Source organism: Martinezella calliandrae, assembly GCF_030272695.1.
Lineage (GTDB): Bacteria > Pseudomonadota > Alphaproteobacteria > Rhizobiales > Rhizobiaceae > Rhizobium > Rhizobium calliandrae.
Genome location: NZ_JARFYN010000028.1, coordinates 1 through 57,671, shown reverse-complemented (window position 1 = coordinate 57,671; position 57,671 = coordinate 1). Strand labels below are relative to the sequence as shown.

The 57,671-nt window shown below is 59.8% G+C and carries 51 protein-coding genes, 1 tRNA gene and 2 pseudogenes (1 of these 54 running past the window's edge); 36 read left to right on the top strand and 18 right to left on the bottom strand.

Annotation, left to right across the window (positions count from 1 at the left end; all coding sequences use genetic code 11):
- The 3 genes from PY650_RS20675 to PY650_RS20665 form a co-directional block, all read left to right on the top strand.
- On the top strand, positions 1-91 hold the 3' portion of the coding sequence (locus tag PY650_RS20675; RefSeq protein ID WP_285881419.1) for a sugar ABC transporter permease. Its footprint begins 1,238 nt before the window's first position; the window shows 91 of its 1,329 coding nt (coding positions 1,239-1,329); its start codon lies off the left edge, out of view; its stop codon occupies positions 89-91.
- A 15-nt stretch (positions 92-106) separates the two neighbouring features.
- Positions 107-889, top strand: coding sequence for an ATP-binding cassette domain-containing protein (locus PY650_RS20670; protein WP_120704920.1), 783 nt, complete (start codon positions 107-109; stop codon positions 887-889).
- 171 nt (positions 890-1,060) lie between these two features.
- A tRNA-Arg gene (locus tag PY650_RS20665) sits at positions 1,061-1,137 on the top strand.
- A gap of 569 nt (positions 1,138-1,706) precedes the next feature.
- Here the strand turns inward: PY650_RS20665 and PY650_RS20660 are convergent.
- Positions 1,707-2,153 carry a hypothetical protein gene (locus tag PY650_RS20660; protein WP_285881418.1) on the bottom strand — a complete coding sequence of 149 codons (447 nt, stop codon included), beginning with the start codon at positions 2,151-2,153 and terminating at the stop codon, positions 1,707-1,709.
- A gap of 75 nt (positions 2,154-2,228) precedes the next feature.
- On the opposite strand from PY650_RS20660, the gene PY650_RS20655 reads away from it, so the two are divergent.
- Positions 2,229-2,480: a DUF982 domain-containing protein gene (locus tag PY650_RS20655; RefSeq protein WP_285881417.1), complete on the top strand. Its 252-nt coding sequence runs from the start codon at positions 2,229-2,231 to the stop codon at positions 2,478-2,480.
- A gap of 787 nt (positions 2,481-3,267) precedes the next feature.
- On the opposite strand, the gene PY650_RS20650 is transcribed toward PY650_RS20655, so the two are convergent.
- Positions 3,268-4,086, bottom strand: a complete 819-nt coding sequence (locus PY650_RS20650; protein WP_285881416.1) for an alpha/beta fold hydrolase — start codon at positions 4,084-4,086, stop codon at positions 3,268-3,270.
- A gap of 172 nt (positions 4,087-4,258) precedes the next feature.
- Between PY650_RS20650 and PY650_RS20645 the strand changes: the two genes are divergently transcribed.
- Positions 4,259-5,182: a LysR family transcriptional regulator gene (locus tag PY650_RS20645; RefSeq protein WP_285881415.1), complete on the top strand. Its 924-nt coding sequence runs from the start codon at positions 4,259-4,261 to the stop codon at positions 5,180-5,182.
- 562 nt (positions 5,183-5,744) lie between these two features.
- Here the strand turns inward: PY650_RS20645 and PY650_RS20640 are convergent.
- Complete coding sequence (locus tag PY650_RS20640) at positions 5,745-6,722, bottom strand: GlxA family transcriptional regulator (RefSeq protein ID WP_285881414.1); 978 nt, start codon at positions 6,720-6,722, stop codon at positions 5,745-5,747.
- 35 nt (positions 6,723-6,757) lie between these two features.
- Between PY650_RS20640 and PY650_RS20635 the strand changes: the two genes are divergently transcribed.
- The 16 genes and pseudogenes from PY650_RS20635 (at position 6,758) to PY650_RS20555 (ending at position 27,721) form a co-directional block, all read left to right on the top strand.
- Positions 6,758-9,238 carry a CoA transferase gene (locus PY650_RS20635; protein ID WP_285881413.1) on the top strand — a complete coding sequence of 827 codons (2,481 nt, stop codon included), beginning with the start codon at positions 6,758-6,760 and terminating at the stop codon, positions 9,236-9,238.
- Positions 9,239-9,242: 4 nt separating this feature from the next.
- The gene (locus tag PY650_RS20630) at positions 9,243-10,892 is read left to right on the top strand and encodes a N,N-dimethylformamidase beta subunit family domain-containing protein (RefSeq protein ID WP_285881412.1); all 1,650 of its coding nucleotides are present in this window, start codon (positions 9,243-9,245) and stop codon (positions 10,890-10,892) included.
- A 658-nt stretch (positions 10,893-11,550) separates the two neighbouring features.
- Positions 11,551-12,009 carry a mobile mystery protein A gene (locus tag PY650_RS20625; protein ID WP_285881411.1) on the top strand — a complete coding sequence of 153 codons (459 nt, stop codon included), beginning with the start codon at positions 11,551-11,553 and terminating at the stop codon, positions 12,007-12,009.
- 820 nt (positions 12,010-12,829) lie between these two features.
- The gene (locus PY650_RS20620) at positions 12,830-12,991 is read left to right on the top strand and encodes a hypothetical protein (protein WP_285881410.1); all 162 of its coding nucleotides are present in this window, start codon (positions 12,830-12,832) and stop codon (positions 12,989-12,991) included.
- Positions 12,992-13,451: 460 nt separating this feature from the next.
- On the top strand, positions 13,452-13,865 hold the full coding sequence (locus PY650_RS20615; protein WP_285881409.1) for a DoxX family protein: 414 nt from the start codon (positions 13,452-13,454) through the stop codon (positions 13,863-13,865).
- Positions 13,866-14,043: 178 nt separating this feature from the next.
- Entirely contained in the window at positions 14,044-14,571 is a 528-nt protein-coding gene (locus PY650_RS20610) for an arsenate reductase ArsC (protein WP_285881408.1), read from the top strand.
- A 265-nt stretch (positions 14,572-14,836) separates the two neighbouring features.
- Positions 14,837-15,247 (top strand): universal stress protein, encoded by a 411-nt coding sequence (locus tag PY650_RS20605; protein ID WP_285881407.1) that lies wholly within the window; start codon positions 14,837-14,839, stop codon positions 15,245-15,247.
- 120 nt (positions 15,248-15,367) lie between these two features.
- Positions 15,368-15,943 carry a GbsR/MarR family transcriptional regulator gene (locus PY650_RS20600; RefSeq protein ID WP_285881406.1) on the top strand — a complete coding sequence of 192 codons (576 nt, stop codon included), beginning with the start codon at positions 15,368-15,370 and terminating at the stop codon, positions 15,941-15,943.
- Between the two features lie 3 nt (positions 15,944-15,946).
- Entirely contained in the window at positions 15,947-17,695 is a 1,749-nt protein-coding gene (cydD, locus tag PY650_RS20595; RefSeq protein WP_285881404.1) for a thiol reductant ABC exporter subunit CydD, read from the top strand.
- Positions 17,692-19,383, top strand: coding sequence for a thiol reductant ABC exporter subunit CydC (gene cydC / locus PY650_RS20590; protein ID WP_285881402.1), 1,692 nt, complete (start codon positions 17,692-17,694; stop codon positions 19,381-19,383). The genes cydD and cydC overlap by 4 nt, the downstream gene beginning before the upstream one ends.
- Positions 19,384-19,464: 81 nt before the next feature.
- Positions 19,465-21,066, top strand: coding sequence for a cytochrome ubiquinol oxidase subunit I (locus PY650_RS20585; protein ID WP_285881401.1), 1,602 nt, complete (start codon positions 19,465-19,467; stop codon positions 21,064-21,066).
- Between the two features lie 5 nt (positions 21,067-21,071).
- Complete coding sequence (cydB, locus tag PY650_RS20580; RefSeq protein WP_285881400.1) at positions 21,072-22,226, top strand: cytochrome d ubiquinol oxidase subunit II; 1,155 nt, start codon at positions 21,072-21,074, stop codon at positions 22,224-22,226.
- 21 nt (positions 22,227-22,247) lie between these two features.
- Positions 22,248-22,373, top strand: a complete 126-nt coding sequence (gene cydX / locus PY650_RS20575; RefSeq protein WP_285881399.1) for a cytochrome bd-I oxidase subunit CydX — start codon at positions 22,248-22,250, stop codon at positions 22,371-22,373.
- 195 nt (positions 22,374-22,568) lie between these two features.
- On the top strand, positions 22,569-23,753 hold the full coding sequence (locus PY650_RS20570) for an acetate/propionate family kinase (RefSeq protein WP_285881398.1): 1,185 nt from the start codon (positions 22,569-22,571) through the stop codon (positions 23,751-23,753).
- A 70-nt stretch (positions 23,754-23,823) separates the two neighbouring features.
- Positions 23,824-26,239: pseudogene (locus PY650_RS20565) on the top strand (phosphoketolase family protein).
- Positions 26,240-26,980: 741 nt separating this feature from the next.
- On the top strand, positions 26,981-27,721 hold the full coding sequence (locus PY650_RS20555) for a LuxR C-terminal-related transcriptional regulator (protein WP_285881397.1): 741 nt from the start codon (positions 26,981-26,983) through the stop codon (positions 27,719-27,721).
- Position 27,722: 1 nt separating this feature from the next.
- Here PY650_RS20555 and PY650_RS20550 read toward each other — a convergent pair whose 3' ends face one another.
- The 6 genes from PY650_RS20550 to PY650_RS20525 form a co-directional block, all read right to left on the bottom strand.
- Positions 27,723-28,001, bottom strand: a complete 279-nt coding sequence (locus PY650_RS20550) for a transposase (RefSeq protein ID WP_285881396.1) — start codon at positions 27,999-28,001, stop codon at positions 27,723-27,725.
- A gap of 112 nt (positions 28,002-28,113) precedes the next feature.
- Complete coding sequence (locus tag PY650_RS20545; protein WP_285881395.1) at positions 28,114-29,553, bottom strand: HlyD family type I secretion periplasmic adaptor subunit; 1,440 nt, start codon at positions 29,551-29,553, stop codon at positions 28,114-28,116.
- Positions 29,550-31,286 carry a type I secretion system permease/ATPase gene (locus tag PY650_RS20540; RefSeq protein ID WP_285881439.1) on the bottom strand — a complete coding sequence of 579 codons (1,737 nt, stop codon included), beginning with the start codon at positions 31,284-31,286 and terminating at the stop codon, positions 29,550-29,552. Before PY650_RS20540 ends, PY650_RS20545 begins: the two co-directional genes overlap by 4 nt.
- A gap of 129 nt (positions 31,287-31,415) precedes the next feature.
- Positions 31,416-31,985, bottom strand: coding sequence for a PE-PGRS family protein (locus tag PY650_RS20535; protein ID WP_285881394.1), 570 nt, complete (start codon positions 31,983-31,985; stop codon positions 31,416-31,418).
- A gap of 391 nt (positions 31,986-32,376) precedes the next feature.
- Positions 32,377-33,486 carry a hypothetical protein gene (locus PY650_RS20530; RefSeq protein ID WP_285881393.1) on the bottom strand — a complete coding sequence of 370 codons (1,110 nt, stop codon included), beginning with the start codon at positions 33,484-33,486 and terminating at the stop codon, positions 32,377-32,379.
- A 436-nt stretch (positions 33,487-33,922) separates the two neighbouring features.
- Complete coding sequence (locus PY650_RS20525) at positions 33,923-34,918, bottom strand: LysR family transcriptional regulator (RefSeq protein ID WP_285881392.1); 996 nt, start codon at positions 34,916-34,918, stop codon at positions 33,923-33,925.
- Positions 34,919-35,039: 121 nt separating this feature from the next.
- Between PY650_RS20525 and PY650_RS20520 the strand changes: the two genes are divergently transcribed.
- Positions 35,040-36,440: an MFS transporter gene (locus PY650_RS20520; protein WP_285881391.1), complete on the top strand. Its 1,401-nt coding sequence runs from the start codon at positions 35,040-35,042 to the stop codon at positions 36,438-36,440.
- 107 nt (positions 36,441-36,547) lie between these two features.
- Here the strand turns inward: PY650_RS20520 and PY650_RS20515 are convergent, their stop codons facing one another.
- Positions 36,548-37,816 carry an RNA polymerase sigma factor gene (locus PY650_RS20515; protein WP_285881390.1) on the bottom strand — a complete coding sequence of 423 codons (1,269 nt, stop codon included), beginning with the start codon at positions 37,814-37,816 and terminating at the stop codon, positions 36,548-36,550.
- 34 nt (positions 37,817-37,850) lie between these two features.
- A complete protein-coding gene (locus tag PY650_RS20510) occupies positions 37,851-38,246 on the bottom strand; it encodes a YciI family protein (RefSeq protein WP_285881389.1) in 396 nt (131 codons plus the stop codon).
- A 386-nt stretch (positions 38,247-38,632) separates the two neighbouring features.
- On the opposite strand from PY650_RS20510, the gene PY650_RS20505 reads away from it, so the two are divergent.
- Positions 38,633-39,010, top strand: coding sequence for a VOC family protein (locus PY650_RS20505; protein ID WP_285881388.1), 378 nt, complete (start codon positions 38,633-38,635; stop codon positions 39,008-39,010).
- 340 nt (positions 39,011-39,350) lie between these two features.
- Complete coding sequence (locus PY650_RS20495) at positions 39,351-40,121, top strand: phosphatase PAP2 family protein (RefSeq protein WP_285881386.1); 771 nt, start codon at positions 39,351-39,353, stop codon at positions 40,119-40,121.
- A gap of 23 nt (positions 40,122-40,144) precedes the next feature.
- On the opposite strand, the gene PY650_RS20490 is transcribed toward PY650_RS20495, so the two are convergent.
- A complete protein-coding gene (locus PY650_RS20490) occupies positions 40,145-40,675 on the bottom strand; it encodes a response regulator (RefSeq protein WP_285881385.1) in 531 nt (176 codons plus the stop codon).
- Positions 40,676-40,822: 147 nt separating this feature from the next.
- Here PY650_RS20490 and PY650_RS20485 point away from each other — a divergent pair, with 147 nt between their 5' ends.
- Positions 40,823-42,484, top strand: coding sequence for a phosphoethanolamine transferase (locus PY650_RS20485; RefSeq protein WP_285881384.1), 1,662 nt, complete (start codon positions 40,823-40,825; stop codon positions 42,482-42,484).
- A gap of 119 nt (positions 42,485-42,603) precedes the next feature.
- Here the strand turns inward: PY650_RS20485 and PY650_RS20480 are convergent, their stop codons facing one another.
- A complete protein-coding gene (locus tag PY650_RS20480) occupies positions 42,604-42,981 on the bottom strand; it encodes a cupin domain-containing protein (RefSeq protein ID WP_285881383.1) in 378 nt (125 codons plus the stop codon).
- A gap of 232 nt (positions 42,982-43,213) precedes the next feature.
- Here PY650_RS20480 and PY650_RS20475 point away from each other — a divergent pair, with 232 nt between their 5' ends.
- Positions 43,214-44,257 carry an LLM class flavin-dependent oxidoreductase gene (locus PY650_RS20475; protein WP_285881382.1) on the top strand — a complete coding sequence of 348 codons (1,044 nt, stop codon included), beginning with the start codon at positions 43,214-43,216 and terminating at the stop codon, positions 44,255-44,257.
- Between the two features lie 38 nt (positions 44,258-44,295).
- Here the strand turns inward: PY650_RS20475 and msrB are convergent, their stop codons facing one another.
- A complete protein-coding gene (gene msrB, locus PY650_RS20470) occupies positions 44,296-44,784 on the bottom strand; it encodes a peptide-methionine (R)-S-oxide reductase MsrB (protein ID WP_285881381.1) in 489 nt (162 codons plus the stop codon).
- Positions 44,785-45,265: 481 nt separating this feature from the next.
- Between msrB and PY650_RS20465 the strand changes: the two genes are divergently transcribed.
- The 7 genes from PY650_RS20465 to PY650_RS20435 all read left to right on the top strand — a co-directional run bounded on the left by PY650_RS20465 (position 45,266) and on the right by PY650_RS20435 (position 51,961).
- On the top strand, positions 45,266-46,165 hold the full coding sequence (locus PY650_RS20465; protein ID WP_285881380.1) for a MurR/RpiR family transcriptional regulator: 900 nt from the start codon (positions 45,266-45,268) through the stop codon (positions 46,163-46,165).
- Positions 46,166-46,258: 93 nt separating this feature from the next.
- On the top strand, positions 46,259-47,263 hold the full coding sequence (locus PY650_RS20460; protein ID WP_285881379.1) for an ABC transporter substrate-binding protein: 1,005 nt from the start codon (positions 46,259-46,261) through the stop codon (positions 47,261-47,263).
- A 16-nt stretch (positions 47,264-47,279) separates the two neighbouring features.
- On the top strand, positions 47,280-49,082 hold the full coding sequence (locus PY650_RS20455) for an ABC transporter permease (protein ID WP_285881378.1): 1,803 nt from the start codon (positions 47,280-47,282) through the stop codon (positions 49,080-49,082).
- Positions 49,079-50,122 (top strand): ABC transporter ATP-binding protein, encoded by a 1,044-nt coding sequence (locus tag PY650_RS20450; RefSeq protein WP_285881377.1) that lies wholly within the window; start codon positions 49,079-49,081, stop codon positions 50,120-50,122. Before PY650_RS20455 ends, PY650_RS20450 begins: the two co-directional genes overlap by 4 nt.
- 140 nt (positions 50,123-50,262) lie before the next feature.
- Positions 50,263-51,018, top strand: coding sequence for a COG4280 domain-containing protein (locus tag PY650_RS20445; RefSeq protein WP_285881376.1), 756 nt, complete (start codon positions 50,263-50,265; stop codon positions 51,016-51,018).
- A complete protein-coding gene (locus tag PY650_RS20440) occupies positions 51,015-51,221 on the top strand; it encodes a hypothetical protein (RefSeq protein ID WP_285881375.1) in 207 nt (68 codons plus the stop codon). Before PY650_RS20445 ends, PY650_RS20440 begins: the two co-directional genes overlap by 4 nt.
- A 158-nt stretch (positions 51,222-51,379) precedes the next feature.
- A complete protein-coding gene (locus tag PY650_RS20435; protein ID WP_285881374.1) occupies positions 51,380-51,961 on the top strand; it encodes a histidine phosphatase family protein in 582 nt (193 codons plus the stop codon).
- An 80-nt stretch (positions 51,962-52,041) separates the two neighbouring features.
- Here the strand turns inward: PY650_RS20435 and PY650_RS20430 are convergent, their stop codons facing one another.
- A complete protein-coding gene (locus PY650_RS20430; protein WP_285881373.1) occupies positions 52,042-52,977 on the bottom strand; it encodes a phytanoyl-CoA dioxygenase family protein in 936 nt (311 codons plus the stop codon).
- A gap of 130 nt (positions 52,978-53,107) precedes the next feature.
- Between PY650_RS20430 and PY650_RS20425 the strand changes: the two genes are divergently transcribed.
- On the top strand, positions 53,108-53,971 hold the full coding sequence (locus PY650_RS20425; RefSeq protein ID WP_285881372.1) for an AraC family transcriptional regulator: 864 nt from the start codon (positions 53,108-53,110) through the stop codon (positions 53,969-53,971).
- On the opposite strand, the gene pdxR is transcribed toward PY650_RS20425, so the two are convergent.
- Positions 53,961-55,388, bottom strand: a complete 1,428-nt coding sequence (gene pdxR / locus PY650_RS20420) for a MocR-like pyridoxine biosynthesis transcription factor PdxR (protein WP_285881371.1) — start codon at positions 55,386-55,388, stop codon at positions 53,961-53,963. The genes PY650_RS20425 and pdxR overlap by 11 nt on opposite strands.
- A gap of 97 nt (positions 55,389-55,485) precedes the next feature.
- On the opposite strand from pdxR, the gene PY650_RS20415 reads away from it, so the two are divergent.
- On the top strand, positions 55,486-56,169 hold the full coding sequence (locus PY650_RS20415; protein WP_285881370.1) for a pyridoxamine 5'-phosphate oxidase family protein: 684 nt from the start codon (positions 55,486-55,488) through the stop codon (positions 56,167-56,169).
- A gap of 34 nt (positions 56,170-56,203) precedes the next feature.
- Positions 56,204-56,866, top strand: coding sequence for a GNAT family N-acetyltransferase (locus PY650_RS20410; protein ID WP_285881369.1), 663 nt, complete (start codon positions 56,204-56,206; stop codon positions 56,864-56,866).
- A gap of 30 nt (positions 56,867-56,896) precedes the next feature.
- Here the strand turns inward: PY650_RS20410 and aac(6') are convergent, their stop codons facing one another.
- Positions 56,897-57,334: an aminoglycoside 6'-N-acetyltransferase gene (aac(6'), locus tag PY650_RS20405; protein ID WP_285881368.1), complete on the bottom strand. Its 438-nt coding sequence runs from the start codon at positions 57,332-57,334 to the stop codon at positions 56,897-56,899.
- 41 nt (positions 57,335-57,375) lie between these two features.
- Positions 57,376-57,671, bottom strand: a pseudogene (locus PY650_RS20400) (hypothetical protein); the annotation flags it as partial.

The following is a 57,671-nucleotide window of genomic DNA, read 5'->3' as shown; positions in this document are numbered from 1 at the left end:
TGTCGATACGCCAATTCAGAACGTCGTCGTCGGTGTTGTCCTGGTGGTCGCCGTTTGGCTCGACATCGTCTACCGCTCGCGCGCCAAGTAAAAGGAATTCTGAACCATGACGGATCAAACCACTCCGCTTGTGGAAATGAAGAACATTTCCATCTCCTTCGGCGGCATCCACGCCGTCGACAACGCCTCGGTCGACCTCTTCCCCGGCGAAGTCGTGGCGCTGCTCGGCCATAATGGTGCCGGCAAGTCGACGCTAATCAAGATCCTCTCCGGCGCCTACAAGCGCGACAGCGGGGAAATCCTGATCAATGGCGAGCCGGCCGATATCCGCACGCCGCGCGACGCCAAGAAATACGGTATCGAGACGATCTACCAGACGCTTGCCGTCGCCGACAATGTCGACGCCGCCGCCAATCTCTATCTCGGCCGCGAGCTGCAGACCCGCTGGGGCACGCTCGACGACGTCGCCATGGAAGCCTCGGCCCGCAAAGTGATGGGCCGACTGAACCCCAACTTCAAGCGCTTCAAGGAGCCGGTGAAGGCGCTCTCCGGCGGCCAGCGCCAGTCGGTAGCAATCGCCCGCGCCATCCTCTTCAACGCCCGCATCCTGATCATGGACGAGCCGACGGCGGCTCTCGGGCCCCAGGAAACGGCGCAGGTCGGCGACCTGATCAAGGAATTGAAGAAGGACGGCATCGGCATCTTCCTCATCAGCCACGACATCCACGACGTCTTCGATCTCGCCGACCGCGTCTCGGTGATGAAGAACGGCCAGGTCGTCGGCCATGCCCGCACCGAAGACGTCACCAAGGACGAAGTCCTCGGTATGATCATCCTCGGCAAGGTCCCCCCCAAGGCCATCCCCGGCCCCGGCGCGATGAAGAGCTGAGCCCCTGATATTCTCAAGCAAACAAACAAGGCCGCGCCCCCCAAGCGATCGCGGCCTTCTTTCATTCAGAAAAGCCGATATGCGCTTTCCCGCATTTTCCGCATTGAAGCCAAGCGCTTCCTAGGCTAAGAACCACCTCATCGGACAGGCGAGTCAGATAGCCTAAGGCATGCACCCGTAGCTCAGCTGGATAGAGTGTTGGATTCCGATTCCAAAGGTCACAGGTTCGAATCCTGTCGGGTGCGCCATATTTTTCAGGGGCTTTAGCGAGTTTTCGCTTCGAGGAAAAAATCGACAGGAAGCACATAGGAAGCAAAGCTGTTCGTTCCGCCATTTGATCAAACACAATTTTGGCGCGATTTTAAGCGGCGCGTTGGGCTTCTCTGGAGGTAACCTTGCGAACTCTCATCATACTTCTATCCGCTCTCTTGACATTGCCCTGTGTTGCTTTCTCTCAAGACAATGCTCCTGAGCGAAAAGTGGCCTTCGGAGTAATGATTGAAGGGGCCGAGCCATTTTTTGGTGTGGTCACTTGCCGACTAGACCGCGATTGCGAACTGGTCGATCATCGTAACCCTGATGTAGGGCTCACAATCGTTGCTGAAACCAGCCGACTGCGTGTCGATTGTGGATTCAATTCATGCGTGGCGGAACCCGAAACGCTTTCCATAAACTTGCGTCAGACGGGGAAAAGGCTCCCTTTCGAGCTATCTGAAGGCCGGGATCCAGGACACGATGCTGTGATGTATTATAGAGAGCCCATTGGCCACATTTTTATCGAGTATTAAAAGCCGGACTTTTCACAAAGCGCCTGGATCTACGCCGCCTCTGCCGGCAGCTCTGCATCAGGTATCGCCCGGGTGCGCAAATCGCCGGATGTTATCGATTTGCCCGTGTGTTTTGCCTCTGTGTGGGACACATGTAAAGTTACCTCACCGCGCAAGATTATTTCACTCTTGGGCAAGTTAGCTTCAATCATTTGCAATGATTTAAAAATCCACCGCTGAACCGTTCGTTTAACCCAAGCCCTTTTCTTCGGGTTGCGGCGATTGCGGGTGCTCAGATATCGACTCCAATCCCACCCGCGGGCTTTGACATAGGCGTAGGCAAGCAATGCCTGCCGCGCTTCCTCATCCCACACGTACTTGCGGATCCAGTCGAATGCTTCCTCCATGCGGCTGATCCGCTCTTTGCCGCATTTCGCGCGCCTCTCGGTCTGCCGGCGTTGGGCAGCTTCAGAGGAAGCGGCGGATGTTGATGCCATTCGGTGATCTGCTCACCAAGAACCCTCCGGAACATTCCGAGATTCCGCCCGTTGACGATGGTAAGGAGAATGCTCATGGCCCACTGGTGGAGTAAGTCGGTGATAGTCGAAACGCGGCAGTCCGGCGCGCGGCTGGTAATCTCGAATGTAGAGCGCGCGGCCGACTACATGTTGAACGGATGGCCGAGGTTTGAAGACGGCAAAGCCTTTCAAGCCGGCAAGAAAGCACTGCTGGCGGCGCATGACGGACGGATGAACGCAGAGGAAGCGCGAATGGCATTCATTGCAGCGCTCGACGAAGGCGACGTCTATATCTTTGACGAGTGAGGTCACGCAGCCCCCATAATCTGGCGATATTCTCTGTCCAAGCTGCTGAGATCGTCAGCATCGGTGAAGCCAGCGGCAGGCGGTACGAGGAGACGTCGAGGGCTCGTTTGTGTTCGAAGACAGCGCGTCGATGGCGACGCTCGCCAAGACGATAGAGGAATTTCACTGGCTGTTGACGAAGACGAACATCAGTCAACGGCCTCGCCCGTAGTGCCGCGCCTTTTGAACTCGTCGCGACGCGATCGCATCACGCACGGCGCTGCGAACCGCCACTAATGAAACGCGAGTTGTTCGTCAGACCCGGATCGCGCATGTTTGCCCGAGCGGCCATGCGATATCGAACCTTAAGGGCGGGGCGCACATGGGCCCAGAAACACAAAAGCTCCCCGTAGGGAGCTAAGTGTGCGAGTATTTCTTTAGACTCCCAAGCCGCCCGTGCACTGCCTGAAGTTACCTAAGGCCGGAAGCCGAAAAACGAGCCTTTAATGAGCACTTCGGAAGCTGGTGGTACTTCCGACATTAAATCAACGGACACACCTCTGCTCTTAACTCCTAGTTGTCGAAGCCGAGACGCCGAGCCATTTCGGCCGGTGGAGTAATCGGCCACCGCAACGAAAAATTTAAGCGCGACAAGTTGCATCTTTCACTACGCACCAAGCAAAATGCCACTGTCGGAAGCACCCTCCTGAACACTCCACGTACCAGCACCAACAGGTGTCACCCGGCACTGCCGGGTGACAGATCGTCTGGCCGACGTTGGATGAAGGCCACGGTCCGGTTGATGTCGTCAAGCCCTGATGAACGAGAGCAGGTCGGGGTTAAGGATATCTGCATGTGTGGTCAGCATGCCATGGGGGTAGCCCGCATAGGTCTTCAGCGACCCGTTCTTGAGCAGGTCGACCGCACGCGGCACTGAACTTGCAAAGGGGACGACTTGATCGGCCTCGCCATGCATCACCAGCACCGGCACGGTGATCTTCTTGAGGTCTTCGGTATAATCTTCCAGCCAGGAGGCGACAGTCGCGTGGTGAGCGAGAGCGCCGCCAGCCATGCCCTGGCGCCACCAGTTCGCAATGATTGCCTCCGAAGGCTTGGCCCCATCGAGGTTGTACCCGTAGAACGGATTCTCAGGGACGAAACGGTAGAATTCCGACCGGTTGCCCAGCACGCCCGCGCGAATCGCTTCGAACCACTCCGGCGGCTGACCGGACGGGTTCTCCTCGCTCCGGTACATGTTTGGCGTCAGTGAGGCGACCAGCACCGCCTTCGCGACGCGCTCCTGGTGGCGGGCGACATAGCGAGCCACCTCACCGCCACCTGTGGAGTGGCCGATGTGGATCGCATCGCGCAAGTTGAGGTGCTCCGTCAGGGCCGCGAGGTCAGCAACCCAGTGGTCCATGTCGTTGCCGGTGCCGGGCTGGTCGGACCGGCCGTGGCCGCGCCGGTCGTGGGCGATTACCCGGTAGCCGTGATGAAGGAAGAAGGTCATCTGGGCATCCCAGTCGTCCGCCGAAAGCGGCCAGCCGTGGCTGAAAACGATCGGCTGGCCTGATCCCCAGTCCTTGTAGAAGATGTTTACGCCGTCCGTGGTCGTGATTGTAGGCATCGTGTCGCTCCATCTGTTAAACATTCGTTTTGGATACAGTTGATTGCGAAATACGTCCGGTGAGGCGTGTTCGATCATATCCCAAAACTACGACGTTGACTAAATCCCCTCTTTATCAAGGACAAATACCTTGTACGTTCGAGCTATGCCTTGAATGTATAGCGAGGACCCGATGGAACTCAGGCATTTGCGCTATTTCGTTGCTGTTGCGGAGGAAGGAAGCTTGCTGACCGCAGCCGAACGGCGGCTACACACTTCCCAGCCCTCACTCAGCAGGCAAATTCGCGATCTGGAAACCGAAATCGGTGTAAAACTGCTGGAACGGCAGCCGCGCGGCGTGACGCTCACCGCCGCCGGTAAAGTGTTTCTTGATCACGCGCGGCTGGCTTTATTGCAAGTCGAGGCGGCTGCGGAAGGCGCACGGCGGGCGGAACGGCCGCAAAAGCGGTCGTTCACTATCGGTTTTCTCGCGGGACAGGAGGTCGTGTGGCTACCCCATGCATTACGCATTATTCGTGAGGAAGCGCCAGAGGTTGAAATCATACTGTCCAGTCAGTCTTCCCCGGACCTTGCGCTGGCACTGATGCGAGGCAAGCTGGACGTCGCTTTCCTTCGCCCCGAGACGCAGAGTGTGGGTGTGTCCTTCAAGTTTTTAGCCAAGGAGCCGCTGATTGCCGTAATGCCGGCGGACCATCGCTTGACGTCTCGGAAAAAGATCCGGCCGCAGGACCTTGCCCGCGAAACTTACGTCAGTTCGGCTAGAATTTCTCCCGTATTGCAATCCGTGATCCAAGATTACGCGTCGAAAGTTGGGATCACACTCAAGGCAGAGTACGAAGGTGACGGCCTACCATCAGCAATGTCGCTCGTCGTGTCTACAGGTGGAATAACGCTCATTCCGCTCTATGCGCAAAATATGCTGACGCCAAATGTCGTTGCCAGAGCACTTGAGGGTGTGCCTCCGACAATTGATCTCACCTTAGGATACAACGATTCAAATTCCTCACCTTTGCTCCGCCGATTTTTGTCTCGTTCTGATGAATTAGTCGCCAACATACAAAACCAGAGCATCATCCGCTATGCTGAAGTTCCATAGTAGAGATCAAGCCGCGATCAAGCGTCCGCCTCCCGAAAGCCGCCAGTCTGCGACGCCTTTTCTGCCGCTTCGAACCGCAGGGGCTTGGAGAAATACAGCCTGATTCCATTCATCCGCTCGCGGCTGCCGCAAGATTTATATAGCGCAAACAACGGCATAGGGGTTCTCAGTTTCATCCTGTCGGCTGCGCCAAAATCGCCACCACTCCAGAACACCCCCCAGAGACGGCAGCTTTGCGCCCGTATGCCGGTCATTGGCCACCGGTCGCTGTCACCACAAAGCGGATATTGTGAAGCGACAACGTGGGCCGAGGTTGCGCCAGAAGTGGTGATTGGCTTTGCTTGGATAAATGGTCGTTTTGAGGGTCCCGGGAAATCGTCGGTTTCCCCGGGGGCTGATCCGCCTACCGGGAGCAAGGCACTGGTCAATCCAGCGTTCTTTTGGTCATTCAGGCGGCAGCAATGAACTCCCTGAACGCGTCCAAGGTGGCGCTGGCGACGGAAATGATCGGGTCGCGGGCGGCTAAAAACAGCCAATCGACTCCGGGGCTTCCTTGACAACTTCAATGGGCCGGCCCGGATTGGGCGTGGACAAGGGCGCGCCTCAACGATGCGGCGCAAGAAAACCCGCAAAGCGCGGCGGCATCCGTTGCGGACATTCCTTGTTGGAAAATGAGCTCCCTCGCACGCGCCAATCGCATGTGCCGATAGCATTCTCCGGGCGCCATCCCAACTTCGGCTTCGAACAGTCGCGCCATGGTACGCAGGGTCAACCCGGTCGCGGCGGCGATATCAGGCAGAGTTCTGGGGGCCTCGATAGAGGCCGCCATCAGATCCATCACGCGGCGAAGTCTCGGGTTCGGGTGCGACGGGATCGCTCCGAACCCTGCATCCTGCCCAGCCGCTACGCGGGGAGCGTGCAAAAACATGGCGGCCGCGTCGAACCGCGCCGCTGCCCCAAACCGACGCGCGATGTCTTGCAGGACCAGCTCCATTGCGCCTGCCGCGCTGCCGCACGTCATCCAGCGACCATCGATCGCATAGGGGGCATGGATGGTCCGAACTTCAGGAAAAGCCTGGGCAAACTCGGCCAGCAACTGCCAGTGGAGCGTTGCCTGCCGCCCGTCCAGATATCCCGCCGCTGCCAGGAGCCATGCCCCGGTGTCCGCCGCGAAGACAATGTCGGCCTTACGCGCCAGACGTAACGCTCGACGCGTTTCGATGGCGGTCGCGTCGGCACGGAAACGGTCGCCGCCTAGCAGTATCAGGACATCGCAGGGGGACGCCTTCGACACGGAGCAGTCGGGCGCTAGCGACAGGCCGCTCGATGATTGCACGACGTTGTCATGCGGGGTGATAAGGGTCCAGGAAATATCCATCCCGTGCTCATCCCGCACTACCCTTAATGGCTCGATGAGACAGGCGAGGATCATGTTGGAGAACGCATCGAACAGCAGAACGTTGACACGCATGCCAGCACGCGACTTTGGCAGATTTTGTTCATTATTGGCAGTATCCGTTATCCCGCCGATTTCGGCCATGGGTAATCTGGAAAAAATCACTTCGGAGTTTTTCCATGACCGATCGCCCTCTGTCTCATATTCGCGTACTTGATTTCGGCCACTATCTCGCCGGTCCTATGGTCGGTATGATGCTGGCCGATCTGGGGGCCGAGGTGATCCGTATCGACCCGCCCGGCGGTCCACGTTGGGACGACCCGGCCTTTACCATGCTATCGCGGGGAAAGCGCGCGCTAACGCTGGATCTGAAGACTGATCAAGGCCGTAAAACAGCGCTGGATATGGTCGCTCGTGCCGATGTGGTTATCGACAATTTCCGCCCGGGCGTCATGCAACGGCTGAGGTTGGGGCCGGCCGATCTGCGTGCGGCCAATCTGGGCATTGTGTCATTGTCGCTGCCGGGCTTTGGCTCGACTGATCCAGAGCTTGCCAAGCTCGCCGCCTGGGAAGCGGTGATCGCCGCGCGCACCGGGCAGTTCACCGATATGGGCCTGAACCGGCAGTTGATGGGGATCAACCCCTCCTTCACGCCGCTTGGGCTGGCCTCGGCCTATGGCGCCACCTTCGGGGCGATGGCCGTGCTGTTGGCGCTCGGCGCGCGCGACCGGATGGGCGGCGACCATATCGAGGTGCCGCTAGCTTCGGCGTTGTTCGAAGGACTCGTCTATAACTGCGAGCAGATCGAGAATTATCCCGCTCGCTACAAGTCCCCACGCGAATTGGAACTCGATCGCCGCCGCGCCGGGGGCCTGCCGCTTGATCTCAGCTACGTAGATCTTGGCGCATTCCTCGATCCGTTCTACCGCACCTATCGTTGCGCCGACGGGCGGGGGTTCTACGTCGTCTCCTGCTCCATTGTGACTCATCCGCGTCGGGTGCTCGAGGTCTTGGGGCTGGATGATCTCGCAGCGACGCTGCCGGACTTCGATGCATATTTGGATCAAAAGGACTGGCCCGATGCGTGGGCGATGCGCAACTACCCTGTCGGGCCGCGCGACCGCGCCCGTGTGGCGGAGGCGATGCAGGCTGCCTTCCTCACCCGCCCGTCCTGGGAGTGGGAGGAGCTGTTCGGGTTGGCCAAGGCGCCGGCGTCGGCGCAGCGCAGCACGCGCGAATGGCTCGCCGATCCGCATGCGCTGGCCTCGGGGTTGGTGTTGGAGGTGGACGATCCTCGGCACGGTAGGATGCGGCAATTGGGGAATCTCGCGTGGCTTGCCGATGACACCGGCGCGATGGACAAGCGGCCGGGGCCGATGGCGGATGAGTTCCGCGCCGACCTTCCCACTCTTCTGGCCGAACCGCCGCGCGCCGAACCGCTAGGAAAGGGCGCTGGCGGCTGGCTCGACGGGCTGAAGGTCGTGGATCTCACCAACGTGATCGCCGGGCCGACGATCGGTTCGACGCTGGCGCGGTTCGGGGCACAGGTAACGTCGGTGCAGCCGGTAAGCCCTTCGGTCGATCCCTGGAACGCCATTGTTTTCGGCTTGCACGCTCATCGCGGCAAGGAAAGCGTGCTGTTGAACCTTGGCGCCGAACGGGGCCGCGCGGCCCTCGCACGGTTGATCGTGGGAGCGGATGTCGTGACGATGAACGGCACCGACCAGCAACGCGACGCCCTCGGCCTGACCCCCGCGGCGCTGGCCGCCATAAACCCGCGCGCAATCCTCGCACAACTCGACGCATGGGGTGGGCCTCTGCGGGGACCGAAATCGGATCATCTGGGCTATGACGATCTGGCGCAGGCCGCGACCGGTGTCATGGTCCGCTTCGGCGGCGGACCGGACACGCCTGAGGAACACGCCCATTTCGGCACAATTGACGCATTGACGGGCTACGCCGCCTGCGTGGCGCTCGGCGCGGCTCTGGAGCGGCGGCGGATCACCGGCAAGGGAGGCGTGGCACGGGCAGCGCTGGCAGGGTGCGGCGCGATGATACAGGCGCAGTTCATGTATGATTTCGACGGGCGCGCACCATTCGACGAACCGTCGGGACGTAAAACGCGGGGCTGGGGCCCGTTCTATCACTGCTACCGCGCCGCCGATGGCTGGATGTTCTTCGCCGCCCCTAATGAGAGGGGAGCAGCCCTGGCGCGCGTGCCGGAACTGGCCGATTTGACCAGCCAGCCAGAGGAGGGGCTGACCGAGGCCCTGGTCGATCGTTTCGCCGGTCATCCCATTGCCCATTGGCAGGAACGGTTCCGGGGTGGCTCAGCCAGCGTTGTTCCGCTCGGCTCTCTCTCGGTCAACCGCGACGCAGGCCTGCATCATGAAAGCGATGGCCCCGCCGACATCCGCCGGGCCACCTATCGCGCGATCCGTCATGACCAGCACCCGATGGGTCGATGGGTCGATCTGGTTGCCCCCAATGCCGTGCGCCCGGAACACGCCGCGATCACCATTCCCGGCCCGGCACCCAAACCCGGCGCGGAGACGCGGACGATCCTGGCACGGCTTGGTTACACGGAGGATGAAATCGCCGCCATGGTCGCCGCTGGTGCAGCGGGCGAAGGTTGGGCCGAGAAATATTTGCCGGAGTGATCCCATGACCGAAGGACCCGGACCCGCCATCACGCCACGCACCCGCGCCCGCGCGCGGCATATCCTCGATCACTATTACATAGGTCCGGCGCGCGATCCGCGTGTGCTGGAGGTCTGGGGCTATACACCGCGGATGAGCTATGTTCCGGGCGACGAGGTTGTGCTGCACGTCTCGACCACCGCCGAGCGGTGGTCCTTCGAGGTGGGGCGCGACGGGCTACGGTATGAGCCGCTGCTGCAGATGGATGACCTTCCCGGCCACCACCGCGACACGCCCGCAGATTGTTCGGTCACGGGCTGCGGATGGCCGGAAAGTGCACGCTTCACCGTGCCGGATGACTGGCGGCCGGGCGGATATCTGATCACGCTCCGGGCGGAACGCGACGGTGATCGGATCGAGGAGCATCACCTGATCCTGATCCGCCGTGCGCGACATCTGCCACCCGCGCCATACGTGCTGGTCTGCGCCACCGGCACATGGGTGGCCTATAACTGCTGGGGCGGATCGAACCATTACGAGGGCATTACGGGGCCTGACGGCAACGCTTTTTCGCCGGTTCTATCGACACAGCGTCCTTGGACGCGGGGGTTCTGCAAATTGCCTCCCGGTGCCCCGCGCGCATTGCCGGAGCTGCCGCAGAAACCCGGGGAGATGGTCCGCTACCCCTACATGGAATGGGCCTATGCTTATGGCTATTCCAAGAAGTATGCCTCAAGCGGATGGGCCAGTTATGAACGCCCTTTCGCCCGCTGGGCCGAGGCCGAAGACCGTGATTTCGATTTTGCCACCCTGCATAACCTGGACTCCGACCCCGACCTTTTGAGCCGTCACCGCTGCGCGATCTTCGTCGGCCATGACGAATACTGGAGTGCGCGTATGCGCGACGCCGTCGACGCCTTCGTCGAAGAGGGCGGCAAGGTCGCGCGCCTTGCCGGTAACTTCCTCTGGCAGACCCGTATCGAGAATCAAGGCCGGAACCAGATCTGCTATAAGTACACCGCCGAGCACGACCCGAAGGCCAAGGGCAGCACGCCGCATCTGACCACGGCAGCCTGGGAAGTCGCCCCCGTCAACCGCCCCGGTGCCCTGACTTTCGGCGTCAACGCCCTGCGCGGGGTCTATGCCGGACTGGGCCGCTGCGTGGGGAACGGCCCAGGTGGCTTTACGGTCTATCGACCAGGTCACTGGGGGTTTGCCAATACCGGGTTGGGGTACGGCGACCAGTTGGGCGCCGGAAGTCGTATCTTCGGCTACGAGGTCGACGGGCTGGACTACCGGATGGATGATGGTCTGCCTTACCCTGCCTGCACCGATGGGGCCGTGCCGGAGATCGTCATCCTGGCGATGGGGCTGGCCACCAGTATCGAGAACGATACGGGCGCGTGGGGCGAGACGCTCTACATCGGCGCAACCGACGCCGAATTCAAGGCGAAGGCGCTGTTCGGCGCCGTCACACCCGAAACGCTGGACGCCAGCGCGCGCGGCAACGGCATGATCATCCACTGGCAGAAGGGTCGCGGCGAGATCTTCACCGCCGCGACCTGTGAATGGGTCATGGGCCTGACCCGAGGCGATGCGCAGGTGATCGCGGTCACACGCAACGTGCTGGACCGCTTCGGCTCGGGCCAGACCTCTACGGATCAGGCATCCTGACCCTTGGACATCGGCCAACTGTCGGAATTGTCGCGATAGCTGTCGCAATGTCTGATAATCACAAGTGCGGCGCGGTTCAATCCGCCCTAAATTAGGGGCTGAGCGATTGATTTCCTCGGTTACGCACCTACAAGAGTCTTACCGTCCTAAGCTGTCGTTCCGGTGACGGCCGCCGCGTACCTGGAATTTGTGTGTTCTTCCAACGGCCAATGGCGGCCGAAGGAGAACTCAAATGGGTATCGCAAAATATGATCCTGCTGCATTGGGGCGCCCGGCATGGAACGCTGGCCGGAAGGTCGGCGTGAAAAAGCCTCTCAAGCAGCGATTTTGCTATTTGTCCATCCATTTTCATCCAATTATCGTCTGTCGCCTTCTTCCGTGGCCGTGGTGCGCGGAGCGAAAAGGCCATCGTCCCAGCCGATCACATCACCGAGATACCTGACGGCGTTCCGGACGAGGCTGCCGCGCAGCACCACGTAAACCCACTGAGGACGGCGGAGCGCCATTTGCGTAGAGGTGTCTCGTTGTGCCTCAGCAAACTCCTTACTTACTTCTCAAGCGTGAAAGCTTTGTGTCAATATAAATATTGACACAAAGAATAGTTTTGTATATGAATATGTTGGCACTATGCCGTTAATTGTCAACATATGAGTTAACAATGAGCGTTAAACGGGCCGTTCGCCAACAATATCAGATCATTGTCGATACAACGCAGGGCACCAACATTCGAACCCCGGCCGAAGGCTGGATTCGAACCGTTCGTAAAGCCCTTGGTATGTCGGGCGCCCAACTTGCCAAACGCATGGGGCTCACACGCGCGCGCATCGCGCAAGCCGAGAAAGCTGAATTGGAAGGCGGAGTCACCCTGAAATCCATGCAGGCAGCAGCCGAAGCTATGGGTTGCCACTTTGTTTATGCCTTTGTCCCACCGGACACCATCGAAAATGTCATTATCGCCCAGGCTCGAAAAAAGGCGCAAAAGATCACAGGCATAGCCGGCAAGCATATGGCGCTTGAGGACCAGGCCGTATCTGCCGCCAGAACCAACCAGGAAGTAGTCCGCCTGATGAACGAACTGATCTACGAAATGCCGCCCGACTTCTGGGAGGAGAAGTGAAAATCAAGCTCGAATATCCTGAAGGCGCGACACCTCTCGATCCGAATGAGATAGGAGGTCTCAATATACGGGACTGACGTTATCGACTGGACGGCGGGATACGATCTTCAGAAAATGAGCGAACGCCGTAGAACCTATATTGCGGCACTGAAAGCGGCCGACGATCACGATCTCGGCCCGCTGCTGGCTTTCGCTGGCTTGCTTCCCGAAATGCCCGTGCATGATGAAAAATGACCTCCAGACCGAGTATATTTTGAAAGCGGCTGGCGGCGGCAGATCTCCTCCAGCAGTCCATGCCCAACGATACCGAGCGAGCCCTCAATATCGTCCTGCCAATAAGCGAGCCCGTTAGCAGTGTTTCAATGGGCTCATACTCGCCGTTGGCTGCCTTTTCGAGATATATCAGCCGCATCCTACCGCCGCTCGTCCCGCCAAAGTTGAGCGCCTTGGCGAAGAAGGCCGGTGTTCTTTTCGTTGTCCGGTGCATAACATCACGACGTCCTCAAGACGGACCTCGTCCCGGTTTAACGATCCGGAAATACCTACGCTGATCAGTAGACCCGGCTCGAAGTTTAGAGAGCTTCCCCCCACGAACGCGGAAGCTGCGACATTGCCCATGCGGTTAATCAGGAAGATTTCGCAGTTGTGAATGCCAAAAGCAGTGATGCCAGAACAACCCCCGAAGCGCTCATAGTAACCCTGACAGCTTGAATTCCGCCGAACGCAACCTCCCCCACCGCATCCATGAACAAACCGTAACTTGCCCTTCCGCCCGTCGAGGATGAAACTTCTCTCGCGCCGGATAATGGAGATGATAGACATGACGAATTTGGAAATACTCGTCAGACGCCGGATCGAAGAAGAGCGCGCCAAAGGAACGTCGCCGGAGCGGATAGCCCAGCTCGTTCAAGAACTCTTCAACAGCATGGACGCCGCGCAGGCGAAAGCCTCCCATGCGGTTTCAGTCGATCGAAAGTCATAGCTGAAACCCGCATTTATCAGCTTCGCCGGCTCGAACCTCGATATCTTCGCGCCGGCGCCCTCTCCTCGGCGAATTCGATCATCTCTTCGCCCATGGCCGGTTCATGAAACTCTATCAGATTATCCTCTTGATGCGTAACGAGATGTTTCAGGATCGTTTTGACTGGAAGCAAAAAGCACAAGGCCCTCATTCGCCAAATGAAGCAATGTGGCTATGTGCTTGTCGACATAAAGCTATGTGATCCGAATCCGTAAGCCGATGCTTCCGCGCGCTCGTCGTCGAAGTGACTTTGGCGCGGCAACTCGAACGGGGCATCGTGAGAGTTCGGGTCACGCGATCCAACGCCAATGCAAAAACAATAGCCGCAATGTCGGGAACGCGGCCTATCCTCCGTCCTTGGGTCAGAATGGCGATGCCGCAATCATGGATCGCCAGAACTTGGAAAACGGAGGATATCGACATGAGCAAGACAATCGCAATCTGCCTGGCCAGATTGATCTTCGGCGCCGTCTTCGTGATGGCGGCCAGCTTCAAATTCGCGGACATGCAGTCGACGGCTGGCTATATAGCTTCGGCGGGTTTCCCGCTGTCGATGTTCCTCGCCTGGATCGCCGCCTTCTTCGAAAGCGCGCTGGCGATCTGCCTGCTGACGGGGGCCTTCTTCTCGGAGGCCGCATTGGCTGCCGGCATCTACGTCATCTTCCTTGCCTTCAGCTTCCACGGACCAAACCGCTGGAGCGGCAATCAGGCGGAATTCGGCTTCTTCGTCGACCACTTCGTCTTTCTGGCCGGCCTGCTCTTTGCGGCAGTTCACGGTCCCGGAGAAAGATTTGCTGTTCGCGTCGGCCTGCTGCAGTCAAATGTCGAGATTTAATCACAGCTAATTCCTTCGAGCGTGACGCATTTCCCCTTATATCATGTATAGTTTTGGCTTTAATGCTTCCGGCAGTCGGCGCGCTTCCTGAAGAAGGATGCGGTTCCGGCCATCCGGACGCTTAGCTACTGTGACCGTCACCTGCTTTACAAAAACAATACATGGGGGAGAAAGCGCAATGAGCGATAATGGCGTCTACAATGTTCTATTTCTCTGCACGGGCAATTCCTCCCGCTCGATCATGGCTGAGTCGATCTTGAACACCGAAGGCAAGGGCCGTTTCCGCGCCTTTTCGGCCGGCAGTTCTCCCAAGGGCGATATAAATCCCTGGGCCGTGAAGACACTTGAAGCGCTTGGATATCCCTCTTCCGGCTTCAGTTCGAAAAGTTGGGATGTTTTCGCCGAGCCGGGGGCGCCGCCTATGGATTTCATCATCACTGTCTGTGACGATGCGGCAGGTGAAGTCTGCCCGATTTGGCCCGGTCACCCCGCCTCCTCGCATTGGGGCATCGAGGACCCCTCCACTGTCGAAGGCACCGATGTCGAAAAGGCTCGCGCCTTCGCGCAGGCCGCGCGCTATCTGAAAAATCGGATCATGCTCCTGGTCAACCTTCCGATCGCCTCGATCGACCGGCTGGCACTAGAAAAGCATCTCAAAGAGATTGGCCAGATGGAAGGATCGACATCATCAGCCAAAGCGGGCTGATATTCTCCGGTTTGCGACACCATAGGAACAAGCGATGGCGGCGCTTGTTTGGAGAACTTGCAGAGGCGCTTCTCCGGCGTCCCTCCAAATGATCGACCACAGCTTTCATGGCGCCCGTATATTTCGACGGTTGGTTAAGTCACAGCCTAGCAAGGGTTGTTGAAGGCGACTGCTTTGATTTCAGTCAAAGCTTGCCCGCTCCATGTCGGGCATAATCAAAGCATGGAAAATCCGGTGCGCCCTTAGCCCGGTGCCGGGAGATCATATGTATCGTAAAATTGTGTGTGCCCTTGACATTGGCAGGTCGCAAAAAGGCGAACGGCTTCTGAGACGAGCAGCAGCACTGGTGGACGACGGTGGCGAGATCATCGTCGTGCACGTCGTCGAGAACGTGCCGAGCTATCTCGCCGATCTGCCGCAAGCAGTCGTTACCGATGCGATCAGAGATTCGCAGGAAAATTTCGAGAATCTCTGCCACCGCATGGCGATTCCAGCCATTGTCACCATCCGCACCGGCAGGCCGGCAACTGCCATTCTCGCAATCGCCGACGAGAGGAAGGCCGACCTCATCATCGTCGGCTCTCATATTCCGGACTTTTCGAATTATTTCCTGGGAGCGACAGCGGACCGGATCGTGCGGCACGCGAAGTGTTCCGTTCTGGTCGAGCGCGGATGAGGACAATCATGCGCTTGCTCGCACAGATTGACGCACCGGCGACTTATCGATTGCAAACAGTACAGGACGACTTACAGTGATTTCAATAATTTCTGAAATCACTGACAACAGGATGCAGCCATGAATCTTCCGCCGCTCGTACAATCCTTCGTGCTCCACTTCGGGGAGATGGGTTCGCGTTGGGGCATCAACCGGACCGTCGGACAAATCTACGCCCTGCTTTTCGTCTCCCCGGCGCCGGTCTGCGCTGACGAGATCGTCGAAGCTCTTGGCATTTCTCGTTCGAATGTCTCCATGAGCCTGCGCGAACTGCAGGCCTGGAATCTCGTGCTCCTCAGGCACAAGCCCGACGACCGCCGCGATTTCTTTACGACTCCGGACGATGTCTGGCAGATCCTGCGCACGCTCGCCGAAGAGCGCAAGAAGCGCGAGGTCGATCCGACACTCTCGATGCTGCGTGAAACCCTTATGCAGCAGCCGGCGAGCGATGCCGAACGTTATGCCCAGGGGCGGATGAACGAAATGTACGGCCTGATCGAGCGACTGACCAATTGGTACGACGACGTCAGAAAGCTGGAGACCGAGCGGCTCGCTACCCTGCTGCTGCTCGGCTCGAAGGTGACGAAGCTGCTGGAGACCAAGGATCGAGTCGTCTCGCTCGGCCGCCGGCGTTCCAAGACGGCGAAAGAGGATTGAATAATGACGGCTGCCTTCTTCGATCCGGACATCACTCCGGGACAAACACGCACGGTAGAGCCCGACGTTGCGCCGGCCGCGAAGCGAAATCCGGCAACTCCGAAGCGAAAGCCGGCCGGGCTTAGGCTTGCCGCGGGCCTTCAGACCGTTGCAGCGCTGATCTGGGCTCCGCAGGCAGCCCTCCTCGCCTTCAGCGTCGGCGTCATAAGCGATGGCGGCAGCACGATGGACGTGGCGCTTGCGGCAGTTGCGATATTGGCGCTTGGCATCGTTCGTGCTGCTGTCGATGCCGCCGGCACGCGCATCGCATTCCGCGCGGCCAGAAACGAGCTTGCATCGCGACGCAATCGCGCCGTCGCGGCGCTCGCAGCCCGGTCGCCCCTCGATACCGGCAGACCGGCCTCGGGTCTAGCGGCGAGCGTCGTTGGCGAACAGGCCGAGGCGGTCGTGCCCTATCTCGCCCGCTTTCAACCGATTCGTATGAAAGCGAGCACAGTGCCGCTCGTCTTCTTTGCGTGCATCTTTCCGATTTCCTGGGTTGCGGCGCTTATCCTGCTGATCGCGGCGCCGCTCATTCCAATTTTCATCGCCCTGATCGGCTGGCGAGCCAAAGCCGCCAGCGAAAAGCAACTGGCCGAAACCGGCGGCCTCAACGCCTTTTTGCTCGACCGCTTGCGCGGCCTTGCAACGATCCGGGCGCTCGACGCCGTTGATATGACGGCTCAACGGTTGCGCGCCGATGCGGAAACGTTGCGAAACCGCACGATGGCGGTGTTGAAAATCGCCTTCTTATCTTCCGCCGTTCTAGAGCTTTTCGCCGCCCTCGGCGTTGCCGCAACAGCCGTCTATATCGGCTTCAGCTTGCTGGGTTCGATCGACATCGGCACATGGCATGGCCGGCTCACTCTTGCGCAAGGCTTTTTCATCCTTCTGCTCGCACCGGCGTTTTTCGAGGCCCTCCGAGAACTCTCTGCCGTTTGGCACGATCGCGCCAACGGCGAAGCGGCGCTTGCCGCATTCGACGCCCTGTCGTCGCCAGGACCTGCGATCCTCGACGGCGCCGAGCAAGACGGCATAAAGGGTGTGCCCGCGGCTCCCTCCGTCCAGATCGACGGTCTGGTCTTCCGCCACGCACCAGATCTTTCGGCGGTGATCGATGACTTCCATCTTAAGGTTGCAGCCGGAGACCATGTCGCACTCTGGGGCGCCAGCGGCTCCGGCAAAACCACCATCCTATCCCTGATTGCGGGGCTCGCGCCGCAGCAAGCCGGTACGATCAGGATCGGCGGGATCGCGCTGGCTGAGAATAGCGCTGCCGCCCTTCGCCGCCGCATGGCATGGGTCGGACAGAGGCCACATATTTTCTCCGGCAGCCTGAAGAGAAATGTCAGCCTTGGACGTGCTGGTATCGACAGCGGCGCTATCGAAGATGCGCTTCGCGCTGTGCGCCTGGATGGCGTGGTCGCCGCAAACGAGATCGCCGCGGTCGGCGAAGGCGGCCTCGGCCTCTCCGGCGGCGAGGCACTGCGCCTGGCGCTGGCCCGCGTGGCGGCCAATCACGACGCCGACATCATCCTTGCCGACGAGCCGACCGCCCACCTCGACGCCGCAACCGCGGCCGATGTGACAGAGGCTTTGCTGGCGCTGGCAAGGGGCCGGACGCTGATTGTCGCTACCCATGATCCGCTGCTTGCGGCGCGCCTCGACCGCACCATCCATCTCGAAACACTACGCAAGGGGATTGCCGCATGAAACGGAGCCTCACAACGCTTCTGCCGGTCATCCGCCTGTTTCATGCAGAACGCGGACGCGGTCTCTACCTCGGTGCGGCGCTATCGGCTTTGGCCGTGCTGGCGGGTGCAGGATTGCTCGGTCTTTCCGGCTGGTTCATCACCGCGACCGCGCTTGCCGGGGTCTCCGCCACGAGCGCCATCGTCTTCGACGTCTTCGCGCCATCGGCCGGCATTCGCCTGCTTGCCATCGGCCGCACGGCAGCGCGCTATGGCGAGCGGCTGGTGACCCATGACGTTACCCTGCGCGTTCTCGCGGCGTTGCGCGAAAGGCTCTTTCGCGGCTGGGCGGCGCCGGGCGCCGCCGCAGACATGATGCGCCGGCCTGCCAAGCTGCTGTTCCGGCTGACGGCCGATATCGATGCGTTGGATTCGCTTTACCTACGCGTATTGCTGCCGGCAGGCGTCGCTTTGCTGTCAGCTCTCGCCATCGGCATTGCGCAGGGCTTGATGCAGCCGATCTTGGGTATTTTGGTCGGCCTTTGGCTCGTTACCACCGGCCTTGGCATTCCCTTGATCGCCGGGCGGATGGCAATGAAGCCCGGACGCCGCCGTGCCCATGCGATGGAAGCGCTCCGTGCGCGCGTCATCGATCTGGTCGCCGGCCAAACGGATCTTGCCATGGCCGGCCGCCTGCTTGCGCAACGTGTCGCGATTGACGATGCCGACCGGCGTCTCGGCGAAGCGGATCATGAGTTGAACAGGATCGAATATATCGTCAATACCGGCTTCTCGCTCGCCTCGACGCTTCTCTTGACAGCCACGCTCCTGACCGTTGCCGCACTGGCAAAATACGGCACCATTGGCGCGCCGGCCGCTGCTTTCGGTCTGCTGATCGCCTTTGCCGCGACGGAACCGTTTGCGGCGCTACGTCGCGGAGCGTTGGAGCTCGGCCGCACGCTGCTTGCCGCCCGGCGTATCGCCCCGCGCCTGGCGACGGAAGATCTGGCCTCGGAGATCACGCAGCCAGCCGAAGGCTATGCATTCCAGTTGAAGGCCGTCAGCGCGTCCTACGAGAAAGCACGGTATCCGGCGATTGAAAATCTTTCCCTGTCGCTGGCCGCCGGTGGGCGGCTTGCCCTCGTCGGCGCAAGCGGCGCCGGAAAATCGACACTGCTAGCCCTGCTTGCCGGCGAAATCGCTCCGGCTTCAGGAACAATCACCCGCCTCAGGGCAACGACCCTTACGCAGCGCACTGAGCTATTTAACGATACGATCCGCGACAACCTTTTGCTCGCCGACCCGCTTGCAAGCGACGAACGGCTCCGTCAGGCGCTGGAGGCCGCTGGCCTTCTCGCCGATATCCAGGCCTTGCCGAAAAGGCTTTCAGCGCGCCTCGGTGAAGGCGGCGCCGGCCTGTCGGGCGGACAATCGCGCCGCCTGGCGCTGGCCCGGCTTTTCCTGCGCGACACGCCGCTCTGGCTGCTCGACGAACCGACTGAAGGGCTCGACGCGGAGACTGCCTGCGCCGTGTTGGGAGAGATCGCCGCCAATGCCTCCGGCCGCAGCCTCGTCATCGCCACGCATATCCGCCGTGAAGCCGCGATCGGCGATAGCATCGCCATGCTCGAACATGGCCGCATTACCGCGACGGCACGACGCGGCGAGCAAGAATTCGACGCCATCCTTAACCGGCTGCGACCGGACTGAGGCGGCAGACTGACCGTGAAAAGACGGCGCGTCGAATAGCGCCGTATAGACCAAACCCCGTGGGACCGTGGGAGAAATACTATGGAATTCGACATCGTGGCGCTATCGCGCCTGCAGTTCGCCATGACTGCGCTCTATCACTTCCTGTTCGTGCCGCTGACGCTCGGCCTCTCCGTATTGCTCGCCATCATGGAGACGACCTACGTCATGACTGGACGCCAGATCTGGCGCCAGATGACCAAATTCTGGGGCACGCTGTTCGGCATCAACTTCGTGCTTGGCGTCGCAACCGGCATCGTCATGGAATTCCAGTTCGGCATGAACTGGAGTTATTACAGCTATTACGTCGGCGACATCTTCGGCGCGCCGCTGGCGATCGAGGGCCTGATGGCCTTCTTCCTGGAGGCGACCTTCGTCGGCCTGTTCTTCTTCGGCTGGGACAGGCTCTCCAAAGTCGGACACCTCGTCACCACCTGGGCGGTCGCCCTCGGCTCCAACTTCTCCGCACTCTGGATCCTCATCGCCAATGGCTGGATGCAGAATCCGGTCGGCTCGGCGCTCAATCCGCAGACCATGCGAATGGAGATCACGAGCTTCTTCGATGTTGTCTTCAATCCGGTCGCCCAGGCAAAATTCGTTCATACCGTGTCGGCCGGCTATGTCTGCGCATCCATCTTCGTGCTCGGCGTTTCGGCCTGGTACATGCTGAAAGGCCGCCACATAGAGATCGCCAAGCGCTCGATGACGGTCGCCGCCTCCTTCGGCCTCGCTTCGGCATTGTCGGTCGTCGTTCTCGGTGACGAAAGCGGTTATCTCTCGACCGAGCACCAGAAAATGAAGCTCGCGGCGATCGAGGCCATGTGGGAGACCGAGCCGGCACCGGCCGCCTTTACCGCCTTCGGCTTTCCGGATCAGCAAGCACGCGAAACCCATTTTGCAGTGCGCATCCCGTGGGTCATGGGCCTGATCGGTACCCGTTCGCTGACCACCGAAATCCCCGGCATCAACCAGCTTGAGGAGCAGGCCAAGACCCGCATCCGCGACGGCATCAAGGCCTACGACGCACTGTTGAAAATCCGCGCCGCCCAGCCGGCCGCTGCCGGTGCCACAGCGCAGGATACGTCCATCGAGCAGGCGCGCGCCTCATTCGAAGATATCGGCCATGAACTCGGCTACGCCCTGCTTCTGAAGCGCTATGTCGACGATCCTCGCCAGGCGAGCGATGCGCAGATCGATCAGGCCGCGCGCGATACCATTCCCAACGTGCCGACCCTCTTCTGGACCTTCCGCGTCATGGTCGGTCTCGGCATGTTCTTCATCCTGCTGACGGCGACCTTCTTCTTGCTGTCCGCCCGCCGCCAGCTCGACCGCTATCCCCTGTTGCTCACGATCGCCGTCTTTGCCATCCCGCTTCCCTGGGTTGCCATCGAGTTTGGCTGGATCGTTGCCGAGTTCGGCCGCCAGCCTTGGATTATCGAAGGCGTGCTGCCGACGGCCGCCGCCGTCTCTCATCTCGGAGCCGGCGCCGTGCTTCTCACTCTCATCGGCTTCGCTGCGATCTACACCGCGCTGATCGTCATCGAGATGAGCCTGATGGTCAGAGCCATTCGCAATGGCCCGGAACCGGACGACGAGCCCGAAGCCGACCTTGTTTCCGAAACCCTCGTTTCTGCTGCGGAGTAACCATCATGATCCTGCATCAACTGATCGACTATGAGACCTTGCGCATCATCTGGTGGCTGCTGCTCGGCGTTCTGCTGATCAACTTTGCGGTGACCGACGGCTTCGATCTCGGTATCGGCACACTTCTGCCCTTCGTCGCGAAGACCGATACCGAACGGCGCATCGCCATCAATGCGATCGGCGCGACCTGGGAAGGAAACCAGGTCTGGCTGATCCTCGGGGGTGGCGCAATCTTCGCCGCCTGGCCGCCGCTTTACGCGGTCTCCTTCTCCGGCTTCTATCTGGCGATGTTTGCGGTCCTCTTCGCGCTCATCCTCAGGCCGGTTGCGTTCAAATACCGCTCCAAGCGCGAGAGTGCTCGCTGGAAAGCAGGCTGGGACTGGGCGCTGTTCATCGGCGGTTTCGTTCCTTCCCTTATCTTCGGCGTCGCCGTCGGCAACGTCCTGCAGGGCGTGCCGTTTCGCTTCGCCGATGACATGCGGATCTATTATGAGGGCTCTTTTTTTGAACTGCTTAATCCCTATGCATTGCTCTGCGGTCTGCTCTCCGTCGCCATGCTTGCAATGCATGGCGCGGCATGGCTACAGTTGAAGACAGACGGCGTCGTCGCCGATCGGGCCCGTCGCTATGGCAGCTTGGCAGCGCTCGCAACGATCGTGCTCTTCGCGCTCGGCGGCGTTGCCCTCTGGTACGGCGTCGAGGGCTATCACATCACCAGCGAGATCAACCCGGCCGGCCCATCCAATCCGCTGCTTAAGACCGTCGATCGCGCGCCTGGCGCCTGGTTCGCCAATTATGTCAGCCATCCCTGGATGATGATTGCTCCGATCCTCGGCCTCCTTGGCGCGATCGCGGCCCTTCTGTCGATGCTTGCCCGGCGTGAAGTGGCACCGCTGCTCTTCAGCAAGCTCGCCCTGTTCGGCATCATCTCGACGGTTGGCGTCTCGATGTTCCCCTTTATCCTGCCCTCCTCGCTTGATCCTCGCTCCAGTCTCACAGTCTGGGACGCATCCTCAAGCCACATGACGCTGTTCATCATGCTCGTCGTGGCGGTGCTCTTCCTGCCGATCATCCTGCTCTATACCGCCTGGGTTTACCGGGTGCTCTGGGGCAAGATCGACGCCGGGGCAGTCAGCGACAAGAGCCACCACGCCTACTGATTTGACGATAGGAGAAAAAACATGTGGTATTTTGCCTGGCTTCTCGGCTTCCCTCTCGCTGCAGCCTTCGCCGTCCTCAACGCAATGTGGTATGAAATCGTCGAGGACAATAAAAAGGCGAAAGAACTGACCAAGAAGACCCGCTGAAGCCGGTCTTTCAAATTGCTGCAGGCGCGGCTCTGCCGTCGCGCCTGGCCTGACAGTCCAGTTTCAACGGAGCAAGCGGCAATCAAATGCCTTTTACTGCCGTGTTTCCTTGCAGTTTGACGGCCGTCCCGACTTTGTGCGAGACGGTGCGTCCACTTCTCTACTGACAGATATTCCTTTGATAAGGCTGGCACTATGCGGAACGGAAACCTGCTTCTGACTTTCAATGCTGGGTCGTCGACGGTCAAAATCGGCCTTTTCGAGATCAAGGCGGATAAAGCTCACCGCATCGGCAAGGGACTGATCGATTTCCGCCGTCGCCCCCTCACCTTCCATTTGACGGAAGGTCCGACATCTTTCGATCGCTCCCTGCAAACGGACAGAGGCGAACGGTTGCAAGAGGTCGTGGAGGAAACTTTTGGGATCCTCGGCGAGCATTTTGACATCTCTAAATTGAGCACCATCGGTCATCGTGTGGTCCATGGAGGCGATATGTTCAGCGGCCCGGTGCGTCTTAATGACGCCAGTATCCGCGATATTGAAGGGCTGACGGCGCTCGCGCCGTTGCACCAGCCGCAGGCGCTGCGCCTGATCCGCGCAGTCAAACATCTACGGCCGGCGGTCGCACAGACCGCCTCCTTCGACACAGCCTTCCACGCCACGCAGAGTGATCTCGTTCGCCGCTTCGCTCTTCCGCGCGCTCTGCACGACCAGGGGATCAAACGCTACGGCTTTCACGGACTTTCCTATGCTTTCATCGCCACCGAGCTGCAAAGGCGCGAACCCAAGGCGGCCGCTGGCAAAGTCGTTGTCGCCCATCTTGGCAGCGGGGCTAGCCTTTGCGCCCTCGACAACGGCGAAAGCCGTGATTGCAGCATGGGATTTTCCACGCTGGACGGCATCCCGATGGCGACGCGCTGCGGCACGCTCGATCCCGGCGTGCTGCTGCATCTGCTCGGGCAAAAAGGCGCGACGCTGAAGGATGCGGAAGACATGCTCTACCACAAGTCCGGTCTGATCGGTGTCTCCGGCATCAGCGCCGACACGCGCGATTTGCTGAAGGACGCGCGTGCGGATGCGCGAGAGGCGATCGACTTGTTTTGCCTTCGCATTGCCGGCGAGATCGGCCGGATGGCGGTAACCCTTGGCGGCCTTGACGGTGTGATCTTCACCGCCGGGATCGGCGAGCATCAGCCCGAAATTCGTGCGGCGATCTGCAACCGCCTGCGGTGGCTTGGCTTAGAGATCGGCAGCGATCAGAACGCAACCAATGCGCCCATCGTCAGCACCTCTTCGAGTTCCGTGACTGCGCTCGTCATTCCGACGGACGAAGAACAGGTCATTGCCGATGAGGCCCTGTCGATTTTTGCGGGCGAGTGATAAAGATCATAATCACCTCGCTCCATCGACGATAGCTTCGCATTCGACCACGTTGAATCGGAGCAATCACATGGAAAGACAGGTAATCGCAGATTCTGCCGGCGTGCTTGATGCCGCCGAGCTTTCATTGATCGACCGCTATTGGCGCGCGGCCAACTACCTATCGGTGGGACAGATCTATCTTCTCGACAATCCATTGCTGCGCGAGCCGCTGAGGGCTGAGCATATCAAGCCTCGGCTTCTCGGCCATTGGGGCACGACGCCCGGACTGAATTTTATCTACGCTCATCTCAATTGGATCATCCGCAACCGCGATCTCGATATCATCTATGTCTGCGGCCCTGGCCATGGCGGTCCCGGCATGGTCGCCAATACCTATCTCGAAGGCACCTATAGCGAAATCTATCCGGACATTCCCGAGAATACGGACGGCATGCGCAAGCTCTTCCGTCAGTTCTCCTTCCCAGGCGGCATTCCGAGCCATGCGGCCCCGGAGACACCCGGTTCGATCCATGAGGGCGGCGAACTCGGCTATGCCCTTGTGCATGCCTACGGCGCCGTCTTCGACAATCCCGACCTGATCGCAGCCTGCGTCGTCGGCGATGGTGAAGCCGAAACCGGACCGTTGGCCGCGAGTTGGCATTCCAACAAGTTCCTCAACCCCGCACGCGACGGTGCCGTACTGCCGATCTTGCATCTCAACGGCTATAAGATCGCCAACCCCACTCTTCTCGGCCGCGCCAGCGACGAGGATCTGCGCCACCTCTTCATCGGCTACGGCTACGAACCGTTCTTTGTCGAAGGTTCGGAACCGCATAAGATGCATCAGGCCATGGCCGCGACCTTCGAGCAGGCCTTCGATCGCATCCGCGCCATTCAACATGAGGCCCGCTACGGCGCACCCGGCAATTTCTGCCCGCGCTGGCCGATGATCGTGCTCAGAAGCCCGAAGGGCTGGACCGGTCCCAAGGAAGTAGACGGCAAGAGGGTGGAAGGCTTCTGGCGGGCACATCAGGTGCCGGTTTCCAATTGCCGCGAGGATGCCGGCCATCGGAAGATCCTGGAAGACTGGATGCAAAGCTATGATCCGCAGGATCTCTTCGACAGCAACGGGCGCCTGAAGGACGATTTGCGCGCGTTGGCGCCAATGGGCCAACGACGCATGGGCGCCAATCCCCATGCCAATGGCGGCAGCTTGCGCCAAGAACTCACAACGCCTGCGATCGACGTTTATGCAGTGGCTGTTAAGGAGCGTGGCAGAACGCTGGTACAATCAACCGAAATCCTTGGCCATTATCTCCGCGATACTTTGACCCTCAATGCTGACAGTGCCAATTTTCGCATTTTCGGTCCCGACGAGACGGAGTCCAACCGCCTTGGCAGCGTCTTCGAAGTGACCGACCGTGTCTGGATGGAGGAAATCAAGCCGTATGACGTCAGTCTGGCGCGTGACGGTCGGGTGATGGAAGTGTTGAGCGAACATCTGTGCCAGGGTTGGCTGGAGGGCTATCTGTTGACCGGTCGCCACGGCCTGTTTTCCTGCTACGAAGCCTTCATCCACATCATCGATTCGATGTTTAACCAGCATGCCAAGTGGCTGAAAGTCTCGCGCGAGCTACCGTGGCGCAAACCGATTTCCTCGCTGAACTATCTGCTGACTTCGCATGTCTGGCGGCAAGACCATAACGGCTTCAGCCATCAGGACCCCGGCTTCGTTGACCTCGTCGCAAACAAGAAGGCCGACACCGTTCGCATCTATCTGCCGCCGGATGCCAACACGCTGCTGTGGATCTGCGACCATTGCCTGAAGACCTATGACCGCATCAACGTCATCGTCGCCGGCAAGCAGCCGGAACTGCAATGGCTGTCCATGGCTGAAGCCGCCAGACATTGCGAGGCCGGCATCGGCATCTGGGATTGGGCCGGCAATGAACAAAGCGCCGGGGAGCCCGACGTTGTCATGGCCTGCGCCGGCGACGTGCCGACCATGGAGACGCTTGCGGCGGTCGACCTTCTCCGCCAGAACATCCCGGAGCTATCGATCCGCGTCGTCAATGTCGTCGACCTGATGGCACTGCAGTCCCAGGAACAACATCCGCACGGACTGAGCGAAAAGGTCTTCGACGGGCTGTTCACACCGGACCGACCAGTCATCTTCGCCTATCACGGCTATCCCTACCTGATCCACCGCCTGACCTATCGACGCACGAACCATAATAACATCCATGTCCGCGGCTTCATCGAGGAAGGGACAACGACAACGCCGTTCGACATGACTGTTCTCAACGAACTCGATCGCTATCATCTCGCCATCGAGGCGATCGAACGCGTGCCGGGACTGAAGGAAAAAGCGGCTGAATGCGGTCAAGCTTTTCCGCGGCAAACTCGAAGAACACCATCGCTACATTCGTCGATATGGCGAAGACATGCCGGAAATCAGTCACTGGAAATGGCCTTATGACGGCAATGGAACACGTCTCGCCTGAGCGGCCCCGACGCCGGAAGGACCGACGTGAGGAACCGGACCATAAGACTGTAGCCTTGCGCGCGTTCTGCGTGATCAACTCGAAGCGTGCAAGTGTCGGCGGCCCGAAGGCCGTCGACATGACGACATCGGGCGCGTCTAATCCGGTCGCTATCAAAATCCGGCGGATGCGCGGCCTGTTAGGTCGGGGATCATCCCTATTCAAACTTCAGCAAGCTTGTTGAGAGGGCGACAAGGTTTCTTGCGTCGTTTTCGTAACTCAAACCATCGCTCTGGGGCTGTCGCCTCGGTTGTTAACAACTTGGAATGGCAGCCATTCACCCGGCCTTTTAAGCATAATTCTCAATCGGCAACGCCTTCGGGCTGACTACAGGCATGCGGTTGGGCGATCCAGCCGCCCTTGAAGTAAACCATTCGCCAAGATCACGCCGGACGGCGCGGAGATCTATATTTTTCAGTACCAACCGGATCAAATTCGAGCCGCAGCGCCTGTTATCGCGCAGCCACAATCATGTTCTGGCCGCCAATATCCAAGGGGCGCTATCGTGAAATAGCCGACGCAGCACCCCTGTCAATTGATGGTTTAGGGAAATGCGCCTCAGGATTGTGGTTAGGGCGATTCACTCATCTCGCCACATTGGGTTGTGCTGGGATTAATCCCGATTTTATCATGACATGACACAACAACGGGGTATAATATTTGTAGCGAGATGGAACGCATATAACCTGGGGGGGGCGACACGTGTCCATCAATTCACGAACAAAACGCCGGATCGGGCGCGATGCGCCGACCGTTATCATCATAGATCATCACACACTTGCCCGCACGACTATCGTGAAGCTTCTTGAGCACGAACTCGCCGGCTGGGATCTTGTTGATATGGTCTCTACTGAGAGTCTTGATAGGGCTCTTGGAATGGATGTCCGCCTGATCGTTCTGGATTTGGGCGGCAGAAGCGTGGAGAGCGTCAGCGTACTTGACGATCTGACGGCTATCGCGGAACGCTTTTCCGAAGCGCCTATCGCACTACTATCGGGCTCGGATGATATTTCTATCGCGTCTCAAGCGCTAAAAATGGGCATTCGCGGCTTTTTCACGACCTCAATTCCCATCGAAATCGCCCTTGCCGGGCTGCGGCTCGTACTCGCAGGCGGTATATTCTGTCCGCAGCCGCTAGACATGCTTACGAACGGCCATACCAGGCACGTTGAACCTCCAGATGACGATCAAAGGATGATAGAGACGCGCGCGCATGGCTTGGATCTTGCCGACTTCACGCCACGCGAAACGGACGTGCTGGCCGAGCTGCAACGCGGCTGCTCGAATAAGGTCATTGCGGGGAAGCTCCACCTGTCGGGCCACACCGTAAAAATGCACGTGCAGCATATTATGCGCAAGCTGCAAGTCCAGAACCGAACCGAAGTCGTCGCCCGATTGGGGTATAGGGTGCTTACCAACGGCCATGATGTGGCAGCGTCGTGAGCTAGGCGCTTTCCCTGGATGTTTTTTCAAGCATTTCGCTGAGCGTCGCTGCTGCGAGCATGGTTTCGGCTAATAGCTTCTTGAGCTTTCGGTTCTCCTCTTCCAGTGCCCTCAGTCTTTTAACGTCGAAGCCGGCATTCCTGAGTTGCAGGGATTGCCACCGATAGAAGGTCGGTTCGCTAATCCCGTATTTGCTGCAGACATCCGTCACCGTCATGCCACTCTGATGCTCCTTCAGAATGTCCATGATCCTGTCATCATTGAATTTTCTCTTACCCATCATTGCGTCCCTTCGACGGCGACATGCGAGAAATTGAGAGGCGCCAGGAAGGAATGGTGGGAGTACCAATCCATATTCGCGTCGCATTACGAACCGGATGCTCTGGAGTTCTTCAGTCTTCGCGGAACGCTCTGTTGAAGCTGTCCAGAAGCGGTCTGATTGCGTAAAATGCGACGCTGCTCTTGCCCGTTTCGATCAATGTTTGGGCGGGCATGCCCGGAACCAGCGCTACATCGTGCATCTTCGCCAATCGTTCATCTGTCACACGGATCGTCGCAGCATAATAGGCCTGGCCGGTCTGCTTATCGACGAGGCGATCCGCGGAAACATAGTCCACCGTACCTTTCAGCAGCGGAACCCGCCGCTGATTATAAGGTAGAAGATGAACTTGTGCTTCCAACCCCGGACGCACCAAATTGATATCCTCCGGCCGTACATGTGCCGTTATGACGAGACGGGCTTCGCGCGGCACCAGATCGAGAAGCGGCTCGCCCGCGCCAACCACGCCACCTGCCGTGTGAACGTGCAGGTCCATGATCACTCCGTCCTCCGGAGCCCGGACATCGGTTCTTGAAAGCTGATCGTCGATCTCTCGCAGACGTTCGCTCAGTTGCAGGATCTGGCTTTCCGTGTCGCGAAGGCCTTGGGCGACCTCATTCAGCCGATCGTTCTGCAGTTTCACGAGATTGGCCTGCGCCTCGCCGATCACCTGATAGGCGCGCGATATCTGAGCGTCCACTTCGCCGGCCTGCCCATCGATGTCGGCCTTCTCGCGCCCCAGATTGAAGATCCTGCTCTTCCTCTCCGCCCCTTTATTGACGAGGCTCGTGGCCGATTCCATCTCCTGCCGCGAGATTTCGGCCCTGTCGACGAGCGACGCCTTTTGCGCGCCAAGCCCGATGATTTCCTGCTGGACCTGTCTCATCTTCTCCTGCGTGATCGCTATCTCGGATTGCATGACCTGGCGGCGGGTCTCGAATATCCTGTGCTGCCCGCTCATAATGGCTTCGACCGCCGGATTACTGTTCATCAACGCTCGAAGGTCCGGCGGAAAAATGATCTCATCACTACCGTTCTGTTCGGCAAGCAGGCGCGCATGCATGCCCTCGGCGTCCCAGAGCTGCCCTTGAATGCTGTCGCGTTCCGAACGCGACTTGGTATCGTCGAGTTCGATCAGAACCTGCCCCGCGACGACAGAATCGCCGTTCTTGACGAGAATCTGCCGTATGATCCCACCCTCCAGATGTTGGACGGTCTTGCGGCTGAACTCCGGTTCCACGACGCCGGCCGCGACCGCAGCGCTCTTGAGGGGAGCCAGCATCGCCCATATTCCGAAACCGAGAATAAACACGCAAATCAGCAGGTTGCCCGTTCGCCTCACCGAACGCAGCATTGGCATCGGCGACGCCGGCGCCAAAGTCGTGAAATCCGCATCAAGTACGGGTGAATAGTTCCAGAACTTCTTGGCGGCCTCTAATCGTTGGGCGGACCGGCTGCTCGGGCTTGAAGGGCTTATGAATTTGGACGGGGTGGCGGCACGGATGACGGTCATGACACAGCCCTTCCTTCCAGGGTCGGCGCCGGCGATGGAGGACGCAGATAAGTATCGTATATATGCTCGCTCTCTCCAAACGCATTGACCATGCCATTGCGGATAATGGCGATCTTGTTGGTGACGGGCAGGACACCCATCCGATGGGTAATGATGACGACGATCATTCGCTTGGATCTCATGCGTTCGATCGCATTGAACAAGATGCGTTCGCCTTCATAGTCCAAACTGGAATTCGGATCGTCGAGCACAACAAGCGGCGGATTTCCGTAAGCCGCGCGCGCCAGTCCGAGCTGTTGCCGCTGAGCGCGCAGCAGCAAGCTTCCCCCGTCGCCGATATCGGTCTCATAGCCATGCGGTAGCCGCATGATCGTTTCGTGCAGCCCGACGAGCTTTGCCGCTTCGATGGCCTTGGCAGGGTCCGTGCCATCCAGACGCCCGATGACATCCTTGATGGCTCCGCCGAAAAGTTCGATATCCTGCGGCAGATAGCCGACATGATGCGTGTTGCCACACAGGCGCAGTGCCTGTACGTCAACGCCTCCAAGAAACGCGCATCCGCTCGTCGGGTGCAGGACGCCGGCCATGATCCGGCCGAGCGTCGACTTGCCGGACCCCGACGGGCCGATGAGCGCGACGCAATCACCTGGCATCAGGCGCAGCGTGACGCCTCTCAGTATCGGCCGATCGACAAACGGCGGGGCGTAGCCGACATTGTCGAGGACGAGACCGCTCGGGTCTGGGGTGGGTATCGTTCGGGCATCATCCTGCGACGCGACAACGATCAGCATCTTATTGAGACGATTGAAGGAATTGCGCGCAAACGCAAAGGAGCGCCAAGCGCCGATCGCGCCCTCGACCGGCGCAAGACCTCGGCCGAGCAGCAGGCTCGAGACAAAGATGATGCCGGGGCTGCTGTTATCCTCGAGGACCAGCCATGCAGCCGCTCCCATGACAAGAATTTGGGTTAACGTCCTGATGGACTTCGAGAATCCCAAAATGATCTCGGTGCGATGCATGGCGGTGTCCTGCGCTCTTCTGGCCGACTCGGCATCGCGGTAGACGATTTGTGCCGCGCCATCCTGCATTCCCATGGCTCGGATCACCTGAATATATCGAAGGGCCGTCGCAAGCCGCATATAGCTGCGCGACAATGCAAGATTGGCCTGCGCGATCGGCTGCTGCGTCGCCAGCTCCGTCAGCAGGGCGAGCGACAGGAGCGCGATTGCGCTCAGGAGACCGATCGCGCCCAGCAAGGGATGAACGAGAAAGAGCAGCAGCAGGAATACCGGCGCCCAGGGAACATCGAAAAGAAGCGCACTCGCCGGCGAATCGAGGAACTGGCGTAGTGTCGCAAGGTCGCGGTAACAATCGGCTGCCACGCTGGTATCGGCGCGCGACGCATATTCGAACGAAGCGTTCAGGACATCCGGACGCAACCGATGATCCAGCCAGCTACCGATGCGCGAAAGCGCTGCCCTGCGCACGATGTCCAAAGTGGAGCCAACCACTACCGCAACGGAAATGATGAGCGTCAGCATCAGCAGCGTATCGGTGCTGCGGCTTGACATCACCCGGTCGTATATTTGCAAGAGATAGATGGAGGGGGCAAGAAGAAAGAGGTTGTAGCCGCAGCTATAGAGGAAAACCAAACCCAATGCCCCGGCGCAGGCCCGCAGGGCCTTGACCAGTGGAGTCTGCGGGTGCTGGGATTGTGCAAGACTTGTTGACATCATCAGATCTCGCAGCTTTGGTCTATGACAAGGCGAATGCGCTTGGTCGAACTGTCATAAATGTGAGGATCGCTGGCCGAAACCCGCGATCCTCAAGACCCAATTTCATGAGTCGGCTGGCATAATCGATCACGAACCGAGGTGGTGCACGTCGATGCTGCCGTCGGTATTATTGAAATGATCGAAAGCGTTCGATACGGTCTGGCTGAGCGTATCGGTATGAACCAAAGCAGCCGAGATGCTGCCGCCTAAGGCCGTGTTGCCGTTACCGCCATTGCCGCCCATGCCGGATATGATGGTGGCGTGCTGGTCGATCAACGACGTACTGGTTTGCGTGGCTGTCGTAGCTGCAGAAACCGCTGCTACGTCGCCGCCGCTTGTCGAGGTCTGGAAGCCGTTGGAGGTGGCGCTCCCGCCGGCTCCACCGGTGCTGGTGAGTGTGGAAAGCGTGGCGTCATAAGCGCGGGCAAGTCCGCCAGCTCCGCCGCCGCCGGCATCCCAGTCAGCCATCTGGTGAACGTGATCGCCATTAGTGAGATCAGTTGAGGCGCCATTGACATACTGGTAGTTATCGACATAGGCATGGGGATCGTAGTGGATGTCTCCGTTGCCGTAGCCATCGCCGCCATTGCCGGCATTTGCGTTGCCTGCAGTGGGATCGGTGAAATTGATCGTGTCAGTTATCTGTGGAATAGGCATAGTGTCACTCCTCTCCTATTCGGTCCGTATATCTCCCACGGCCGATGCCGGTACGTCATTACCAGGCAATAAAACCGCCTCCAGAGAGTGCTCGCGATTCAACCTGTGATCCAGCCGGATATTAGGAGACGTCCTTTTGGATGGGGTATGGCCGGGAAAGAGGATGTATCCCAAACGGCTATGGCGAAATGAATGCGGGTGGAGCGGTCGACGAAGAGACGATGCCGTCTGCGAACGCTTCCATCGGGAGTTGGAACGCGGAATTGGAACGATTGACGCGCGTTCCTGCGAACACGCATCCGAAGCATTTCAAATAATGTGCGCAACGGTCCTTCCGTCGCAACTTGGGAAAAACAAACAGGTAGCAGTTGCCTCAAAAGGCTGCGCCAATCTAGCTGTGCATGAAATTGAGGATATCGTCGACGAGGGCCGAATGGGCATCCGTCAGGTTGCCTTCACCGCCATGGCCGCCAAGGCCCGCCAACTGCAGCGTATGCTGATCGGTCAGGATATGGTCGATCTGCTGGGCATCGGCCGTGCCGCCGGCAGGAACTGCGATGTTGATGGGATGGAAATATCCGATGTTGACATCGACGAAACTACCGTTCGCAGAGCCTGATCCGCCGCCGCCACCCACACTGTTCCCGGTGAAAATCGTATCGGACGACAGGTTGAACCCGCCGCCGTTGCCGCCGATACCCGCCATCTGGATACCGCCTTGGTCGAACATCACATCGTTCGTCTGATGGGCTTCCGCAGAGCCTCCCGCGGCACCGACCGCGATGTTGATCGGCGAAAAGACGGCAACGTTCACGTCGATCATGCTGCCGATGAAATGGCCATCGCCACCGTGACCTGCGTAGTTGTCGCCGGTGAGAATGAGCGAATGTAAAGCGCTTGAAGCGGCACTCTCCGACCCGCCGCCACCAGCGGCAATATTGTGATTGCCACCCGATCCGCCGATGCCGGCGATCTGCGTCGCACCTTGCAGAAACGCCGCATTGTTCGATTGATCCGAATGCGCGATGGATCCCTGGCCGCCAGCGGCAGCGGTGTTCACCGGAGCGAAGACGGCAACATCGGAGCTCACCATACCGCCAAAAAAGAGGCCGTTGCCGCCGGTTCCGGCATGGTTGACGGAAGTGCTGCCGGTACCGCCGATCGCGACATTGCCGCTGCCGCCATCGCCGCCTATTCCGGCCATTTCGGTGGGGTGTTGATTGAAAAGCGCACCATTGCCCTGAAAGGCGTCCGCTGTCGCATGAGGGCCGGCTATCGCCGTGTTGGATGGGGTAAAGATAGCGAGGGGATTGCTGCTGATGACGCCGGTTGCAATACCATCGCCGCCGCTTCCGGCGGAATTGACGTTCGCGCTCGGCGCGATGTCCAAAGGCATCCATGTGGGAACCAGCGCCAGATGTCCTGCACTGGTTCCGGAGATCACGTTTTGACCAATGCTCGTATTGGACGCGTCTTCCCCTGTGAGACGAGTTTCCGTCATCGCGGTCTCCCCCTTGCACACTCACGCGTGGCGCGAATTGTCGTACCCCATTGTGGAATGGGACGGGCAAAAAGAAGAGCCTGCAATTCGTCTACGTCCATATGGGTAGGATGACAGCCATTTGGGGGTCATACTGATTGGCACTATGCCATAGCCGCGAAGACATTGTTTGGCGCACCGAGCAACGCGGGACGGACAAGGCCGATCACCCCTTCGGCTTCGGCGGCGCGAGTAATTTAATGATAGGACAGGTTGAGACTATCGAATTCTTTCGACAGCGTCCGCGCCGCCACACCCGGTTAACCCGTTGCCCTACCTCGACAATTCCACGTCGAATTCGATGATTACGCGGCTATTCATATCACGAGAGAGACGTCGCGCCCTCTTCGGTCCGGTCGCGACTGCCATAGAGATTGCGGGCAACCGCACCAGAGATTCACACCGCCTCGGCCAAAGGAACCTGATCGAAGCAGCAGGCAGCCGTGGAAACGCCTATTCTACAGCCGCTCGCCTCCAGCGCTTCCCTCACGACTTCCACGAACAGGCGACGCAGCCAGACCGAACGGCTGTCGGCCTGATCGACGCGTCGATAGAGCATCGTCACCGGATCCGCCGGCAATTCGAACGGCGGCGCTGAAATTGTCAGATCGTGAAGCTGCGCCATGCAGCGGGCGACTGACTCCGGAACTGTCGCAATGGCGGGAATGGCGCGCAATGTCGGTGGCAAGGCGGAAAAGCGCGGAACTGTCGCGACCACCTGGCGGCGATGCCCGAGGCGCGCAAGAGCGACATCGACATTGGTCGATATGGTGCCCTCCAGTGATACCGTCACATGCGGCGCGCTTGCGAAATGCTTCAGGCTCAGCGGTGTCGCGCATGTCAGGTGCCGGGCATCATAGATGCACAACGAGGCCTGTTCGAACAAAGGCGCGCGAATGTGCCAGGAGGCAGGTTCGTCGTGCACGGAGATGCTGAACTCATAGGCTCCCTCGTCCAGGAGCCGTGAGGCGTCGCGCCTGTCAAACGCCACGCTGACCAACCGAACGTCAGGCGCCAGCTTCCGCATCCGCGCCGCCAGCGGCCCGAAGAATGACGATTCCAAATTATCATACATGCCGACGCGGAACTCGCCCTGCCAGCTTGCCGGGTCGAAAGCGGCCGGCGGGCGTATGGCGCGCTCGATGCCCGAAAGTGCATCCTCGATGGCGGGAGCAATCGAGAGGGCACGCGGCGTCGGCTGCAAGCCGCGCCCGACGCGCACGAACAATTCATCATCGAGCGTCTCGCGCAAACGGCGCAGCGCCGCAGACAAGCCCGGCTGGCCGAGCAGCAGGCGCTCGGCGGCCCGGCTCACATTCCGTTCCTGCATGAGCACGGAAAAGGCGAGCAGCAGATTGAGGTCGATTTTTCGGAGCGTGGCATCATTCATCATCACCAGTAATACCTGACATGGTTACTATCAATTTGCAATAGGGTTAGAAGCTGTACATTTTCTCGTTCCCTGCCGCCCGCCAACCTCCCGAGAGGCGGCAGCATAGGAAGGAACGTTCCCGATGACTAATTCCAATTCGCGAAGTGGGGCCGGGCTGGCATTGCTGCTGCTTTGCGCCGCCAACTTCCTCGACGCCATGGATGTCTCCACCATCGGCGTAGCCCTGCCCGCAATCCAGACCGAACTCGGCATTCAGGCGACATCGCTGCAATGGGCCGTCAGCGCTTACGTACTTGGCTACGGCGGCTTTCTGCTGCTCGGCGGCCGCGTTGCCGATCTTTTCGGCCACCGTCGTGTCTTCCTTTGGTCGCTCGGCATCTTCGCCGCCGCCAGCATTGCTGGCGGTTTCGTGGACAGCGCGCCAACCCTGATCTGCGCGCGTTTGATCAAGGGCATTGCCGCCGCCTTCACCGCGCCGGCCGCACTCGCTCTGTTGCTGTCCGTGTTCGGAGAAGGCAAAGCCCGCGCCAAGGCGCTCGGCGTGTTCTCCTCCACCGGCGCCGCCGGCTTTGTGCTCGGCATGGTGCTGGGCGGGGCTGCAACGATCATTAGCTGGCGCGCAACGCTGGTCATGGGGGCTCCCGTTGCCATCCTCGCGCTCTTGATTGCGCCCATCGTCCTGCCTTCCGACCATGAGCGAACCGGGCCACGGCCCCATTTCGACTGGGCCGGTGCGCTGACGATCACGCCGGGCCTGCTGTTGTTCGTCTTCGGCATCACCAATGCCGCGGCCGCCGGCTGGCAGGCATTTCCCACTTGGGGAGCACTAATTGCGGCTCTGGTTCTGATTGTGCTTTTCCTGCTGGTCGAGTCCCGTCATAAGGATCCGATGGTGCCGCTTGCCATTTTCCGGCGGGCAAAGCTCAGCCATGCCAATGCCATCGCCGCTCTCTTCCAGGGTGCCTATGTCGGCTTCCAGTTCATCGCGACGCTCTACTATCAGAACGTCGTCGGCTGGTCGGCCTTCGCCACCGGCTTTTCCTTCGCCTTCGGCGGCGTTTGCGTGATGTTCCTCGCACCGCGATTTGCGGCGATCGGCCAAAGTCGCGGCACGACCGGGCTGATGACACTTGGCGTCGGGCTGCAGGCCATCAGCTATATCTTCTGGGTTCTCTCGGTCGGGAACATCAACCCGATCCTGCTCGTCGCCATCTCCCAGATACTGCTAGGCGTCGGTTATGCCATGACCTATCCCTCGGTGCAGGTGGCGGCACTTTCCGATGTCGAAGACGACAAGTCGGGCCTGGCCTCCGGCCTGCTGTTTGCCTCCTTCCAGATCGGCGGCGGCATCGTGCTGGCAGCCGCATCGGCCATTTTTGGAGCGGCACCCAGCGTCGGCTGGAATCCCTATATCGCCGGCACCGCCTTCGTCGCGATATTGGCCGCCGCCATCACGTTGCTGGCAGCCGTGGGCCCGAGAACATCGACAGCGCGCTCGGATGCCTACCAAGCGGCGGAATAGTTGGTGTTTCGAATACCCGCACCGTTTTGAGTGCGGGTATTCGCGATTAGACGGTTTCGATCGCACCAAGCTGATTGTCGCAAGCTGCTATTGCTGGGCGAATACCACTATGACGACATCCTCGCCGACGCGGCGGCACGCCGCATCAGCAAGTCGCGCTCCCGCTGATTTCCGGCAAGTGTGGCGGCCGTTTCGAAAGCGGCTCTCGCCTCCCCGTGGCGAGCCAGTTTCTGGAGCAGGTCGCCGCGAACACTTGGCAGCAAGTGATATCCCCTAAGCGCCGGCTCGTCCGCAAGCTGGTCCACGATCGCCAGCCCCGCTTCCGGCCCTTCCGCCATGCCCACCGCGACGGCGCGATTGAGTTCGATGACCGGCGACGGCACAACCATCGCCAGCTCCCTATAAAACCCGGCAATGCGCGACCAATCGGTCGCATCGGCCGTCCGGGCCTCTGCGTGGCAGGCGACAATGGCTGCCTGCAGGGCATAGGCACCCCCCGCGCCGCCGAGGTCCCTCGCCTGTGCGAGTGCCCGCAGTCCCCGCCGGATCTGTAGCTGATCCCAAAGGGCGCGGTTCTGTTCGAGCAGGAGGATCGGCTCGCCGGCCGCGTCAGTGCGCGCCGCGGTTCGCGAGGCATTCAACTCCATCAGCGCCAGCAGCGCGTGGGCTTCCGGTTCGTGCGGCGCGATAGAGGTGAGGATGCGGCACATACGCAATGCTTCGTTGCAGAGTTGCGGCCGCAGCCAGTCGTCGCCGCGCGCCGCCGTATAGCCCTCATTGAAAATTAGATAGACGACCTCCAGCACGGAAGCGAGCCGCTGCGCCAGCTCCTCGCCGCAGGGTGTCTCATAGGCCAGCCCCGAATCCGAAAGCGCTCGCTTGGCGCGGACAATACGCTGGGCAATCGTCGCCTCCGGCAGCAGAAAAGCTCTGGCGATCTCCTCTGTCGTCAAACCACAGATCATCCGCAACGCCAATGCGACACGAGCCTCCCGCGATAGCAGCGGATGGCAGGCGGTGAAGACGAGACGGAGCAGTTCGTCGCCGATGTCGTCGTCGAGGGCAGCATCTAAGTCGGGCATCGCCTGCTGCTCCTCATCCATCTCGAGGGCGATCATCTGATGCTTGCGCTCAAGCATCTGGCGGCGGCGCAGATGATCGAGCGCCCGGCGCTTGGCGGTCGCCATCAGCCACGCCCCGGGCCTTTCCGGAACGCCCGTCTCGGGCCACCGCTCCAGAGCTGCCAGTAGCGCCTCTTGCGTCAGGTCTTCGGCCAGCGGCACGTCGCGCAGCATCCTTGCCAGGCTGGTGATCAGCCTGGGCTGCTCGATCCGCCAGACGGCCAGGATCGTGCGATGGGCGTTGGCGGCCGTCACGGCCGCCTATCCCCTCTTTCGGCTGCGCGCTTCTTCAAGCAACCGCGACGGCGGCCGAGTGCACTTGGCATGGGTTCATATCCGGCGCAAAGAACGGTCGAACCTCGCACGTGCCCTCCCATCCCGGCATGTGATCTATGTGGAGCTGCATGAATTCGACGGTCAGCGCCAACGCCTCCTCTTTGTCTTGAAATTCGAATATTGCATAGCCGCCAACCACTTCCTTGGCCTCGACGAACGGGCCATCGACGACGACGATCTTGCGGTCCTTGATGCTGACGCGGACTCCAGTTTCTATTGGCATGAGTCCGGCGGTATCGATCATGCGGCCGGCCTTGATCTCGCGATCGACGAGCTTGCCCATGGCTTCCATGAGTTCGGGCGTCGGCATGCCGACCTGAGCGGAAGAGATGATAGACATGAAACGCATATGACTATTCCTTTCGAGGCGAGCCGCTGGCGCCATTGCCACGGAATTGTCTCGCTCAATAGGACGACGAAGCAATCCCTTGGAAATCGACAGGTGCTTTGAAAAAAAGCTGGCCGCACCATTAATCCTATCGATTCCATGCATGCAGGCAACCTACCGAATGCCGCGGGTCGAGGACCTCATGCTTAAGATCTCAAGCTGGCGCCGGGCGCTCTTTCCATGCCCTCTTCCCAGGCACCCTTCCCAGGCACTCTTCATTGACTTCGAACGGTCGTTGAAAGATGGTTGGGACCAACGCCGAAGCCATTGGATCTGGAAGGGATGCCATACCTTCAGCCTTGGCAGGCACGACGCAGCACAAGCGGACAAATGGAGCTTTGCATTTTATGTTCGATCATATCTCGATTGGTGTCAAAAGCCTGGAAAGGGCCCGGCAATTCTATGATGCGGCACTAGCGCCGCTCGGCTATGAGCGTCTGTCGAATTTCGACGGCACGATCGGCTACGGTGAGGAACGGGCGCAATTCTGGGTCATGGAAGTGGAGCGGCCCGTTCCAGCGGATCGCGGCTCCGGGCTGCATTTCTGCTTCGTCGCGCCGAGCCAGGCGGCGGTCGACGCGTTCTACGCGGCCGGGCTTGCCAATGGCGGCGAAGACAACGGCAAGCCGGGCATCCGGCCGGACTACAGCCAATTCTACTACGCGGCCTTTGTCATCGACCCTGACGGCTATCGCCTCGAGGCTTATTTCAAGACCGGAGAGTGACGGCTAGCCAAATCGAGGCAACAATGCCGGTCAGATGCATCTCAAGCCGCCGCCCGGCGGATGCGAACAACTCTTTATAGACATCGAAGAGACCGGCGCAGATTCACCTCAAAAGATAGCCGTTATCGAAGCAAGACTTGGAATTTCCAACGACGAAACCGAGGCCCTTTCCACCCCTCATTGAGAGAACAAACCGTGCTTTCTAAGCAATTGATGTTTTCAGGTTACTGTCAGAATTCTCCCGTAACGAGCGCAACGGAGATCGTCTGCGCACTTCAGCGGGTAGCCGATAGACCCTCCCAACATCCCTAAAAGCGATGACCGAAGACGGCATTTCCTGATGTATGACGACTATGCTGCTTACCCAAAACGAGCGACATCGTTCGGCAAGCCGCTTGCCGCGTTCGTCGTGCTCTTTGCGCTTTGGTGTTTGCTGCTTCTCCTGTTCAACAGGTTTCCCGAGATCGATCTTTCGGTAGCCCGCGGTGTCTTTACGACTGCGCCTTGCACTTCGACCGGCTCGGCGGGCGATGTCTGCGGCAGGTTTGCCTATGACAAAGTTCGACCCTTCGTCTTGCTGCGCAGCATCTCGCTCGTCTTGCCCTATATCGCGATCGTCGTGCTGCTCGCGATCCCGCTTGTCTCCTGGAGGAAACTTGGCGGATCCCATTGGCGCACGCCGAAGGTCGACCAGTGCATGGTGGCGCTGCTGTCATTGGCCATAGGTTGCGGCCTCATCGTCAACCTGGTGCTAAAGGCATATTCCGGCCGACCGCGACCCCGCGATACCAATCTCTTCGGCGGAGCGCTGGATTTTGCTCAGGCGGGCTCATTTGCGGGAAAATGCCTCAGGAATTGCTCTTTCATTTCCGGAGAAGCGTCTTCAGCCGGATGGCTTCTCTGTCTCATCCTCCTGCTGCCGCCGCGCTTGCGTCTTCCTCTGGGGGTGCCGCTGGCCGTTGTGTCGATCATGATGCCGACGATGCGTGTTCTGACCGGCGCCCACTATCTGTCCGATGCGGTGCTGGGCTGGCTTTCGTCATTGGTAATATTTGCGGCCGTATGGACCGTTTTCGAATTCTTCAACTCCAGATCGCTGCGCCACCCTTGAAAGTAGCGTCGCGACTGCGGCGGTCAGCCGGTTTGAGGAAGAATACTCGGCCGGTGCTTCCTTGATTTTCCGGCGCTTGAAGACGTTTTTGCCCTGCGGATACGCGCCGTGAGTTCGCCAAGCGCGAACGGCTTGATGAGATAATCGGTCGCGCCGATGTCCATTCCGGCCATTTGATCCGATAGCTGATCATAGGCGGACATGATGATCACAGGCGTGGAATCGCCCCTCGCCGTCATTTGTTTGAGCAGGTCCAGGCCACTTCCATCCGGCAGGCGAAGATCCAAGAGAACCACGCTGTAAGCTCCGGCGACAACCGCCGCGGTTGCCGACCGAAGGTCCATCGACCAATCAACCGCCCAGCCTTCGGCCAGCAAATGATCCTGAACCGCGTTGCCGATAGTGGCGTTGTCTTCGACAAGCAAAACCCGCACGATTTCTCCCTTATTCCAAGAGTGAAGGTATGAGCGGGATTTCTGACGGCGACCTGAAATCCGTGTGGCTCCACGACGAAAAGCGCAGATAAGGGAAATTGGCTGCCAAACAATCGCCAAACAGCAGTGCAAACGGGAGCGCCATTCAGGTAAATGTCAGGAACGGCGAGCACGGCCCCGCGCTCAAATAGTGAAAGCCGCGTCCAGCACCTGCTGCGGTTTACGGGTTCTCCGACCCGCCTTACAGGAACATTTTGGAGAAAATCTTTGAACGACAATAATATTCAGCCTGGCCGGCAGGTCCGGCCAGCAATTGGCAGTGTTACTCTCTGCTTCATAACCACGCTTTATATCCTTCTCGTGACTAATCAGACGTTTTGGACCAAGGCGTACGGCTATTTTATCGCTGAACAGACCGCCTTTGCCGCCTTTGTGATCGGTATCTCTGTCACGGTCATGGCGCTCCTCACGCTTTTCTCCGCCAAATACGTCACGAAACCGGCCCTTATCTTTTTTGTCCTGGTAGCGTCGGTGTCCTCGTGGTTCAACGATCAGTTCGGCGTCATCATCGACAAGGAAATGATCCGCAATGCGGCGGTATCGACAGGCGCCGAGGCGGGTCATCTGATCACGCTGCGCTTTGCAACGCATGTGCTGCTGACGGGTATTTTGCCGTCTCTGGCGATTGCCTGGGTGCGCATCGTCCATCGCCCCATCGTCAAAAAGCTCCTCTATAACACCGCGGTCATCCTCGCTTGCGTCGCCATCTTCGTGGTTGCCGGCACCAGTTTCTACAGGACCTTCGCCGGCATCGGTCGTGTGCACCGCGACCTGGTGGATACGCTCAACCCGGTTATGCCGATCGCCAACGCCGTCCGCTACGCCGTCGACTCACGAAAGGATTCAAGCATCGTCGCACAGCCTCTCGGCACAGATGCCCACCGGGTCGGCGCGGCCGACAACGGCAAGCCGCGCGTGACGATTATCGTCGCCGGCGAAACCGCCCGTGCCCAGGACTTTTCACTCGGCGGTTATGGCAGGATGACCAATCCGGAATTGGCCAAACAGAATGTCGTTTATTTCCCCAATACCAGCAGTTGCGGAACAGCGACGGCAACCTCGATTCCTTGCCTGTTCTCCGTTTTTGCGCGGGCGCAATATACCCATCTGAAGGGCCTTGAGACGCAGAACCTGCTTGACGTGCTGACCCACGCCAAGGTCGACGTGACTTGGCTGGACAATGATACGGGCAGCTATCACGTTACCGACCGCGTTTCCTACGCCTATCTGCCGACATCGGCCGATCCCCGCTTCTGCAAGGATGGCGAATGCTTGGATGCAATCCTGGTGGACAAGGTCGACAACTGGCTGGACCACGTTAAAGGAGACAGCGTCCTTGTGCTGCACCAGCTCGGCAGTCACGGCCCGGCTTACTTCCAGCGCTATCCCGACGAATACCGCCGCTTCACGCCCGACTGCCGCGCCAATGATTTCGGCAGTTGTACGCCGGAGGAGATTACCAACGCCTATGACAATACGATCCTCTATACGGACCATATCGTTTCGGCGGTGATCGACAAATTGAAGCAGCGCTCAAGTTCGCTGTCCGGCGCAGTCCTATACTTCTCAGATCACGGCGAGTCGCTCGGCGAGAACGGGATCTACCTGCACGGCACGCCTTATATCATCGCCCCGGAGCAGCAGACCCATGTGCCGCTCTTGGTCTGGCTGGCCGACGATCTGGCCAAGACCGGCGGCTATGACATGGCCTGCCTTGCAAAACGGGCCGCTGATGGCACCTATTCACACGACAACATCTTCCACAGCGTCCTCGGCCTGATGGACGTCGCAACGGCGGTTTACGACCCCAGCCTGGATGTGTTTGCCGAATGCCGCCGTCCGCCGAACAAGCTAGCGCAGTTGAATTGACGGCCGGCCAGCCATGAACTCGAATTGCGGTCTTGCCAGAGCAATTCCGGGAAAAGTGCAAAGCGGTTTTCCTGGAACTGCGTAGGAACAAGCTGAGATCGCAATTCGCCCCGCAGCGTTCAAAGCCGGGCCGGCTGACGTATGGTGCGCTCGTTCTCCACATTGCCGGTGTTGAGCGTCGTATTCCTCTCCAGCAGCAAGACCTCACATGTCGGCTCCGCGGTCGGACAATGTTCGACGCCATGCGGCACGATGATGTATTCGCCGGGACCGAGGACGATATCGCCGCCGTTCTCTTTTCGCAGCCTCATGCGCAGCGTGCCTTTGACAACGAGGAACAGCTCATCTTCTTCGTCATGATGATGCCAATGAAAGGCGCCTTCAAGTTTGACGAGTTTGATCTGGAAATCGTTGATATCGCCGCCGATCCGCGGGCTCCAGGTCTCGCTGAGACCCGCAAAGGCCTTTGTGAGATTGACTTTTTTCAGCTCCGGCATGCGCTTCCTCCTTCTTGCGTTGGCAATCGAATGCCAGGAGCACTATTGACGGCGGCTCCACCAAACGCAACGTATCCCGGCGAATTCACGGGCGCTACTCCGCGATCTATTGTTGCCACCATGGCCATATCGAATTCTTCGAACGGTACCTGCGAAACTTTGCGGGTAGTTCCAACCGGAGAACGCAGGTAAATCCCTCCCAAACACAATTGCGATAGGCGATGGAAAAATCATGACGGCAAATATTGTCGAATTCGGACTCGATACTTTCGGCGATGTTACCGACGACGAGAGTGGAAAACCGGAACCCCACGCACAGGTCATCCGTAACGTCATCGAAGAAGGCGTGCTCGCGGACAAGCTCGGGATCGATTTCTTCGGGATCGGCGAACATCATCGCCAGGATTTCGCCGTCTCCTCTCCGGAGATCGTACTGGCGGCGATCGCCGGCCGCACATCACACATTCACCTCGGGTCGGCCGTCACCGTTCTCAGTTCCGATGATCCGATCCGCGTCTTCCAGCGCTTCTCCAGCCTGGACGCGGCGTCGAGCGGGCGCGCCGAGGTGATCCTCGGCCGCGGTTCGTTCACCGAATCCTTCCCCCTGTTTGGTTTCGAGCTGTCGCAATATGAAAAGCTGTTCGAAGAAAAGCTCGACCTATTCGCCGCCCTGCTTGCGAATGAGCCGGTCACCTGGAAGGGAACGATCCGCCCGCCGCTCAGCAATCAACAGGTCTTCCCGACGATCGAAAAGGGCCATCTGAAGACCTGGATCGGCGTCGGCGGAAGTCCGGCTTCGGTCGTGCGGGCTGCGCAATATAACCTGCCGCTGATGCTGGCGATCATCGGCGGCAGCCCCTACCGCTTTCAGCCCTATATCGATCTCTATCACAGGGCGTTCGCGCAATTGGGCGGAACGGCTCAGCCGATCGGCATCCATTCGCCGGGCTATATCGCCGACACTGACGATCAAGCCCGCGACGAATTGTGGCCGAGCTACAAGGCCATGCGTGACCGCATCGGCCGCGAGCGCGGCTGGCCGGCGATGACGCGCGAAGAATTCGAAAGCGAGATCGAACACGGCTCGCTCTATGTCGGCTCGCCGGAAACTGTCGCCGCAAAGCTGGCGCCGGTCATCAAGACGCTCGGCGTCCGCCGCTTCCAGTTAAAATACAGCGCCGGCACGCTCAGTCATCGCAAACTGATGCGCTGCATCGAACTCTACGGCCAGAAAGTGATTCCCGCGGTGCGGGCTAAGATAAACGGCGACACCTGAGGCCCGGCCTCTTTAGCCGAAAACTTCACTTTCGGCGATCAGGCCGAAACCGCGTGGAATGTCATGGCAATGCCGTTGATGCAGTAGCGCAGCCCCGTCGGCTTTGGCCCGTCGGCAAAGACGTGGCCGAGATGGCTGCCGCAGCGGCTGCAATGGACCGCCGTGCGTACGATACCGAAGGAATGGTCCTCAGTCGTGCCGACCGCGCCGGCTATCGGCGCCCAGAAGCTCGGCCAGCCGGTGCCGCTGTCAAATTTCGTGCTCGAGGAGAAGACATCCTGCTGGCAGCCGGCACAGGCGAAATTACCCTTGCGTTCTTCATGCAGCAGCGCGCTGGAAAAAGGATATTCTGTTCCCTCGCCACGCAGAACGTCATACTGCTCCGACGTCAGCAGCTTGCGCCATTCTTCATCGGTATGGGTGACGGCAAATTTCTCTGTCGCAACGGCCGGTCCCGATGCCAAACCAAGTCGGGTAGCGACCGCGCCGAGGCCGGCCGCGATGAGAAGCAAACGTCTGTTCAACATCCTTGGAACCTCCCTAAAGGGGGACGATCATCTGTCCGGTAGATAATACGGCACGGACGAGGATTTTGTTACATATAGGTGCGTGAAGCACTGAAACGTGAAGGCGGATCGGCTTTGCGCGCCACTCTAGGAGCCGGTAGAAAAAGCAGGTGCGCCCGCTTGGCATCTGCGTAGAGCGGCCCACCCCTGTTGACGGCAAGGTCAATTCGTTGACAACATTTCGACCAAACCCCTGCGCCGGACGGTGGCGGTTATAGTCAGCCAAAAGCGACATGTGGCCCTCAATCGTTATATACAATGAAATATTACGGTAACGGCTAAACGGCAGGCGAACAAGGATTTGCCGATAATTTTCTCGAAATCGCCAGGCTGCCTCTGCGGCGAGCAATATCGTTGCCGTCTCGTCGCTGTCATGCTCATGTAACAAACGTTACCTATATGGCAATTGGTAGCATTTACTACGTACGGACCAGCAACCAGCATGACAACAGATACTCAGCCGCAGGCGACATTCGACGCTCAGATTCTCGCCGTGCTTGAGGACCTTGCGCCCGCTGAACAACGCGTGGCCCGTTTCTTCGTCGATCAGAAGCAGATGGTGCTGTTGAGTTCAGCCGCACAGATCGCCCAGCTTGCCGGCGCCAGCGATGCGACCGTTGTGCGTACCGCACGCGCGCTTGGCTTCGAAAGCCTCTCGGCGCTTCGCGCGGCCATGCTCTCGGAACTGACGGGGACGTCGTCGCCCGGCAATCGCCTGGAACGAACTCTCGCGGAGACGGGCGGCGATGCCGCCGGCGCCCTCCACCATGTCATCGGCATCCACGAGAGCGTGCTTGACGTTTTGCGGCGTCCGGAGATTGCCGCAAGCTTTGCGCGCGCAATCGATATTCTGGCGGGCGCAACGAGGCGTCATGTCTTCGGCATCGGCCCCTCCGGCGCTATGGCAGATTATGCCAGCCTACAATTCAATCGCATCGGACTGCCGACCAGCGCGCTCTCCGCATCGGGCGTTGGCTTGGCGGACCGCCTTCTCTGGCTCGGCAAGGGCGATGCCGTTCTGATGATGGCCTATGCGCCGCTTTACCGCGAGGTCGAGGTCGTGCTCGACCAGGCCGCCCGGCATGACGTGCCGGTGATCCTCATCAGTGACAATCTCGGCCCGCTGGTCGCCGACAAGGTGGCGGAAATTATCCCCATTCCACGCGGCAAGGCCGATCATCTGGCGATGCATGGCGGCACCATGGTGCTGATCGAAGCCATGATTGTCGGCCTGGCAGGCCGTTGCCAGGAAGCTGCCTTCGACAGCCTCGACCAACTCAGTGTCCTGCGCGGCTCCATCGACAAGGCATGGAGAAAGCGCGGCACGAAGAAAAAGAAATAATAAATAAATCATCAACATACACAAAAAATTCAAAGAAGAACGATAGTATAAATTAACAGAAATTCATCCTTTCTAACAATACGGGAGAAAGAAATGCTTACTAAGACTATAGCTGGGCTTGCGTTTGGCGTTGCGGTGACGTGCGCGGCCGCTCCGGCCTTTGCCGCAGACCTGGTCCTTTACGACGCACTCGATTTCAGCGGCAAGGTTGCCAAGGCTTTCGAAGCCAAGACCGGCCTCAAGGTCGATGTCGTTGAGCCGGGCAGCACCGGCGAAGTGCTTGGCAAGATTGCGGCGGAAGGCAACAATCCGCAATTCGACATCGTCTGGCTGGACGGCTCGGCCGTGATGGAGCGCATGGCGGCAGATCGCGTCCTGCAGCCGATCCCGGCTGATATCTATGACAAGGCCGCCTTCACCGATTTCGGCAAGTCGCTGATCCCGGCAAGCCATGCCTTCCTGCCGACCGGCGCAAGCACGACGGCTTTGGAAGTCAACACCAAAAAAGTTGCCGCCGACAAGACGCCGAAATCCTGGGCCGATCTCACGCAATTCGCCGGCAAAGTCGCCGCCAAGGATCCGAACCTCTCGGGCCCGGCCTACCAGTGGCTCGCAGGCTTCTTCCAGACGAACGGCACCGACGCCGGCAAGGATCTGCTCGGCAAAGTGCTGACGACGAAGTCGCTCTCGGGTCTTTCCAGCGGCGGCAAGGTCAATACAGCCGTGCTGACCGGTAATGCCTCCGTCGGCATCAATCAGGACAGCGCCATTTTCGCCAAGATCGCCAGCGGCGAACCGGTGATCGCCGTCTACCCGGCCGAGGGTTCGATTGCCTTGCCGCAGGGTCTCGGCATCAGCGCTAAGACGACACATATGGATGCCGCCCGGAAATTCATCGATTTCGTGACCAGTGCTGAAGGCCAAGCCGTCATGCAGGACGGCGACGATACCGACTTCTTCTTCATGCCCATCATTGCGGGCGTCAAGGCAAAGCCCGGCCGCAAGACCGAAGTCGCCTTCGTCCATCTCGACGACAAGGTTGCTTCCGCGCACGAGACCGAATGGAAACAATGGTACAAGGATCACTTCGTCCCATGATCGAACGGAGCTCATGATGACCGTTTTGCATCATGAAGGAGCCGCAGCATTCGCCTGCGGCTCCAGCAGTAGACGCTTGTCGCCGAATGGATTGCTGCCTCTCCTTGGCCGCCTCGGCGGGGCGATTGCCATTTACGTCGTGTTCTTCCTGCTGATCGGGCTACCCCTGGCACTTGTGCTGATCCAGGCCGTTATGCCGCGGCTGTTCGACGTTCAAGCCGGCAGCACCGCCTTCAGTCTGGAGCCGCTGGCGCATGCCTTCTCCTCGCCGCGCATCCTTCAGTCGATCCTGAATTCGTTGGAGCTGGCCGCAACCGTAGCCTTGACGACCACCGCCCTTGGCGGCGTCTTCGCAGTCCTCGTAAAGCGATGCAATGTACCCTTGCGCGGCTTTATTGCCGTCACGCCCTGGCTGGTATTCCTGACGCCCTCCTATCTCAAGGCGCTGGCCTGGGTGCTGTTGATGTCGTCCGGCGGCTATCTGGCGCAGCTCGGCGTTCTGCCGCAGGCTTGGAGCGAAGCCTTCTTTGGGCTTGAAGGCCTGGTCTTCGTCCACACGCTCGGCCTTTTCCCGCTGGCGAGCTTCATCATCGCCAGCGCGCTTGCCGGACTCGGCAGCGAACTCGAGGATGCGGCGCGGCTCTACGGCTCGTCTCCGTTGAGGATATGGCTGCGGATCAATGGCCCCCTGCTCGCGCCGGCCATCGCGCTCAGCATCATCGCCACCTTCGCAGAGGTCCTGTCGGATTTTGGGCTAGCCTCGACCATTGCCCGAACCTCGAACTTCGGCGTGCTGACCTACGGCATCTATTCCGCGACCAGCGATTATCCCGTCGACTTTGCTTCGGCAGGCGCCCAGGCGTTGATCCTGCTTGCTTTGGTCCTGCTCGTGGTGCTTGCCGACCGAATGCTTCGCCACCGGGCTGATCCTCGCCTGATCTCCGGGAGAGCGCGGCCCGCTAACAGGTACGAGCTTGGTCTCTGGCGCTGGCCCGTAACCATCGCAGCGCTCGCCGTCGTCTTCCTTGCGCTGATCCTGCCATTGGTCGCGGTCGCCATACGGGCACTGAGCCAGACCCTCGGCCAGGGCCTGGACTGGAGCAACTTCACACTGGTCAACGTCCAGACGGCGTTGAGCCTCGGTACAGCGGCAAACCAGGGTCTGATGCGCAGCCTCGGCTATGCCGGCCTGACGGCGATCATCGCCAGCGCGATCGCCCTGCTGCTTGCAGCTAGGCTCGACCGCTCCAATTCGCTCATGCGCACGATCACCGTCGGCCTGTCGCTCGGCGCAGTCGCAATTCCCGGCATCGTGCTCGGTTTCGGCTACATTCTTGTCTGGAACCGCCTGCCTGGCTTCCGCGACTGGCCGTTTCCACATTACGGCGACGGCTCACTGCTGGTGACCGGCTATGTCGCGGCCGCCTTACCCTATTGCCTCGTCGTCATCCTTTCGGCCATCGGCCAGCTGGCGCCAAGCCTCACCGATGCAGCGCGACTGCAGGGCGTCGGAGCTACACGTCGCCTGCTTGCCATCACCTTGCCGCTGGTTTTCCTGAGCGTTGTGACGGCCTTCCTCCTGACCTTCATCCGCACCGTTTTCGAGCTGCCGATGTCACAAATGCTTATCCCGCTGAGCGGCCCGGCTGCCCCGACGCTGATCCTCAAACTGTTCAGCCATGATCAAGACGGCCTCGCCTGCGCCATAGCTTTGCTGGCGATGACCGTTGCCGGCGGCGGCGCGGCTATAGCGTGGATGCTGGTGCGGCGCCTCATGCCGACCCGCAGCCGCATTACCAGGGGAGACAATGTAAAATGACCGCTTCGCTGGACTGCACCGGCATCTGCAAATTGCTCGGCGGCCGCCCTGTGCTCAACAATCTCGATCTGAAAATAGCCGCTGGCGAGGTCGTATCGTTGCTCGGCGCTAGTGGATCGGGAAAAACGACGCTGCTGCGCATCATTGCCGGGCTGATCAATCCCGACAGTGGCATCGTCAAGTTCGACGATAAGGTCGTCTGGAGCCGGCAATCCGCCGTGCCGCCGGAAAAGCGCCGTGTCGGCATGGTGTTCCAGGATTATGCGCTCTGGCCGCATATGACCGTATCCCAGAACCTGTCCTTCGGACTGCAATCACAACGCCTATCCGAAACGGAAGTCGCTGTGCGCCTGGATCACGCCCTCGAGGTCACACGCCTGACCGCCTATTGCAACCGCTATCCGGCGGAACTCTCCGGCGGCCAGCAGCAGCGCGTAGCGATCGCCCGCTGCCTTGCCGCCCGGCCCGCACTGATGCTGTTTGACGAGCCGCTCAGCAACCTCGATGCTGCGCTGCGCGAAGACATGAGGGTAGAGATGATGGAGCTGGTACGCCGCGAAGCCACCACCGTGATTTATGTCACCCACGACCAGGCCGAGGCCATGGCCGTGTCCGATCGCATCGCCGTCATGCGCTCCGGCGTCATCGCGCAGTTCGACACGCCGCAGGCTATCTATGAAGCTCCGGCGGACGCGTTCGTTGCCAGCTTCATCGGTGGCTTCTCGATCGTTCCGGGGGAGGCGCGCGACGGTCGATTTAAGATCGAGAATGCTCCGATCGAAGCTTTGCGTACGGCAGGTGCCCAAAGTGGCCGCGCCCTCCTGGTCGTTCGGCCGGAAGATGCGCGGCCATCCGATGCCTATCCCGACAACCTGCTTCAGGGTATTGTCCAGTCCAGCGCTTTCCAGGGGCGTTGCTGGCGCTTAATGATCGATATCGGGCCGCATCGCATCCGGCTTGACTGGCCGCAAGCCATGCCCGCCGGCGCAGCGTTGGTCTTCTCCTTGCCGCCCGAACGCTGCGTGGTCCTTGCCGCTTAGAGCATTCCGCTTTCAGGTGGAAACAACTGAAAGCGGATAAGATGTGCGCTCTGGAGCATGATCTTATCCGAGAAGTATGAGCGGCTTTCGGATAAGGTCATGCAATATCAAAAACCTATCCTCTATTCAGGATTCATTGCATGAACAGTCTCACACCCATCATCTCCACCATAACAGCCTCCTTCCTCGGCTCCTTCGTCGAAGTCGTGGAAGCTTTCACCATCGTCCTCGCCGTCGGGGTCACGCGGAGCTGGCGTCCGGCGCTGACGGGTGCCGCGCTGGCGCTCGCCGTGCTTGCCGCCCTCGTTTTGATCTTTGGGCCGCTTCTGGCGCTGGTGCCGATCACTGTGCTGCAGTTCGTCGTCGGCGTTCTCCTGATCCTTTTCGGTATGCGCTGGCTGCGCAAAGCCATTCTGCGCTCGCTCGGAGTCATAGCCTTGCACGACGAGGAAGCCGCCTTCTCCAAGGAGACGGCTGCGCTTCGGCAACAATCCGAAGACCGGCGCGCCGACTATCTCGCCGGTCTCGCATCCTTCAAGGCGGTACTTTTAGAGGGCGTCGAGGTGGTCTTCATCGTCATCGCCGTCGGCGGTGCCCATGGCTTGACGCTCTTTGCCGGCCTCGGCGCTCTGGCCGCCTTCATCCTCGTCATGCTGATCGGCCTGATGGTTCATCGCCCCCTCGCTACCGTACCCGAAAATACGCTCAAATTTGTCGTCGGGCTGATGTTGACCAGTTTCGGCATCTTCTGGACCGGTGAAGGCCTCGGCGCGGACTGGCCGGGTGCCGATCTTGCGCTTATCGCCATCTTCGCAATCGTTTCCCTGGCGTCATTCATCATCATCCGCAGCCTGCGCGGCTCCGTCGGCAATTCCACAGCAAAGGCAGCCCAATGAACGTTATCCGTATCGCCATATCCGAACTCATCGGCATGTTCGTCGACGACGGCAGTCTTGCAGCCTTCTCGCTGATACTGGTCATCGTCGTCGCCGGTGCGATCAAGCTTCTCGCATTGCCGCCGCTCGTCGGCGGTCTGCTGTTGTTGCTCGGTTGCCTTGCCATTCTCGTGTACAGCGTTCGCCGTGCCGTGAAACGATGACGTAAATTTTCCCTACAAACCACCGGGTCGCCGGGTGCCGAGGTTTCCATTGCTGCAGGCCGCCAGCCAGGCGTGAACAATAGCGATCGTCCCTCGACAGAGCGTCTCGCAGATGCGAAGAATCGTCGGAAGTTTCAGCGCGATTGAGAGGCGTCCAAATGAGCAGTTCGCATCCAGAAATCTACCTGGTTCGGCATGGACAGACGGAATGGAGCCTGTCCGGCCGGCATACCGGGCGAACCGACATCCCCCTGACATTAGCCGGTGAAGAAGCCGCCCGCAAAGTCGCCGGCCGCCTCCCCGCCATCGATTTCGCAGCCGTCTGGTCGAGCCCCTCGCAGCGCGCCAAGAGCACCAGCGCGCTGGCAGGCTTCGGCGAGACGCGTGTCATCAAGGAGGATCTGGCGGAGTGGGATTACGGCGCATACGAGGGCGTCACCACCAAGGAAATCCTGGTTCAGCGTCCCGGCTGGCAACTGTTTCGCGACGGATGTCCCAATGGCGAAACGGCGGCCGATGTCGGAGCGAGAGCTGACCGGATCATCAGCCAGCTCCGGGATGTGAACGGCAGCGCTCTGATCTTCTCTAGCGCGCATTTCCTGAGGGTCTTCGCCGCCCGCTGGCTCGACCTGCCGCCGCAAGGCGGCGCAAACTTCGTGCTCGACACCACCAGTATCAGCGTTCTTGGCTATGAACACGACCTCTCCGAACCGGTCATCCGCCGCTGGAACCAGGTCTAACGGATCGTCGTGGCTTCGGTCGTCGACGGACAGAAATCGAGCGGCAACAAGGCCGCTCGATCAAAGTTTCGCAACCACTTTTACCAGGCAGTCAGCCCGAGCAGCTTTTCGCCGAGCGGCGTCAGAACGGCCGTCGTCGCATTGTGCTTTTCCCACTCGCGGGGATCGCCGGGAAACGCCTCGCGCTTCGGATGATCGCGCTCCCGCCATAAGCGAATGCGCTCCTCACGCTCGGCGACATTGTCGAACTCGGCCGGATGCATCGAGATATACTGCGCCATGCGGACGCGATTTTCGGCATGGTTTGGCCGTACGCCATGGGCAAGCAGTGAATTGAAGATCATCAGATCGCCGGGCTCCATGTCGACGTTGACGACCGAGAGGCCGGCCATGGCGGGGTGCATCGGGTCCCGGTCTGCGGGCTGCGTCTTCTCCCATTCCTCAAACTGCTCGAACAACGCCGGCACGCACTGAAAACCGCCGACATCGCCGTCCTGCTTCTTCAAGCTCAAAACGCCCTGAACGCCTATCGGCAGGGGACGAAGGGATGTGTCGACATCCCAGTGAATGAAGCCGTTCGGATTGCCTTTGATCTTCTTCGGCGGATTGAGATTGGCGCGATCGATCGTCACCCACAGGTCTTCGCGGTCCCAAATATCGACGAAGGCGCCATAGATGCGCGGCTCCATGCGATTGTCCCAAAGATACTGATGGTTATAGATCTCCAACATGCCGGTGTTGTTGAGCTCCTTCATCTTATGCTCGCGACGTTGCGGCGCATACCAGGTCGATGGGTCGTTCGGGTCTTTCTCGTCGAAGGCCCAAAGCACCTCTGCAAGCCTCTCGACATTCGCAGGAGGGACGGCCTGCCGTACGATCACGTAACCTTTGGTGATCCAATGCCGCCAGTCTTGCTGTGAGAGAACCCGCAGTGGCAACGTCTTCTTTATGTCCTTCAGCTGCGTCATGGTCGAAGAAGCGGTTGGATGCGCGTCCCGTTTCAAACCTTGCTGCATATGCGTCTCCCATCTCGTTGATCCCTGCCATTTCAGGTGCCCCAACAATAATGGGATGTGGGTCGGTCGTGTTGCTTGGCTCTGGCCTTTTCTGATACTATTCTGGCTTCAATATTGATCTAGACGCCCGATGAGACCTTATCTTGAAATTTTGCCACAGTCGCCGGAAACGTCATGGAGCATGCTGAACCGGCGGCTCGACGATGTCATCCCCTTCCAATGGCATCATCATCCCGAATTCGAACTCACGCTCACGCTGAACTCGATCGGGCAGCGTTTCATCGGTGATCATAGCGGCGACTATGGCGACGGCGATCTCGTGCTCGTCGGCCCTAACCTGCCGCATACATGGGCCTCACGCGCAAAGATCGATGAGCATAAGCCGCATGTTGCTCTTGTCTTTTGGTTCCATCGCGAGTGGCTGTTGCAGATATCGGGCGGTGCTGTCGAATTTCGGCCGATCGAGGCGTTGCTGATGCGAGCCGATAACGGCGTGCAATTTTCGAAAGAGATCGCTGCTGCTGTACGGGTGGAGTTCGAGGCAGTTTTTGAAAAACCGCCGGTCGAACGTCTGCTGTCGCTTTTGAGCATCCTCGTCAGGATCGCCGGTGACAGGCAGGCAACGCCACTTGCGAGCGCGCCGGGCCAATCCCAGGAAGTGAGAGAGAGCCGGGAACGCATCGACCGTGTGCTGACACACATGCATCTCAACTATGTGCGCCCCATCAGCCTGGACGAATTGGCCGATATCGCCGCACTCAGTGTTTCCGGTCTACATCGGATGTTCCGCCGCCACACCGGCACCGCGATTTCCGATTACCTGATGCGCATGCGTATTGGCGATGCCTGCGCTCGCCTCTCCTCCACCAATCAAGCGGTTCATCATATCAGCGATGCCGTCGGCTATAATTCCATCGCCAATTTCAACAGGCAGTTCAAAACCCTGAAGGGCATGACGCCGCGACAGTATAGGCGATTGTTCGTCAGGCAGTGACGACTGGAAATCGAATCAGCTTGGCAATCTTTGCCACCGCGACGTCCGCTGCCTCGGGTTGCATGCGCGCGATTCCGAACAACAGTCCGGGCCTTGCCGGCCCAAGATGCAGGGCGGACATGGCGCGAAGTGCGAAACCCTGGACATTGATCTTCTGAACTGTCGCCCGGTCATCGATGCCTGTGTCCCGGAACCAGGCAGCCAGTTGTAGCCCGCCGGTGCCCTCGCCGATCTCGAGCCGGTCTTCGCAATGACGGCGCAACGCGAAAACAACAGCCGCCATGCGAGCAGCATAGATCGCATTCATCTGTCTTAGATGCGCGCGAAAACGGCCTTCGCGAATGAAATCGGCGAGAGCTGCCTGAATATGGATCGGCACGACGGCTCCCCGCAACCGCTGCGCGGCCGCGGTCTCGGACACGAGCCGGGATGGCACGACCGCGTAGGCGACGCGCAGGCCGGGCGCGAGCGTTTTCGAGAAAGTGCCGAGATAGACGACCACTTCGCCTCGATCGATGCCTTGCAGCGCAGCAATCGGACGTGACGCGTACTGGAATTCGCTGTCATAGTCGTCTTCCAGCACCACCGAGCCATTGGCACGAGCGAATTCGAGCAGAGCCAGGCGGCGCGGCAGGCTCATCGTCACGCCGGTCGGATATTGGTGGGAGGGCGTGACATAGATCAGGCGCGGCGGCGGACCCGCAGCCTTGGTAACATCGATGCCCGCCTCGTCGCAGGGCACCGGCACGAGATCCGCACCTGCCAGCCGCAGCAAAGCCTGCGCCGTCCCATAGCCTGGCTCCTCCATCCAAGCGACCGTCCCCTCCGGACGATCGGGCCGCAACAGGACGCGCGCCAAAAGATCGATGGCGGCTCCTGTCGAGGGAACGATGAGGACTTGTTCGGGGTGGGCGATCACGCCGCGCGTGGCGGAAATATGCTCGAGGATTGCCTCGCGGAGATCGCGAATGCCGCTATGCGCACCATAGCCGAGGTCATGCACCCGCAGCGAACGGCCCCGAGTGCCGAGGCAACGCGCCCAGGCGGCATGCGGGAAAGCTGCAACATCCGGTACGCCGGGCTCGAAGAGCCCGCCCGCGCCGGTCTCGATCGCTGGCACCGGGCTCAGTGGTGTCGGCGCGGCTTGCCCCTGTAACCGCGGCGTGGCGAATGCGGCGACACGGGTTGCAGCACCCGTCGTCGATTGCAGATAACCCTCGGCTTTCAGCCGCTCATAGGCGTTGACAACGGTGGAGCGCGCGACGCCGATCGAGACCGCCAGCCGCCTTGTCGACGGCAATCGTTGGCCCGGCGGCATTTGCCCTTGGAGAATGCGGTCGCGCATCAAGCGATATACTTGGCCCTCCAGGTCGCCTGCGGCCCGATCGAGCGCTGGCCATTGCGCAACAGAATCCATGATACGCCCTCAACTGGTCTGCTATAAATAGAAAAACTGGCTATTTATAACCTACCTCTTTGGCAGCAAAGATCAAAAGAATATCGATGAGGGAACCATGGCCGATCTTTACCCGCCGCAAGCCGACGACTATCCGACCACCGAACGCTCGCGCGTGCGGCGCGAACATCATCGCGGTAGTCATGCCCGTGCCGATGTCTATGCGGTTTTGGACGCCACGCCGCTCTGTCACGTCGGCTATGTCATCAATGGCGCCCCATATGTGACGCCCACGCTGCACTGGCGCGAAGGCGACCACGTCTATTGGCACGGCTCCGCCGCAAGCCGCTTTCTGCGTGCAGCAGAGGATATGCCCGTCTGTCTCACCTGCAGCATCCTGGACGGCTATGTGCTCGCCCGTTCCGCCTTCAACCATTCGGTCAACTACCGTTCCGCCATGGTGTTCGGAACGGCCCGCCTGCTGGAGGACGCCGAGGAAAAGGCCGAGGCACTGCACCGCTTCGTCGAAAACCTGTTTCCTGGCCGCTGGGATAGCTTGCGGCCGATGACAGGCCAGGAGGTGAAAGCAACGTCAGTGTTACGGTTGGAAATCGAGGAGGCGACAGCCAAGGTCCGCAACGGCCCGCCAGGCGATAGCGACGAGGCGGAAATTCCCGTCTGGGCGGGCGTCCTGCCGGTGCGCAGTCATCTGGTTTCGGCAGAAGCTGCACCCGGATTGCCTGATGGGATAGAGCTACCCGAACCGCTCGCTGCGCTGATAAAATCGGGCCGGATTCGATAGATTGCCTTCGCATTTGATACCAAAGGACTTTGATATGGACCTCACGAATTGGAACGGCGTGCCGCGCCCGGAAAGGATCACCCTGGAAGGCCGCTATGTCCGGCTTGAGCCGCTCGACGTGGCGCGCCATGGCGCTGATCTCTATAACTCGGCGCAAGCGCCCGGCGGCGAAGATCGCTTCCGCTATCTGTTCGAGGATGCACCGGCCAATCTTGCCGCCTTCACGCCCTGGCTTGAAAAGGCCGCTGCCAGCACCGATCCCCTGTTCTTCGCCACGATCGACGAGCGGACCGGCAAGGCCGAAGGCCGGCAGGCGTTAATGCGCATCGATCCCGTGCATGGCGTTATCGAGATCGGCAGCATTCTCTGGGGGCCCGCCATCGCCCGCAGCCGCGTTACCACCGAAACGCTCTATCTCTTCGCCACCTATGTGTTCGACACGCTCGGCTACCGCCGCTTCGAGTGGAAATGCCACAATCTCAACGAACCGTCGAAGCGTGCCGCTGAGCGTTTCGGCTTCACATTTGAAGGCATTTTCCGCCAGCACATGGTCGCCAAGGGCAGGAATCGCGACACCGCCTGGTTCGCGATCATCGACGCCGACTGGCCGCGCCTGAAGGCCGGTTACGAGAGATGGCTGTCCCCTGAGAATTTCGACGAGGCCGGGCAGCAGAAGAGCAAGCTGACGTTTGAATGAGACCTCGGCCTCTCGGCATAGGTTCTGATCCTAAAGTGGCTTTCGAAAATACACGACGCGTTTGGTTTCCTCGAAACCCAATGCGGCGTGGAATGCGTGGCTTTCCACGTTGTCGAGCAGCGCATCCGAGCCAAATTCACGGCAGCCGGCAGCGCGTCCCCAGGCCGCAACCATGCGGCAGAGCGATCGCGCGATGCCCTGCCGCCGGTGCTCCGGCAGCACATAGATGCCCTCCAGGAAAAGCACGGGAGACGTCTCGCAGCCGTTGACATAGTCGTGCCGGAGCGTCGCCTCCGCAAACCCCACGACGTCATCCTGCTCGCTAGCAAGGTAGGCAATGGCGCCTTTCCTCGAGAGAAATTCAGTGAGCTCGGTGCAATGGTATTCGGCCGAGCTTTCCGGCCAGAGTTCGGCCCGCAGACGCGACCATCCATTCAGATGTTCGAAATTCGCTTCTTCTATCCGCATGATGTTCGTCTATTCTCTAATGAATTGGAAATCGGAGATACTCAACCATACAAAGCCATTGTCGGCCCAATGACCGGCGGCGCCTTCGCTACTTCGCAGAACTCCCGCCAGACAAACAATGTCAGCTCGGCGCCATCGGTTTCCGGCTCGGCCGTCGGTCTGCCAAAGGAGAACCGCTCTCCAGAACCTAAACAAACCAGTGCATAGCTGATTAAAGCTACGCCGCCGCCTTGTTGTGTGGTTCCTGCTTCCCGCGCAAGTCCACGACTTGTCGCATCGAGGCTCGTTTCACGCGGGGCTTGCGTCCGGCGCCAGAGCGTTCCTCTCCACAGGCTGA

Coding starts and splice junctions, on each gene's coding strand:
- PY650_RS20670 (WP_120704920.1), top strand. CDS start 107: ATGACGGATCAAACCACTCCGCTTGTGGAAATGAAGAACATTTCCATC.
- PY650_RS20660 (WP_285881418.1), bottom strand. CDS start 2,153: ATGGCATCAACATCCGCCGCTTCCTCTGAAGCTGCCCAACGCCGGCAG.
- PY650_RS20655 (WP_285881417.1), top strand. CDS start 2,229: ATGGCCCACTGGTGGAGTAAGTCGGTGATAGTCGAAACGCGGCAGTCC.
- PY650_RS20650 (WP_285881416.1), bottom strand. CDS start 4,086: ATGCCTACAATCACGACCACGGACGGCGTAAACATCTTCTACAAGGAC.
- PY650_RS20645 (WP_285881415.1), top strand. CDS start 4,259: ATGGAACTCAGGCATTTGCGCTATTTCGTTGCTGTTGCGGAGGAAGGA.
- PY650_RS20640 (WP_285881414.1), bottom strand. CDS start 6,722: ATGGCCGAAATCGGCGGGATAACGGATACTGCCAATAATGAACAAAAT.
- PY650_RS20635 (WP_285881413.1), top strand. CDS start 6,758: ATGACCGATCGCCCTCTGTCTCATATTCGCGTACTTGATTTCGGCCAC.
- PY650_RS20630 (WP_285881412.1), top strand. CDS start 9,243: ATGACCGAAGGACCCGGACCCGCCATCACGCCACGCACCCGCGCCCGC.
- PY650_RS20625 (WP_285881411.1), top strand. CDS start 11,551: ATGAGCGTTAAACGGGCCGTTCGCCAACAATATCAGATCATTGTCGAT.
- PY650_RS20620 (WP_285881410.1), top strand. CDS start 12,830: ATGACGAATTTGGAAATACTCGTCAGACGCCGGATCGAAGAAGAGCGC.
- PY650_RS20615 (WP_285881409.1), top strand. CDS start 13,452: ATGAGCAAGACAATCGCAATCTGCCTGGCCAGATTGATCTTCGGCGCC.
- PY650_RS20610 (WP_285881408.1), top strand. CDS start 14,044: ATGAGCGATAATGGCGTCTACAATGTTCTATTTCTCTGCACGGGCAAT.
- PY650_RS20605 (WP_285881407.1), top strand. CDS start 14,837: ATGTATCGTAAAATTGTGTGTGCCCTTGACATTGGCAGGTCGCAAAAA.
- PY650_RS20600 (WP_285881406.1), top strand. CDS start 15,368: ATGAATCTTCCGCCGCTCGTACAATCCTTCGTGCTCCACTTCGGGGAG.
- cydD (WP_285881404.1), top strand. CDS start 15,947: ATGACGGCTGCCTTCTTCGATCCGGACATCACTCCGGGACAAACACGC.
- cydC (WP_285881402.1), top strand. CDS start 17,692: ATGAAACGGAGCCTCACAACGCTTCTGCCGGTCATCCGCCTGTTTCAT.
- PY650_RS20585 (WP_285881401.1), top strand. CDS start 19,465: ATGGAATTCGACATCGTGGCGCTATCGCGCCTGCAGTTCGCCATGACT.
- cydB (WP_285881400.1), top strand. CDS start 21,072: ATGATCCTGCATCAACTGATCGACTATGAGACCTTGCGCATCATCTGG.
- cydX (WP_285881399.1), top strand. CDS start 22,248: ATGTGGTATTTTGCCTGGCTTCTCGGCTTCCCTCTCGCTGCAGCCTTC.
- PY650_RS20570 (WP_285881398.1), top strand. CDS start 22,569: ATGCGGAACGGAAACCTGCTTCTGACTTTCAATGCTGGGTCGTCGACG.
- PY650_RS20550 (WP_285881396.1), bottom strand. CDS start 28,001: ATGGGTAAGAGAAAATTCAATGATGACAGGATCATGGACATTCTGAAG.
- PY650_RS20545 (WP_285881395.1), bottom strand. CDS start 29,553: ATGACCGTCATCCGTGCCGCCACCCCGTCCAAATTCATAAGCCCTTCA.
- PY650_RS20540 (WP_285881439.1), bottom strand. CDS start 31,286: ATGTCAACAAGTCTTGCACAATCCCAGCACCCGCAGACTCCACTGGTC.
- PY650_RS20535 (WP_285881394.1), bottom strand. CDS start 31,985: ATGCCTATTCCACAGATAACTGACACGATCAATTTCACCGATCCCACT.
- PY650_RS20530 (WP_285881393.1), bottom strand. CDS start 33,486: ATGACGGAAACTCGTCTCACAGGGGAAGACGCGTCCAATACGAGCATT.
- PY650_RS20525 (WP_285881392.1), bottom strand. CDS start 34,918: ATGATGAATGATGCCACGCTCCGAAAAATCGACCTCAATCTGCTGCTC.
- PY650_RS20520 (WP_285881391.1), top strand. CDS start 35,040: ATGACTAATTCCAATTCGCGAAGTGGGGCCGGGCTGGCATTGCTGCTG.
- PY650_RS20510 (WP_285881389.1), bottom strand. CDS start 38,246: ATGCGTTTCATGTCTATCATCTCTTCCGCTCAGGTCGGCATGCCGACG.
- PY650_RS20505 (WP_285881388.1), top strand. CDS start 38,633: ATGTTCGATCATATCTCGATTGGTGTCAAAAGCCTGGAAAGGGCCCGG.
- PY650_RS20495 (WP_285881386.1), top strand. CDS start 39,351: ATGTATGACGACTATGCTGCTTACCCAAAACGAGCGACATCGTTCGGC.
- PY650_RS20480 (WP_285881383.1), bottom strand. CDS start 42,981: ATGCCGGAGCTGAAAAAAGTCAATCTCACAAAGGCCTTTGCGGGTCTC.
- PY650_RS20475 (WP_285881382.1), top strand. CDS start 43,214: ATGACGGCAAATATTGTCGAATTCGGACTCGATACTTTCGGCGATGTT.
- msrB (WP_285881381.1), bottom strand. CDS start 44,784: ATGTTGAACAGACGTTTGCTTCTCATCGCGGCCGGCCTCGGCGCGGTC.
- PY650_RS20465 (WP_285881380.1), top strand. CDS start 45,266: ATGACAACAGATACTCAGCCGCAGGCGACATTCGACGCTCAGATTCTC.
- PY650_RS20460 (WP_285881379.1), top strand. CDS start 46,259: ATGCTTACTAAGACTATAGCTGGGCTTGCGTTTGGCGTTGCGGTGACG.
- PY650_RS20455 (WP_285881378.1), top strand. CDS start 47,280: ATGACCGTTTTGCATCATGAAGGAGCCGCAGCATTCGCCTGCGGCTCC.
- PY650_RS20450 (WP_285881377.1), top strand. CDS start 49,079: ATGACCGCTTCGCTGGACTGCACCGGCATCTGCAAATTGCTCGGCGGC.
- PY650_RS20445 (WP_285881376.1), top strand. CDS start 50,263: ATGAACAGTCTCACACCCATCATCTCCACCATAACAGCCTCCTTCCTC.
- PY650_RS20440 (WP_285881375.1), top strand. CDS start 51,015: ATGAACGTTATCCGTATCGCCATATCCGAACTCATCGGCATGTTCGTC.
- PY650_RS20435 (WP_285881374.1), top strand. CDS start 51,380: ATGAGCAGTTCGCATCCAGAAATCTACCTGGTTCGGCATGGACAGACG.
- PY650_RS20430 (WP_285881373.1), bottom strand. CDS start 52,977: ATGCAGCAAGGTTTGAAACGGGACGCGCATCCAACCGCTTCTTCGACC.
- PY650_RS20425 (WP_285881372.1), top strand. CDS start 53,108: ATGAGACCTTATCTTGAAATTTTGCCACAGTCGCCGGAAACGTCATGG.
- pdxR (WP_285881371.1), bottom strand. CDS start 55,388: ATGGATTCTGTTGCGCAATGGCCAGCGCTCGATCGGGCCGCAGGCGAC.
- PY650_RS20415 (WP_285881370.1), top strand. CDS start 55,486: ATGGCCGATCTTTACCCGCCGCAAGCCGACGACTATCCGACCACCGAA.
- PY650_RS20410 (WP_285881369.1), top strand. CDS start 56,204: ATGGACCTCACGAATTGGAACGGCGTGCCGCGCCCGGAAAGGATCACC.